Consider the following 57,671-nt stretch of genomic DNA (forward strand, 5'->3'; position numbering starts at 1 on the left):
AATATCTCTGAAAGATACAAGAGCGATTATCGATGCCATTATTGACGGATCTATTGAAAACGCTCCTAAAACTCAGGTTCCAATTATGAACCTTGAAATTCCTACACAGCTTCCGAATGTTTCCGAAGGTATTTTAGACCCTAGAGAAACGTACAGCAATGCTTCAGAGTGGGAAGAAAAAGCAAAAGATCTTGCCGCAAGATATATCAAAAACTTTGAACAGTATTGCGATACTGAAGAAGGGAGGAAGCTTATTGCTTCAGGGCCTCAGCTTCAGCAGCAAACTACTTAATATAACAAAAGCCTCATCAAACGATGAGGCTTTTTTATTTTCTTTTAAATTAGTAACGATGTCATATGGTGGTTATAAATGTGCTCAGCAAATCAACTTTATCTGCAAGATCAGCGAGAGAATTTAACCACAAAAGCTTTTTTGAACACTTAAGTGATTTAAGGCTTTAATGTTGCAATGCAGAGAAGCTCACCTAAGTTTTTTTTAAAATATTCTCAAACATCTGTGAAAATCTGAGGAATCTGTGGGAATAAAAACGATCACAAAGCTTTTTGAACATTTTAATTTTTTAAGATAAACAAAAGGTTTTCAGACGGAATCGAATCATGTTTTTGTTCAACACACTGTCTTATTTCAAACTTAAAATCGCCAGCCTGTAACCCTCCATCCCGAAACCGGACAATACCGCATCCGTATGCGCAGCCGTTACCGATTTCTGACGGAATTCTTCCCTTTGGTAAATATTACTGATATGAACTTCTACTTTTGGCTTTTTGATGTTTTTTAAACAATCTGCAATGGCATAGGAGTAATGCGTGTACGCTCCGGGATTAATTACCACGGCATCAAAATTATCCTCCTGCAGCCTGTTGATGATTTCCCCCTCAATATTGGATTGATAATAATCCAGATCATACAATGTGAATTCTGATTTCAGATTTTGCAGATAGAATTCCATGGAAGTAGTACCGTAAATTTCAGGTTCTCTTGTTCCCAGAAGGTTCAGGTTGGGGCCGTTGATGATAAGGACTTTCATTGAAAATAATTTAATCAAAGATAAATATTTTTTTACAGACCGCTTTCATTGCTGTCCTTAAGGGTTTTCTGAAAATATTCTGAAGGGGTAATGCCTTCAATTTGTTTAAAAACCCTGTTGAAAGTAGATTGATTGGAAAATCCAGCCTCCGTATACACGTACATTAATGTGGTTTTCTGAAAATCGATTTCAGTGAATAGTTTCTTCACGTAGTTAATTCTGTAGGTGTTCAGGTAACTGTTGAAATTGGGATATCCCTTATATCGTATCGCTTTGGAGATGTAAGTGCTGTTGACATTCAGGGCAACGCTCAACGAAGAAAGATTGAACTTTACATCTTTAAACAGCATGTTTTCAGTCATAGAACCTTCAATTTTAGAAAAGAGTTTCTCCATATTTTCATTATCAGTATCCTGATCTTCAGGTGCTGCTTTTGGAGGTATTATCTTTTCTTTTTCTGCCTTCTGGTTTTGGGTGAACTGAGATATAATCTCAAGCTTTCTGATCTTGTCTTTGTAATAGATCAGCAAAGTAACCACCAGGATATTGGAAGTGATCAGAATGGTATCGGTGAAAAGAACCTCTTTCTGTGAGTGTTTTGGAAAAGTGAAGGTCAGGTTATTGGCTAAAATGTAACCCAGGACAATGATCAGAAGAACATAAACAGTATAGACTATGACTTCCTTTTTACTGAAAAAGATGTAAGCTCCCAGGGGGATGGGCAGCAACCAGCAAAAACTGGCCACAGAATTATCCCAAAAAGCAAGCATGACATAAAAATTATATAGCGGTGCTACAATTAAATACAGATGAACGAGCGCATAATTTGGAAATTTTTTTCGTACAAGCACATGGCTATAGCCTAAAAAGAATAATCCGCCAATCATATACCACGACATCACCTTGTCGTAAATATAGAATGTGAAAATGGCAGCATAAATTCCCAAGATCGTAACCATAAGGATGATATATCGATCAATCAGCTCTTGCTTTAATTTTTCTATTTGTTCATTTTTTGTGTTCATCAGTAAGTTAAGATCGGTTTATTTCAGTACAATACAATGAATTCCTGAAAATGATTTTGATAACTGTTTGTGTTTGAGTCTGATAATCCTGTTTAAGCCATATTCATGATTATCATTAATTAACCACTTTTTTGGAATCAGTGATAAAAATACTTTTGCAAAGTAGATTTATCTGTTGGGATCATTAACAATAACTCCAAAAATACCGGTTAAAAATGAAGAGGAAATGTCTTTCGCAAAATTAGAGAAAAAACATAAAAATATTCAGGATTTTATAGTAAAAGAATCCATACTCATCAAAACTAACATTCTAAAAACACAATATCTATAACTCACAAGTGAATTCAGAAGGAGATTGTATACATCTCTTTTCATTAACCCCTTTAAAAAATTACTTATGAAGAAAATTATTTTACTAATGACAGCTTTATCTTTTACTGCAGTCTATTCACAGGTTGGTATTAATACTGCGAATCCCCAGGGGATTTTTCATGTGGATGGCGCGAAAGATAACCCAACAACAGGAATTCCAATACCATTGCAGCAGGCCAATGATCTTGTGGTAACAGCAACGGGAAGTGTAGGCATAGGGACCAATCAGCCCGATGCCTCTGCCATTTTGGATGTAAATGTAGATGGGCTGCCTTCAGGAACCAAGAAAGGTTTTCTTGGGCCAAAAGCAGCACTTTCTTCCCAGACGGATCAGGTGACCATACCTTCTCCGGCTACCGGACTTCTGGTATATAATCTTGGGACTGGCGGACTCACCTATAACGGGTATGTTTTCTGGAACGGAACGGAATGGAGAACCTTTAATAACGGATCTCTTGCACCCGGCACACTGGGAAGTATTACCTGCAACGGGATTACACTTTCCCCAAGTACTTATACCGCCGGGGTTCCTTATACAGGGACCATGAATGTACCTTACATCGGTGGAAACGGAGGAGTATATACCTCTCAGGTCATCGGTCCTGTAAACGGACTTACGGCAACATTATCTGCAGGGAATTTTAATTCCGGATCCGGAGTACTAAGCTATACGGTGTCAGGAACACCTACAGTGACGAGTCCTACACCAACGACTTTTCCCCTAACAATCGGAGGAAAAAGCTGCAGTGCTATCGTAGGTGCCGGAGATGGGATTTCTCCTGGGGATCTGGTATTTTATCATTCTTCCATTCCCCGTAAGTCGGCCTCTTTCCTGTTGAGCCAGTATCTTACGGACCTTCCGGTACTGAATAACACCTTCAGGATTGATGCATTTATCACATCGCCCGGTGCTTTCGACGGAACAGGAGCGAGTACCAATATGGATCCGCGACTCTATAATATCACTTCTTCCAATGCGAAAGTCTGGGTTTCTGAAGTGTCTACCCATACGGGGGATTCCCATGGAGCCAACCTGGTGATTTTCCCTAACAATTATGCGCAATTTGATGACGGGGTTTATCTTACGCAGGGAAGAAATGAAACGGTAACTTTTGATGTGACTACGGCTGATAATAAATGGTACCGCGTGTATTATGTGCTTCGTGTTGATAATAAATCTTTTACCGGAAGCAATGGTAATGTAACAACAGATTCAATTACTGCTGACAATACATTGGAGGTTTTTATTTCAATTCAGAGATTGTATTAATCTATTATAAAGTGAAATTTTGTCGAATGGCTGTCTGTAAAAGGCAGCCATTTTTCTGTTGTTAAAATTATATTATATTTAATGATATATCTCATATTTTAACATTTCTCATTTTATGTAAACCTCTATTTTTAGTGCATTTATGATAAAATTAACTTTAGTTTTTATAAAATTATCATTAAAAATATTAAAGTCTACTTGTTTTGTGGACTAATTGTTTTTAGATTTGCAAACATATTTCGATCGGCTTATAAAGAAAGATGGAGGGAACTGACCCTGTGAAATCTTAACAACCTGCCCCGGAGCAAGGTGTTACATTCAGCCTTTAAAGGAAAAATAAGCATTTGGTTTATCGTATCTGTCGATGCCCTTTGCTGTCTTTTCTGCAAAGGGTTAATTTTTAATATATGATAAATAAAATTGATTATGATTAGCAAAGGTTTAATTAATTCTAAAGCCTGGATTCCCCCGGTAGCTGTATTTTTTCTGGGAATATTCAGTGCCCATGCACAGGAAGTAAAGCCGAAAAAAGATACCATCAGAGAAAAAGAAATTGATGAAGTAGTCGTGATTGCTTATGGGAAAGCAAAAAGAACAAGCTATACGGGTTCAGTGGCTACCATTTCAAGTGATAAGATCAATAACAGGCCGGTTACCAATATTACCAAAGCCCTCGAAGGGCAGGTTCCGGGTGTTCAGGCAGTAAGTGCTTCCGGACAGCCTGGTGCCACAGCCTCTGTACGGATCAGGGGAGTGGGTTCTATCAGCGCTTCAAGTGATCCGTTGTATGTTGTGGATGGAATTCCTTTTGACGGAAATATCAATTCCATCAGCCCGAATGATATTGAGTCCATTAGCGTCCTGAAAGATGCTACGGCCAGTTCCCTTTATGGTTCCAGAGGAGCCAACGGTATCATCATTATCACCACGAAATCCGGTAAAAAAGGAGAATCGAGGATTAATTTTAATATCAGCCAGGGATTTTCAGACAGAGCGGTAAAAGATTACAAACAGGTAAGCACCGATGAATATTTCCAGTTGTATTGGGAAGCATTGAGAAACGGATACAAATCCGGACAGATCACTGCTCAGCAGGCAGGGCAGATGGCCAGTGACAATCTGGTGACTGCCCTGGGAATCAATCCTTACGGAACCGGTTTCCCCAATCCTGTCGGTACCGACGGAAAGCTCGTGCCGGGCGCAAAAGCACTGTGGAATGATGACTGGAGAGATATTCTTCAGCGCACAGCTTCCAGAAGCCAGGTGGATTTTGATATCAGCGGAGGCAGTGAGAAAAGTAATTATTTCTTTTCATTAGGGTATCTTGATGACAAAGGGATTGCGATTGAGTCCGGTTTCCAGAAATTTGCGACCAGATTAAAAATTAATTCAGAAGTTAAAAAATGGCTGAATGCAGGGGTGAACCTAAGCTATACGAACAGTATTCAGAATGCGCCGCCATCCTCGGATTCAAGAACCGACAATATTATTAATGCGGCCAGAGTGATTCCTTCCTTCTATCCCTATTATGAAAGAAATGCTGACGGGAGCTACCGATATGATGCAGACGGAAACAGGATTTATGATTTCGGAAAATACAGGCCGACAAGTGCATTGCAGAACCAGAATGCCGCGGCAACGCTTCCTCTTGATAAAAACGAAAATAAGGAGGATAACTTTTCAGGGAAAGGATTTTTAGATTTTACGTTTCTCCCGGAGCTGAAATTTAAAACCAGTTTTTCTGTTGATTTAGTGAATTACAATGGTCATTATTATTCCAACCCATTGATCGGGCAGGGAAGTGAAACCGGTGGTTCGGTAACGAAATCAAACAGCAGAACGCTTTCTTATACGACCAGTAATATCCTGACTTTTGACAAGAAACTGGGAAAACATCACCTGAATGTTCTGGCAGGCCAGGAATTTTATAAATATGATTATCAAACCTTATCCGGCTCCAGAAGCCAGTTTTCGCTGCCTTACTATTATGAGCCGGACGCAGCCGCTTTGTTGGGAAGCTTCAGCGGAAACAGCGACAAATTTTCCCTGTTGAGTTTCTTAGGTAGAGCAGAATATGACTTTAACAACAAGTATTTCTTTTCTGTATCAGGAAGGGCAGACGGTTCTTCCAGGTTCTTTGCCGATAACCGCTGGGGGAAATTCTGGTCAGTGGGAGGTTCATGGAAAGCTTCCAATGAAGATTTTATCAAAAATCTGAATGTTTTCAACCAATTGACACTGCGTGCAAGTTACGGAGGACAAGGGAACGATAAGCTCCGCAGACCTAACGGATCTTCACTGTATTATGCTTACCAGGAATTATATAAATTTTACAATAACCTTGGCGAGCCGGGAACCGTTCTCGAAAAAATTCAGACGAATGATGTAAAATGGGAAACCAATCTTAATTTAAACATAGGACTTGAGTTCGCCGTTCTGAATAACCGGGTAAAAGGAAATGTGGAATATTTCAAAAGGAAAAGTCAGGACCTTTTGTTTAATATGCCGGTTGCTCCATCCCTCGGGATCAGTGATTTTCCTTTTAATGTAGGAACAATACAGAATACAGGTTTTGAATTCTCATTATTCACTACACCCGTTAAAAATGATAATTTCCAGTGGAATGTGGATGTGAACCTGAGTACATTAACCAATAAAATAACAAAGCTTCCGAAGGGCTCCGTTATATCCGGGACCAAACGTTTGGAAGTGGGCGGATCTATTTATGACTTCTTTATTCCCGAATGGATAGGAGTGGATCCTTCCAATGGAAAGCCGCTGTGGAGATATATTTATCAGGATGCGAACGGGAATACAGTAGATGGAACTACCTCGGAATATGCGAAAGCAACAAAAACCGTACAAGGCTCTGCTCTGCCTAAAGTAACCGGAGGAGTCAGTACAAGTGTTGCCTATAAAAACTTTGATCTTTCCGGACTGTTGACATTCAGTATCGGGGGAAAGATACTGGATACGGATTATACATCGCTGATGTCTAACGGGAGTGCCGGAGGACGTGCCTGGAGTGCCGAAATGCTGAACAGATGGACACCGGAAAACCCGAATACGGATGTTCCTGCATTAAGTACCACCACCAATAACTGGAACTCCACTTCCTCAAGATTTTTGTATTCCGGAACTTATGCAAGGCTTAAAAATGTGAGTCTTGGATATACGCTCCCTTCTGATTATTTTGAAAGGCTGGGACTGAAGAAATTCAGAATTTATGTTCAGGCAGAAAACCTTCTGACCTTCTACAAGCATAAAGGAATGGACCCGGAGCAGGCACTGGACGGAACCACATATTACCGATACCCTGCCATGAGAACGATTACTTTCGGACTTCAGGCAACCCTTTAATCCCATTTAAATTTAAAACAATGAAACAATTAAAATATATTTCTTTTGCCTTGATTGGCTTATGGTCGCTGACTGGCTGTACCAACGAACTGGAAACGGCTCCCACAGATCAGGCCAGCGGTGAAGAAGTTTTCAAAACCGCAGAAAGTGCAGAAACAGTAATTAATGGTGCGTGGGCAAAACTGCAGGATGACGGTCCTACTTATGCTAATATCGGGTATTCTACGGTGCTGAGAACCAGTGATGCTATGGGGAGCGATGCCGCTGTCCTGACCAACAAATATGGTTTTCCTTCTGCCTATGCGTTTACAGAACTGGTAAATAATACAGCTTCCCGGGTGCAGTTTATCTGGTTTACGCTGTATTCCACCATTAATAATATGAACAATGTAATTACCCGTATTGATCAGACGGAAGGCAGCCAGGCGAAAAAAGACCAGGTAAAAGGACAGGCCAAAGCGCTGCGTGCCTTCTGCTACCTGAACCTGGCGAGCTTTTACCAGTTCAGCTATCTGAAGGACAAAACCGCACTTACCGCTCCGATCTATACGGAACCTTCCGCGATTGGTTCTGTTCCAAAGAAAAGAGCAAGCCTTGAGGAAATCTATACTTTGATTAAAAGTGATCTTACGGAGGCGGACCTTCTTTTGGCCAACTATTCTCGAAATAACAAAGATAAGATCAATAAAGCTGTGGTTAACGGTCTTTTAGCAAGAACCTATCTGAATACCGGGGAATGGAGCAAGGCCGCTGCAGCCGCAAAAATTGCCAGAACCGGCTATCCTCTGATGGCTGCTGAAAAGTATAAGGAAGGGTTCAATGATATCACCAACGGAGAATGGATCTGGGGGCACGGACAAACCCAGGAGCAGTCGGGGGCGAGCTATGCTTTCCATTATCTGGATGTATCGTCTTCGGGAAGTTATTATTACAGTTTTATGGCTGATCCTTTTTTCAAAGATTTATTTGATGCGAATGATATCAGATCCCAGCTTTTTCAGTGGGACGGAGTTCCGGGCAGGGAAGGTCTTTTGAGGTATTCAAAATTTAAATTTAAAACCGGTCTTATTGCTGATATTGTCCTGATGAGAGCCGCCGAAATGTACCTGATCGAGGCAGAAGCTGAGGCCAGAATTGGAAATGTCACGAATGCAATTACGGCTTTAAACGAATTAAAAGCAGCCAGAAACGCCAATCCTTACAGCGGATCTCTTACCCAGAATGAAGTGATCAAAGAAATCCTGATCGAAAGAAGGAAAGAACTTTTCGGGGAAGGTTTCTCCCTGTCAGATATTATCAGAACGCAGGGCAATGTAGTACGAAAACCTTATATAGATGCCGCCGGACAACCTATCAAAGTTCAGATCACCACTCCGGACGGAACGGTAAAAACGGTCAACGGAAGAGGGCATTCGGTCTTCAGTTTCCCGGACCAGTCTGCTTTTGCCCCGAACAGCAAATATTATCTGTTCAGTATTCCGCAGAAGGAGATTGAGAATAATCCTAACCTGTAATTATTTATTTAGATTTGATTTTTTAAAGCCACGATGTTTTGGTATCGTGGCTTTTTTATTGATATTAGTTATTATAAAGAATTTGCTGGAGCCTCTCATAATCGCCATCTTGTCCGAAATTTTCAATATTGGCTTTTGTTCCTGTTATTTGTTTCTGATGACAGTCAAAACATATTTTTGCTATTCCGATGTTTTTTTCTTTCTTCTTAAAAATCAAAATATCCCGATACACAGGAACGCAGGCATATTCAATATTTTCACTTACCGTCTTTTCAATAAATATCTCATTGATCTTTTTGAAGTTGTGAGATGGTATTGCTGATTTTTTGAAGCCGATTTTTTCCAGACTTTTTATAAACTCCGTATCATTTATATTTCTGGGAGTTTTGTTAATAATTAAATCAAGTTTTAACTGATCTTCTTTTGAGCGATTCGGAATCGTATCTAACGCCATGACCGAACCTTCATCAATACTGATATGATAATGATCTATTCCGTCATAATCAAAGTAGAGTTTTCTATATTTTGGAATGAATTCTTGTTCAACGGATTGATCGGATTGCTGTGTGGTATTGCTGCTTTGTTCCGCTTTTTTACAGCCTACAAAAAAGCAGGTAATAGTTATCAGCAGAAGTCTTAAATTTAATATTGTGTGGTTCTTCATCTGTGATTTCTATTTTTTATATTCATAGAGCCAGGTTGAACTGTTATAAATATGTTCTTCATGAGTGGCTCCTAAATCATAATCTGACGTGTGGTAGATGAGTTCTGGATTTGCCTTAGTTTGGGGTGTACAACCTATAAAAACAGATAAGAAATATTCCTACTGGAAACTTAAATTTTACAGGGAAGTTTACCCTCTCATTGGTGTATCCGTAAAAAGATATTGATTTCCTGGTTTAATCTGAGGATATGTACTATACACATTGTCAATTCCAAAAGCATTATATCATTTTAATTTATAGATAATTTATTTGACTCTATTACTCCTTTAAAAAAAGTATAATTTTTAAACTTCTGTACTTGTTTCTTTGTTAAATATTGATAAACTGATTCATCAATACATATCTTTAAAAACATATCGTATTTGATACCTTTTTCTAATGGATAATAGTCATAGGAGTAAATTTCCTCTGACTCGTTTAACTCTGTATAGTCGAACTTCTTTTTAAAAGTAATTTTTTGATGTGGTTTTAAAATTATTAGATGATTATACACATAATGGTTTACGTTTATCCAGCTATTATCTTTATCATTAATTTTATTTTTTTCTTTCCACTCCTTTATTATCTTTTCTTTTCTTTTTTTATACTTTTCGTCATTTTTTCTGTAAGGATTATTATCTGATATAAGCTCACCTTTATTCTGAATAAAGGCTTCTATATAGTTAGATTTGCTATCTGAAATCATGGGAATAAGTCCTAAATCAGGATAATTTCTCATCATAAAAAAATCATTACACTTATTTTCCTGATGATAAGTTTTGAATCCTACAGTGTCTATTGGTAATATATATGTATCAAAGGTATTGTTGATAATAGAAATAGTGAGAAAATTTTTATTCCTCTCGATACTATTTATTGTGAGTTTAATTTGAGATTTTGTAAATATTACACTCAAAATAAAAAATGCAAATAACCACTTTTTCATAATTTTAGGGATTGATTACGGAACTATTTAATGTATTTAAATTTTTATAAACTTTATCTACACCTCCTTGATGAATCGAAAATGTAAGCCTTTAGGTATGAATTTGCATTTATATTTATATTGTCACCATTATTATACATCCACATATAGGATCTATATTCTTTATAAAAACCATAACCGTGACTTCCCATTGTAGTTCTTCCCAAAATATTCATGATTATAGAGTAATTATATATTGAATCAAAAACATGTATCATTTCATGTCCTAATGTATAAGCATAGTTAAGCTTGGTCTTTAATAATGTTGTGTTTACTTGTATTTTGTTTGATTCCCCAACTTGCTTAGCAGGAACAATTGAGCCAAGTTTATCATTGATAGAAAACTCAGATTTAGTTCTAGTCAAGAGATTTTTTAATGTTGGTAACTTTTCTGTAAGACTTTCCCAATCACAAAACGTTGCTTTTGAATCAGGATCTAATCCTGTACCCTCAAACTCATCTTTTAATTGTTTTCTTAGAGGATCTTCATTACTCCCATTCTATGCATCACATGATTAAATCCAGCAACAAACCCACCAATTACAGCTCCCTGCCTGAAGTTACCTCCAGCTAGCTCAGATCCTACCCCTCCTAAAACAGCTCCCGAAGCAATAGTTCCAACCGCACTATTTGCAAATTTTCCTGCTGCAGAACTAAAAGCAGAAGCCCCTAAACTTCCTAAAAGTCCGGAAGTAAAAGCACTTCCAAAGTTTTCACCCTGCATCAAAGATAGCGTTCCCTGTGCCAGGGCATGTACTGTTCCTTGTACAAAAATGGTACCTATTTCTCCTAATTGTTTCGCAATCTGGGTAGTAGTACCAGCCGATGTGACAAATACACTGCCTATCCCGTAAGTTACTGCAGCAGATGCTGCAGCAAATAATGTCGTTTTAAAGAATTTCCCCAAGTCCCAATTCTGGCCGGTAATTGCTGTCATCACGGTATAGCTAAACCCTGCTATTATAGTAGCAATCACCATTGCCGATATAAGTTCAGGCATCCCCAAAAACTCTCCACTAGGATCATTAAACATCAATGGATTATTTAATACATACCCATATTTATTATAATTCTGGGTATTATACGGATCCTGAATATTTTCGTCAGCATTTAAAAACCTCCTTAACAACGGATCATACAATCTGCCGTTCATGTGGATAATACCAACCTCTTTTGCTCATCAGTAATTGGGCTTTAGCTATTTAAATGTCTTTACTTATTGATAAATAATGTGTCTTTTAAAATGGAACTTTTATCATAAATTGAGTAATTGATTTTTTCTTTTTTCAGTAGAGAATCTAAAATTTTAAAATTTTTAGGAAAATCTAGACCTAATGATATTCTACTACTTTTATTATTAAGCGTATTTTTATTATAATAATTGGCATTAAATACTATAATTATTTTCCTATGCGTATTGTAAGGCAAAAATAAGAGTGAACTAGTATATGTTAATTCATTAAAGCTGATAAAGTCAGAAAGTTTGTTGCATTTGTCATCTTTATAAAAAGTGTTAACATAATATAAATTTAACAATTTTAAATGTTTATCATCCAAATTGTTGGAAAACTCAGAAGCGATAATTTTACCACCTATTTTTCCAGGTGCATCATATTGTATATTTTCCTGCATAATATGAACTATGTAATACCCTAGGTAATTGGGTATTACGTAGTTTTTGTTTGAATTGTTTTTAAAGGAAAGAGTTACGATTAGATTATTATCATCTAACATTTCCTTTTTTTCAATTTTTATCATTATATCATTCTTATCTTTAAATTTTTCATTCGAACTGCAGTTCAATAATAAAGGGAGAAATAAGATTAGTTTACTTAATCTTAACTGGTAAATGCTTGATTTTATCATATACATGTTTAAATTGTGAGCTTTTCAAAATATAATTATCAAAAATATATTCAAGTGAACTGTCAAAGACACCAGGAAGTTTAGTTAAGCCATTTAATTTTAGAAAATCTCTTTCAATTCCCCATATGGCTCCATGCTCTATTGTTAACTTCCCTAATTCTCCTTGAGCCCCCGGATAAAGTAACTCAGGTTCATATCCATTTTTTGTTTTAACTTGTAAAAAACTATTCAAGCTAGAATCAAGATTTATAGTAGAATGCCCCAATTCATGAGTCATTAGAAATCCAAGCTTAATTTTAGAACCAAAAGCAGCCTTCGAGAACGACAGACTAGAAGTATTACGATCCCAAAAATTCCTTCTTGTATAGGCTAATACTTCTTGACCCTTATTATTAATATAATAATCACCTCTTTTGGTATAACCACCAGATACATGATCTACATAAAACTGTTTTGCTCCCGTATCCATTTTATCCCATCCAGTTTCTTTATACATTTTTCGTAAAGTATTTACCGAAGGTTCTAAAGGAGTTCCTGAATCTGCTATTCCATGAGAATCATATTCGCCTTTTGTTAATTCTTGAATTCTTGGACGTGAATAAAAATCAAGAATGTCACTCACAGCGGCCACTGCACCTCCAATTACGGCACCCTTTACTAATCCTTTCAGGAAATTGTCTCCATTAATTAATGAAACAGCCCCGCCACTTCCGGCTCCTGTTAAAGCCCCGTTTCCAACAGCTGCCCAAAACTCTCCTGCAGTGAATATCTGCCCCAGTCCTCCCGATACAGCTCCTGTGACGGCTCCCATCAAAAGAGATTTTCCAAAACCATTCCAGGACCAGTTATTGTTTATTGTTGCCTGAACAGCATAAATACCAACACTTATAGCAGTTCCTACAACTGCAGCCCAAATAATAGGAGCAATATAGGTCAGGAAAAATCCTGCCACAAAAGCAAATTCTCCACTCGGATCATTGAACATCAATGGATTATTTAATACATATCCATATTTGTTGTAATTCTGGGTATTCGTAGGATCCTGAATGTTTTCATCTGCGTTAAGGAATCTTCTTAACAATGGATCATACAATCTGCCATTCATGTGGATAATTCCAACTTCTGCAAAATGCTCATGGCTGGTATATCCTCTTTCCAATAATAGAGAAGTACTGTTAATGATATTTTTATCTGTAATAACAGCACCATTTCCAACCTGCAGATGAGTGAAATTTCCCCATGCATCAAAATGTCTCTGCTCAAGCTTGTTTCCGGTTTCATCACTGATCGCAAGAATACTTCCCAAATAATCCTTATGCAAAAATTTATAGGAGCCACTGTCTTCTGTAAAGTTCTTTAAATATACAATATTACTTTCATAAGGAGTTCCGCCTATGTAAAGAATATGTTTTTCCTTTCCGGTGATATTATCCTTAAGCACTTCAAAGCTTCCGTCTTCGCTATAGAATTTGGTAAATTTTCCTTCCTGATCAGGATCGAAGTTTCCTCCGTAGCTTACTTTTTGTCTCATGCTGGTAAGACCATATTGAAATGCGACATCTCCTTTTTCTCCATCAATGAATACAGGATCATTATTTTCATTATAAGCAATGCTCTGGATCATATCATTGTTATAATTTTGAGTACCTGCAGCATTTAATGTCATTCCCGTAGGTTGATAGATTTTGGTGGAATTTTCAAATTTTATGGTTCCCACCTGATCATTTTGGGTAATTCTTCCTTTAATATCATAGACGTTTCGGTTGGCTGCTGGTTTAATGCCTGTTACAGGATTGGTCCAGTTGACCAAACGATTATTGTCATCATAATCGAATGATTCCACAATATTGAAATCTCCTCCGGTGGTTCTGCTCTTTAATTCGTTTTTAATGGCATCGAAAGAATATGAGAGTTGAAGAATAGAGGGTTTTACTATGGATGAATGGTTCATATTCGTTAAGAAGCCGTTTCCATCGTAGGTATTATTAATCGCAGCAGCTCCTAATTTACCTTTTAAAATCTGGCCTTTGGCATTGGTTTCCTGAATTTCCCACAGTACTTTTCCTGAATTTTTGTCTTTGATCTGATACAATTCTCCGTTCCAGGCACTGTAGATATTTTCTATCTGTACTTTGGTAAGTATGCCTGAAGAATATAACTGCTTTTCATAAGAAATTATTCTTGCTTTATCATCATAGGTAACACCTTTCTGAATAAAGTATTTACCGTTGCTGCTTTCAGAAGAAGATAGAATTCTTCCCTGTGGATCATAAATAACACTAGAACTGTATGATTTCCCTTTGGATGATCCGGATTTTGAAACTACCCTGCCTTTATTATCATAGGTATATGAAATGGTTTTATTGGTAGCTTGTCCACCATCTGTTGTTGAAATTTCTGTATGAGAAATCAACTGACCTAAATTATTATAAGTATATTCTTTGGTTCCTTTAGGGCTGGTAGTCTTTTTAGGCTGTCCAAATCCGTCATATTCATACTTGTATAATCCATTGGACGGATCATTGAACTCTGATTTTCTGCCCCAGTTATCATATTGGGTTGTCACAATATTTTCAGCATATTTTGCTTTGATTTGTTGCCCAGAAGCATTATAAAAAAACTGGATCGTTCCTCCTTTATCGGTTGTGGAAATCACATTCCCTAAAGCATCAGTGGTTTTGGAATTGGTTCTGTTATAACCATTTAATTCTTTTACTGTTGAGGTGCTTCCTGAGACCGAAGTTTCCAATTGTTTACCAGTAAATGAAGTTGCAGTTACTTTAGAAGGAAATACAGAATCATCATAGACCATAACATTCCACTGATTAGCTGATTGTCCTTCAAAGTAAGGCTCAGATTCTTTAAGCTTTCTACCCAAAATGTCATATTGTGTTTCCTGCGATACAAATTGTCCCTGTCCGAAGGCTTTGGTAGATACTTTGTAATTCTGACCTAATTTATTTGTATATTTTTTCGAAATATCACCATCAGCAGAATATTCAGTAATGATAGTATTCGTGTTATTATCTTTTTCATAGGTATAAGTGGTTGTTCCCGTTAAGTTGTTTTTGGAAGTGAGCAGCTTACCCCATTTGTCATAAGTATTAATTAGTGTGTTTCCTGAAGGATCTGTTCGCTTTTCAATCTGTCCCCAATCATTATAAATAAAATGAGTTTCCAGACCTAAATTATTGGTCTCCTTTTCTATAAATCTTCCTTTAGGTTCGTACGTGATACCGCTGGTTTGTTCCTGAGAATCTATACTATTACGGATTACTTTTTGGGTGATATTTCCAAAGCCATCATACAGATACGTTTCCAAGAGATAGCCGGAATTATCTTTGTTCCAGGTTTTTAATGTTTTTAAAAGATTGTTTTCGTAAATATATTCTTCTTTGGAAGATTTGCTATCTCCATAGGCCTGTACTTTATCAGTTTTAGTTTTTGGGCGGCCAATATAATAATCAGAACCTGATCCCGACGGATTGTGAATATATTCAAAGTTAGAAGTTTTTATCCCATAGCCATTATTAAAGTTAGATATACTCTGTGCCGGTAGATAGTAGTCCCCATAAATAATACTGCCTTCAACAAGCACTCCTGTCAGAAAGTCTTTATTTTTTGTGCTTGTAGGGATAATGGCTTTTACGATTTTTGGTCTGTCAGCTGCAGAAATATTACTTACTATCTGATCATTTAATCGTTCGTCAGTTTGGTATTTAGTGGAGCTGAAGCTCAACAGTTGAGTATTGTTTTCAGAAATATCTGTCGGAAATACAAGATTTTCATTATTGGTTCTGATGGACCATTCTTTTACAGGAACACCATTATTTAATGGATCTATTTCTGCTCCCGACCATGTTTTTGTATTTTCAAACCCATCAGCATACCATGAAGATCGTGCTGTTTGGCGGAAGCCTATCATACCTCTTCCTGTGAAATTACTGACAAAACCTCTATATCTGAAGTCTTGTTTTCTGCCCGAATTTTTTAATTGGGAAACAGCAAATGATTGATATACTTTATTGAGCTCAATATAAGGATACTGCTCTTTTTTTACAGATTTATAAAAATTAGGATCGATGGTAGGATCTAATTCTTTGTATTCCACGTTGGTTTTTATTCCTCCCTGAGTAATGGCATTAATACGTGCCTCCTTAGATATGTCATAAAAATCAATTTTTTTCAATCTGTCACCAGCGATATTGTAACCAATTTGTGGAGCAATAAGCACAATCTGATGAACTGATTGATTGATTTTAAAGTTTCCGAGAAGTTCCTGGAAATCATATCCGGTCCTTTGACTGAAAAGGCTGGAAGCTGGTGCATTTATAAATCCCCCATTACTCGTATCTTGTATTGGCCCCTCATTAAATGAATAACTGATGTCATTATTGAACTTTTTCCCACCGGATGATATTTTAATTCCGATCTTATTGGAATAATTGATTTTAAAATAAGGAGTACCGGTAATATAAGTAAATCTAAGTCTTTCCTTTCTGTAATTAAAAGTGACAAAATCGCTTTTACCATCTCTGTCTAAATCATAAGCCTGATGGCTGGTTCTTTCAAAAGTTGCGGTTCCGTTGTCATTAGCAACAAACTCCGGTTCCTGACGAAATAAAGCAAAACTAGGTTTTATTTCTTCTACGAATGATTTTCCCGTTGATTGGTATAGATACCAATCTATTGTCAGTGCTGAAGAAGGCACTAATAAATCACTTTTACCATCCCCGTTAAAATCACCAACAACAGCATGCTTAGATACGCCTTTGATTATATTGTTATCAAGATAAAAAGCTTTTTCAATGACAGAGAATATATTATCAGTGCCTTTTTTAAATTGCATGATAAAAGGACGATTTCCACTGTCAAATCTTAGAAAATCTGTTTTCCCATCTCCATCAAAATCCCCGATTTTATAAACGCTTAAAACGTCAATATCATATGGGTAAAAAGAAACATTAGAATAAGACTGAGTAGGAGGAACCTGAGTGTCCATATTTATGATAATATATCTTTTCCGTGTGCTAAAAGTTTCCTCAAACTGTGGGATGCTTATAGGATCATTAGGATTTTGAAGAATTTGGATTTTCGTATGTTCATCATCATTAAGGCCGATTAAAAGCTCAGAAATACCATCTGCGTCCAAATCCATCTCAGTAAGTTTTAATGGAGTGGTTTTCACACTATATCCACCTTCCAAAGGATTAATTTCAGGAGTAGTGAAATCATAGTCGGCATTTGGAAGAATCTTGGTATATTGGTGTACTAATTGATTAGATTCATTTATGGAATAGACAAATAAATGAATGTCTTTTTTATTGTCAGTAGTATTGTTTACTAACTTATATAAAGCAAAACCTTGTTTGTTTTCGACAATTCCTGATGGATTTTTGAACGAAATAGCGATAGCTTTTTTAAATTCTTCTTTTGTAATATTTAATGGCCCAATATAAGTAAGTACTCCCTGTATTTCATCTAAGGCTTTGGATACAAGATAAAGGCCAGCTGGTTTATACGTAGGGTTAACACAGTTATTAAAGCCAGATGTTAAACTTTCACATACTTTAAATTGTTGATCATGAAATTCTAAAGCATCTATTTTTCCATCTCCATCAAAATCACCTAATAACCCTGTTTCCAGAGAATAACTTTTTGATCCTGCCCAATCTACAGCTCTTGTAGATGTTTCATACTCAAATGTTATTGGGTTTGCAGCTTCCCCATTGGAGTTATATTCAGTTATTTTATTGGCAAACTGGTATTGAGTATTGTTAGGATCCTTAATATAGTTTACTATATATTTTTTAAATGGATTTCCATTTGAATTTACATTGATCTCGGAAAGAATCTTGTCTTGTGTAAACTCTAGGCCTTGTACGTAAGACTGCTCCTTTAATTCTCGGCCGATATAAGTGAATTCAATTGAGTTAAAATGAGGTTTGCTTGATATTTCATTGCCTCCCCATTCTATCAATGATATTCTCCGTATAAAATCTGAAGATCTGAAACCGCCAAGACTCGCATTAGATTCGTATTTATAAGTGATATAATTGCCTTGAGGATCCTTCCATTTTACAATGTTGTATTCTAAAGGCGTTGTTGTTTGGGATTTTGTTGTACCAGCTACATATGCACCGTACCAGGCTTGTGAGCCATCCTCAAATGTAACTTCAAAATGTGCAGGTCCTGCAAATTGCCCATTAACAGGATAATCTCCAACTGATTTAATCTTTACATTAGAATACTTCTCAGTCACATATTCGGCCCCATCTTTCCCATATTCTCCGGATTTTAAAATAAGCCGCTGGCCATTAAAGCTATAATAATCTGAATAATCAAGCTGAATTCCTTTGATTTCGCCATCTTTTTCAATATTTTTTCCGGTCCTTGAAATAGCAGTTATCCCCGAAAGATTCCAGCCATAGCCGGCAATTCCATTTCCTGAACCACTACTATAAACAAGATTAATTTGCGGAGCCACACTTTTCACTCCCGGCGGAAGCGCAATAGGTAAAGTAAACTGTAGCTGTCCGGCTCCATTCACTTCAATATTTCCCTTAGTATCATGAAATTTCTTTTCCGACGGAGCTATTGTTCCACTAGGATTAGTAGCACCTGCATTAGAATCAACAGGACCTCCACCGGAATTTTCACTGGAAGGTCCTATCTTAGCCACAAAAGGATTGGATACTGCGGAAGAAGCGTGAAACCCCTGTGTGAGCACTACAGCTTGTGGATCCTGCACGGTTCTGGATGTACTTTCTGTCTGGTAAAGTATGGTTTGTGAAAAGCCTATTACTGAGCAGAAAGACAGTAAAAATGATAATATAATTTTCATATCTGTGTAGTATTGAGTGATTGAAAGATGAATAGAAAGGGAGACTTTCTTTTTTAATCTTTCAATGCATAGATCTTTAAATTCTCTGATTTCTATCTTTTCGTCACGTTTCTGCCAAAAACTCTGCCGTCTTTTAAAGTAAAACGCAGAATATAAACACCCCAGTCATAGCCGGTCATATTGATTTTAAGCTGACGGTTCAGCCCCGGAATATTCTGCTGCTGTAATTTCCAGTGCACCGTACTGTGCTGATACAGCGAAACAGATTCTATAAGGTTATCAGCTTCTTCAGTCCAGTCGATGGTCAGAACATCATTAACGGGCACCGGGTAAAGCCTGATCTGCTTCCAGAATGTTTTTTCATCCATAGCATGAGGCTGTTGCAGTGATGCTATGGTTGTCGTTTCTTTTTTTGCTGCTTCAGTGGGAGCCGTTTTTCCGGCAGCATTGGGACCTCTGTATCTTTGATTTCCGGCCTCATCATATTTAAAATAGACTTCAGTTTGAGAAAAACCGAAAAAGCCGATCAGTAAGGAAAAGATCGAAAGTAATTTTTTTTTCATTGGGTGTTTTTTAGTTTTTTTCAGAAAGAAGCTTTTCTACCTGCTTTTCAAGTTTTTCAAGCTTTTCTGATTGTGTTTTTAGTTTTTTGTTCTGCTCAATGGAATACAGCGTAAGTTCTTCTATTTTTTCCATAAGCTTCACATTCATTTCAGCGACATTAATGCCGTTTTTAAGAACTTCTGCTTCAGATGGAATATTCGGAAGGTGTCCTTTTTCGTTAATATGCTTTTCCACTTCTTCCAGAGTATTCAGCTTATAATCCTTTCTGAATACATAATCTGCCCATACATTGGCTTTAACTTCTACTTCTTTGGCAAAAATTTTTCCATCAAATTTTGCGGTAGCATTATTAAAGAACTTAACCCAGGTTCCATTGGCTGCATCTTGTATTCCAATGTAATACCTCCCATCATTGTAATTGCTTGGGATGGCCATAATGATATTGTGGGTTTTGCCTATGTTTCTGAATACTGTATCTCCGTTTTGTCCTCCAAAGCATCCGTCACAGTTAGATTTTATAATCTGGAATGAGCTGAGTGAGCTGGCAAGTTCAAAAACAGGATTTTCTGCTTTATAGATTCTGAAAAATGCTTCACCTGTCCCTCCCGGGTCACCCGTTCCTACTTTTACTTTTCCATCAGGAAGGATTCGCATGGCTTCAGTATTATTGGTTTTAAACATTAAAGTTTGATTGTCAGTGGTTCCCAGAAAATTATTTGAAGGATTTGTTCCCAAATTTCCCGTTAAATTCCAGGATTGTGCAAAAGTAAATGTTGAAGTAAGCAGGGCTAAAACCAGTAGTTTTTGTTTCATCATAATGTTCGAAAAATATATTTAAACGTTTTTTTGCAAAAGTATCTTTTTTAGTTCACATGGAGAAGACTTATTGGATAATTGTGAACATGAATCTTCTCATATTGAACGTTTTAAATTTGGTTAACTATTAGTGCGAAAATATTTAAGTGAAGCGTCAAAACCTGTCGTATTTTATTCTTTTGTAAAATGATTATACTTTTATTTTGTTCTATTTGTTGTTAAAAATATCAGATGTTGCTTAGAAACAATATTGTATTCAGGAAAGAGAGGATTTTGGGTTATTATTTTTAAAGGTAGTGACATTGTTATGGGAGCTGGGGCATTGACCATTATAGCTCAAACAAGATGAGCAGAATTATTATCTCCTTACAAAAATTGAATGTCCCAAATATTAATAACTTCTAAAATCCCTCCATTTTAGAAAAAAACAATACCTTTGTCCATATGAACCTGTTAAGATGGATATTAGCATTCTATTTCATGGCATTATCACTGATGCCGTGTGAAGATGTGCACCGTTCTTCAGGATCGGCAGAGATCAAGCTGTCATTCAATGTACAGGAATCTCATTCAAAAGATCAGGGTGATATCTGTTCACCGCTTTGTACCTGCAGTTGCTGCCAGATGACGGTATCCTCCTTTAGAATGGATCCGTTACTGGAAATCCCGAACCATGTTCAGGCTTATTTTTCAAAGAAAATTCTTTTTCAGAAAAACAATTTCGCGTACCAGATGTATGACCATATCTGGCAGCCTCCTAAAATTTAATTTTTATTGATTCATAGAAAGTTCGGCTTTCTATCCATTGAACTTTGCAATTCCATTGCAGAGGTCTTCGTGATATTTTTGCAGCGGCTTTATGGCCGGATGCATGGATTACCAATAAAAATTAAATACAGATCGTGTTAGATAAAATCATAAAATTCAGTATCAAAAACAAGGTGGTCGTCGGTATTATGACCCTGCTTTTGATCATCTGGGGAGTATGGAGCGCTACCAGGCTTCCCATAGATGCTGTACCGGATATTACCAACAATCAGGTGCAGATCATTACCGCCTGTCCTACACTGGCAGGGCAGGAAGTGGAGCAGCTTGTTACTTTCCCTATAGAGCAGAGCATCGCTAACGTTCCGGACATCCAGGAAACCAGAAGTATTTCAAGGTTCGGACTTTCCGTAATCACCGTGGTGTTCAAAGAAAATGTAGATGTTTATTTTGCCAGACAGCTTATTAACGAACAGTTAAAGCTCGCCGCAGAAGAAATTCCAAAGGGAGTGGGAACACCAGAGCTGGCCCCTGTAAGTACAGGCTTGGGGGAAGTGTATCAGTATATTCTCCATCCCAAAAAAGGCAGCGAAAAGAAATATTCTGCCAAAGAGCTCCGTACCATGCAGGACTGGATCGTCCGCAGACAACTGAACGGAACACCGGGAGTAGCTGAGATCAACAGCTTCGGAGGAGAATTAAAACAGTATGAGGTAGGCGTAAATCCGGACCGCCTCAAAGCAATGGGGGTAAGCATTTCGGATATTTTTACAGCCCTCGAAAAAAATAACCAGAATACCGGAGGAGCCTATATTGATAAAAAGCCGAATGCCTATTTTATCCGTGGAATAGGTTTCGTTACCTCACTGGAGGATATCAAAAATATTTCCGTGAAAAATGAGACCGGAAGCGTTCCCATATTTATAAAAGATGTCGCAGATGTGCGTTTTGGAAGTGCTGTACGTTACGGAGCATTGACTTATAACGGGAAAGTGGATGCGGTAGGCGGAGTCGTAATGATGCTGAAAGGAGCCAACAGTAATGATGTGGTGAACAGTATCAAAGCTAAAATTCCGACCATTCAGAAATCCCTTCCCGAAGATGTGGTGATAGAACCGTTCCTGGACAGGACTGATCTCGTAGGAAGAGCTATCAATACCGTAGAAAAAAACCTCATCGAAGGAGCGCTGATCGTTATTTTCGTACTGGTGGTATTTCTCGGAAACCTGAGAGCCGGGCTTATCGTAGCATCAGCCATTCCGCTTTCTCTTCTTTTTGCTTTGGGAATGATGAATGTTTTTGGCGTGAGTGCCAATCTGATGAGTCTCGGAGCTATAGATTTCGGATTGATCGTAGATGGTGCTGTCATCATTGTGGAAGCCACTTTACATCACCTGGGGTTAAGAAAATCGTTAAAAACACTTACCCAGAGCGAAATGGATGAGGAAGTTTTCCTCTCTGCATCAAAGATAAGAAGCAGTGCCGCATTTGGGGAAATCATTATCCTTATTGTTTATATTCCGATTCTGACATTAGCCGGCGTAGAGGGAAAAATGTTTACCCCAATGGCTAAAACAGTAGGATTTGCCATACTGGGAGCCCTGATTCTTTCACTGACCTATATTCCGATGATGAGTGCCTTGTTTTTATCTAAAAAGATCTCGCACAAAGAAACATTTTCAGATAAAATGATGAATTTCCTGCAGAAAATCTACCAGCCTTTATTACAGAAGGCAGTCAAAGTAAAATACGTCATTGTTTCTGCGACCATTCTTGTTTTTGTTATCAGTGCTTTCCTGTTTAAAAATATGGGGGGCGAATTTATTCCGCAGCTGCAGGAAGGGGATTATGCATTCCACTGTATCCTGCCGCAGGGAAGCTCACTCAGCCAGAGTATAGAAACTTCCATGCAGGCTTCCAGAATTATCAAAAATTTTGATGAGGTGAAAATGGTGGTCGGGAAAACCGGTTCCGCTGAGGTTCCTACCGATCCCATGCCGCCTGAAGCTACCGATCTCATCGTAGTTTTAAAACCGCAAAGCGAATGGAAATCAAAAAGATCGTATACCGAACTGGCCGATGAGATCAGCGAAAAACTGGAAACGATTCCCGGTGTATTTTTTGAAAAAAACCAGCCGATTCAGATGCGCTTCAATGAGCTGATGACCGGGATCAGGCAGGATGTGGCCGTTAAAATTTTCGGTGAGAATCTTGATTCGTTGTCCATTTATGCAGATAAAGTTGGAAAAATCATCCAGACAGTTGACGGAGCCACGGCTCCCCAGATTGAAAGGGTAAGCGGCCTTCCCCAGATCAATGTGGAATATGACCGAACCAGGATGGCCAACTACGGACTGAATATAGAAGATGTAAATAATGCCGTAAGTACCGCCTTTGCAGGAAAAGCAACCGGACAGGTATTTGAAAATGAAAGACGTTTCGATCTGGTCGTGCGTCTCGACAGCCTTCACAGAACGAATATCGATGATGTTAATAATTTAATGATCGCTACCACTGCGGGAGCACAGATTCCGCTTTCCCAGGTTGCGAATGTCAGCTATAAATTAGGACCTGCCCAGATCAGCCGGGAAGAAGGAAAAAGAAGGATTGTGATTGGTTTTAATGTAAAAGGCCGTGATGTGCAGAGCGTGGTACAGGATATTCAGGTCAAACTGGATAAGCAGGTCAAGCTGCCTTCAGGATATTATTTCACTTATGGCGGGCAGTTTGAAAACCTTCAGGAAGCCAGCAAACGCCTGATGATCGCGGTTCCGGTTTCCCTGTTCCTGATCTTTATGCTCTTATATTTCACATTCCACTCATTCAAACAGGCGGCTTTAATCTTTACAGCCATTCCGATGAGTGCGATCGGAGGGGTATTTGCCCTGCTGTTAAGAGACATGCCTTTCAGTATCAGTGCCGGAATCGGGTTTATTGCGCTTTTTGGAGTGGCGGTGCTCAATGGGATTGTTCTGATAGGAACCTTTAACCAACTGGAAAAAGACGGCGAAACAGATGTCCTGAAAAGAGTGTATGAAGGCACAAAAACCAGATTAAGACCCGTTTTAATGACCGCAACAGTTGCTTCACTGGGATTTCTGCCGATGGCCATTTCCACAGGAGCCGGAGCTGAGGTTCAGAAGCCTTTGGCAACCGTGGTGATTGGTGGATTGGTCACCGCTACATTCCTTACTTTGTTTGTACTTCCGATGCTCTACATTATTTTTAATACAAAGATTCCACGGAAAATGAATGGGATTAAGCCTATCACAACTATTATTGTTTTTGGATTTCTGATGTTCGGACAGAATTTTAAAGCACAGACCAGGCAGATTTCCATAGATCAGGCAGTAGAAATAGCAACGGAAAATAATTTGACTCTGCAATCAAAAGATTTAACTATAAAATCAGCGGAGGCGCTCAGAGGAACAGCCAAAGAACTTCCCAAACTGAATTTTGAAGCCCAGCTTGGACAGTACAACAGTCCGAAATTTGACCAGTCATTTGCCCTTTCACAAAGCATTCCTTTCCCGACACTTTTTAAAGCAAGGAGAGAACTGATCAATGAAAATATCAAAAGCAGGCAGATTGATAAAGAAGTGTCTGCCAATGAGCTTACCAGACAGGTCCGGACTTATTATTACCAGATAGAATACCTTCAGTACAATAAATCCAAGCTGAAAGAGCTCGACAGCCTGTACCAGGATTTTATCAGAATTGCAACGGTAAGATTTAAAGCCGGAGATATCAAGAAGATTGAAATTAATACCGCAGAGACCCAGAAAGGAGAAATTAATCTGCTGCTGAAACAGAATGAAGTCTATTTAACTAATGCCTATAAAAATTTAAAGACCCTTCTGAATACATCCGAAGATGTTGAAGTTCCGTTTAAAAGCGGTTATGAACCCTTACGGACAGAAAATATTCTCGACAGCACCTCAGTTGCCAATAATCCTACGGTGAAAGCTTACTATCAAGAAATGGAAATTGCAGAGAAGAATAAGAATGTGGAAAAATCACAGGGACTTCCGGAATTCAGCCTTGGGCTTACCAGCCAGTCTCTGATTGGTTTTCATACCAAAAACGGCCAGGAAAAATTCTATAATGCAGGCGATAGATTCAACTCTTTCTCGGTAGGCGTAGCCATTCCTCTCACATTTGGTGCTACAAAAGCAAGAATAAAAGCTTTGGAATATGAAAAGCAGGCGGCTGAAACCAACGCAAAAATGCAGGAGAAACAGCTTTCAGCACAATTGGAAAACGCTTTCGGGCAATATCAGCAGGATATTCAGCAGTATGAATATTATGTAAGCCAGGCCATTCCCAATGCTGAAAAAATTGTAAAAGCAGCACAGCTGGGATATAAAACAGGGGAGATCTCCTATGTGGAATATCTTTTTGCCCTGCAGACGGCCACCAATATTCAGCTTAAATATTTAGAATCTATCCAGCAGGTGAACCAATCTGTAGTTACTATTAATTCAATCATCAATCAATAACATGAAAATAAAGCACAATATCATATCTCTTACAGTCATAGCCCTTTTTATGCTCAGTTGTGGAAAAAAGGAAGCTACGGCAGAAAAAGAGGAAGTTAAAACGGAAAAGGCAGAAGCAGGTCATGAAGAAGAGCCGCAAACCATTGCTTCACTCACGGAGGAACAGATAAAGTCAGTTGGGATCTCCCTGGGGCCTGTGGAAATGAAAGAACTCACTTCCACCATCAAAGCAAATGGAATTCTCCGGGTCCCGAACAACAATAAAGCCACCATCACTTCCCTCTATGGCGGAGTGATTAAAACCATTACCGTTCAGGTAGGAAGCATCGTGAAAAAAGGACAGGTGATTGCCACCATCGCCAATCCTGAATTTATACAGCTGCAGGAAGACTATCTGACCACCAACAGCAGAATCACCTATGCAGAGCAGGAGTACAGAAGACAAAAGGAACTGTTCGACAATGATGCGGGAGCAAAGAAAAACCTTCAGAGCTCAGATGCGGAGCTCAGAACATTAAGGACTCGGAGAGCTTCGTTGCTGAAACAGCTTCAGATGATGGGAATCAGCCCCGGTAAAGTAAATAATTCCAATATGAGATCCGGTTTGGTGATCACGGCGCCTATTAGTGGAACGGTCAGCAGTATTTCTGCGCAGATCGGGAGCTATGTAGACGTTTCGTCGCCAGTGGCGGAAATTATTGACAACAATTCGATTCATCTTGATCTGCAGGTTTTTGAAAAAGACCTTCCTAAAATGAAAGTAGGGCAGATTGTTCACTTTAAACTGACCAATAACCCCGAAACTGAATATGATGCCATGGTCTACAGCGTAGGATCCTCTTTTGAAAACGAAAGCAAAACCGTTTCCGTCCATGGCACCGTAACCGGAAATAAGGCAGGTCTTATTGATGGTATGAATATTACAGGAATTGTAAGCCTGGATAAAAATACCACGCCCGCCGTTCCGAATGAAGCCATTGTAGAAGCAGACGGGAAGTATTATGTCTTTATAAAAACCGATAAAAAGCCGGAAGAACATGAGGAGGAAGAGCCTGCTGTTGAAAAAAATGAAGAGGAACCAAAACATGAAGAGAAGACCATCAATTTTGAAAAGATAGAAGTGATAAAAGGTACTTCAGATATGGGTTACACGGCAATTACCCCGGTAAAAGGGATTCCTGCCGATGCCAGAATAGTGGTAAAAGGGGCTTTCTTCGTGAATGCCAAGCTTTCCAATTCCGGAGGACATGAACATTAATCACCACGTAAAATTAAAAGTGATGGCATTAAAAGAAGAACTTGAAGAACAGGGAAACTGGCTGTTTAAATACAGAAGTATCCTGCCGATAGGAATTTTATTCGTAGGATTGGTCGTATTTATCCAGTCGAATCTACAGAAGACCATGACAGACTGTACGGTTTATTTTGAATTTTTCTGTCTGCTGGTAAGTCTTGCAGGCTTGGGAATCAGGATATACACTGTAGGGCATACACCAAAAAATACTTCAGGCAGAAATACCGCGGAGGGACAGGTGGCAGATACATTGAATACCACCGGAATATACAGTATAGTAAGACATCCGCTTTATCTGGGAAATTTCTTTATGTGGCTGGGACCTGCACTGCTTACGGAAAGCTTATGGTTTATAATATCCTTTATCCTGTTCTACTGGATTTATTATGAAAGGATTATGTATGCCGAAGAACAGTTTCTGGAAAGGAAATTCGGAAGCATTTATAAGGAGTGGGCCGCGAAAGTGCCGGCTTTTATTCCTAAATTAGGGATGTTTACCAGAAGCAGTCTGTCATTCAGTATAAAGAAGGTAATCAAGAAAGAAAAGAATGGACTGTTTGCGGTTTTTTTGATTTTTATGGTTTTTGATCTGGTAGGAGAATGGACTAAGCACCATAGCCACTACAATATCTTTTTTGTTATCGGATGTCTACTGACAATGGTGATTTACATCGTCCTGAAAATCATTAAAACAAGAACCACCTATCTGGAAAATAACAGATAAACTTAAAAAATGAGTTATGCTGCTAAATAAGAAAATATCCATCTGGTATTTCATCCGTGAAATAAAATCCCAGATCATCTTTATGGCCATATTTGCCATATCCATCGGGCTGCTGGACCTTCTTCCATGGTTTAAGAAAATATCCCTTCCCCTGAACATTCCGGCTCTTTTAGGAACTGCAGTTTCCTTATTGCTTGCTTTCAGAACTTCCCAATCCTACGAAAGATGGTGGGAGGCCAGAACAGTTTGGGGAGCAATAGTCAATGATTCCAGAACGCTGATGAGGTTGGTGATCCAGTTTTTCCCTGCAGGAGACCCGATGATAAAAGATTTTGCACAAAGACAGATCATCTGGACCTATGCCCTCGGTGAATCCTTGAGGAAACAACCGTTCTCAGATAAAGTCCAGCAATATCTGGATGAGCATCAGATAAGAGGAACAAACATTCCGAATGCACTTCTGGATGCGCACTCCGTACAGTTAAGAGAAGTTGCTTCTTCAAAAGGGCTGACGGATTTCCAGCAAATGCAGCTCAATGATATCATCACGCGGCTCTGCGATAGTATGGGAAAATGTGAAAGACTGAAGAACACGGTTTTTCCACGGTCGTACAGCATTCTCCTGCATAGCCTGATCTATGTTTTTGCAGCGATCCTTCCGTTTGGATTGGATGATGGACAGCTGGCCGTTGAAATCATCATCACATTCCTGATCCCGGTGATGTTTCTTGCTATAGAGAAAACATCCATCATTATGCAGGACCCCTTTGAAAACGGACCGGTGGATACTCCTGTCACTTCATTGGCCCAAACCATCGAGATCAATATAAGACAGATGACAGGTGAGCAGAATGTCCCTGCCAAAAAGGAAAATCCTTTATACTACGAAATGTAACAGATTCAAAATTTAAAATGATGAACGATACAAAAATACAAACCACTTCACCGGCCAGCAGGCATAAAAAAAATCTGCTTCTGGTCCTGTGTTTAAGCGGAACCTATATGATCGCCGAAGTTATTGGCGGGATCGTTACCCAGAGCCTTGCCCTTCTGGCTGATGCGGCACATATGCTGACTGATGTTGTGGGCCTGTTTTTAGCATTTATTGCCATAAAAATAGGAGAGCGGAAAGCAGATCCGGGAAAAACATTTGGCTATTACCGGACCGAAATACTCGCTGCAGTCATCAATGCGGTAATATTGCTTGGGATTTCCATTTATGTTTTGTATGAAGCTTATCAGCGGTTTCAGGACCCGCCGGCTATTCAGAGTAAAACGATGCTGATTGTAGCAGGAATCGGCCTTGTGGTGAATATTATAGGAATGATGATCCTCCGGAAAGATTCAGAAGGCAGCCTCAATATGAAAGGAGCCTATTTTGAAGTCCTTTCCGATATGCTGACCTCCATTGGCGTGATGATTGCCGGTGTAATTATGCTGACCACAGGCTGGTATTATGCTGACCCGATTATTTCTGCAGCAATAGGACTGCTGATCTTCCCGAGAACATGGCGTTTACTGAAAGAAGCTGTAAATGTATTGCTGGAAGGAACCCCGAAAGATGTGGATATCCATAAGCTGCGTAAAACCCTGGAAGAAATTCCCGGTGTGAAAAATGTTCATGATCTCCACGTGTGGTCATTAACTTCAAGTGTGAATGCCATGAGTGCGCATATCGTTAAAGATAATGGAATCGCTCAAAATCAGTTACTGAAAACATTAACAGAGGTGACTACTTCCAATTTTAAGATCAGCCATACCACTTTTCAGATCGAAGAAGAGGGCTATGACGAACAGGAAGTACATCTTTAAAAAATCAACCTTATCCTATGAAAAAAGATATAGAAAATAAACTCATCGATAAAAATACCAAACCTACCAGTATGAGGATTCTGGTATATGACTTTCTAAGCACGCAGGAAGCAGCATTGTCCCTTTCCGAAGTGGAAAATCATTTCGAAAATGCAGACCGGACGACCATTTACCGTACTTTGAAGACTTTTGAAGAAAAAGGCATCGTACACAGCATTCAGGAAAATACCACCACAAAATACAAATTATGTGATGATGGCTGTGATGAAAAGACCCATAAAGACTGGCATCTGCATTTTTACTGTAAAATTTGCAGGCAGACCACCTGCAGGGAAGATATTTCCTTTCCAGAGAATATCCAGACGAGTTTCAGGATTGATGAAATAAGGCTTTTTGCCAAAGGAATCTGTGAAAACTGCCTTGAAAGTTTGCAATAGCATTGCATTCACTTTAACCCTAATTTTACATAAAAATAGTACTTATGGAAGAATGTTGTAGCACAAAACCAAAAAATAGAGAACCTCACAAACATGATCATTCCGAAGGAGACGGCCACGATCATTCGCATGATACCGGAGATAAAACGATCTTTCAGCTGTTTCTGCCGGCTATCATATCTTTCGTGCTGTTGCTCATTGGAATCGCATTGGATAATTATATAAAAACTGAATGGTTTACAGGATGGGTACGTCTTGCGTGGTATCTGGCAGCTTATGTGCCTGTAGGTCTTCCGGTTTTAAAAGAAGCTTATGAAAGTATCATACAGGGCGATGTGTTCTCCGAGTTTTTCCTGATGGGAATTGCAACAGTGGGTGCATTTGTGATCGGCGAATATCCGGAAGGGGTAGCCGTAATGCTTTTCTATTCCGTGGGTGAAGTATTCCAGGGAATGGCCGTTTCAAGAGCGAAAGGAAACATTAAGGCATTACTGGATCAGCGTCCGGATGAGGTGACCATTCTTGAAGGCAGCCAGCCCAAAACCATTAAAGCCAAAGAAACCAGAATAGGAGATATCATCCAGCTGAAGCCGGGCGAAAAACTGGCGCTGGACGGTGAACTGATGACGGTATCGGCTTCATTCAATACCGCAGCGCTGACGGGTGAAAGCAAGCCGGATACAAAAGAGAAAGGAGACACAGTTCTGGCCGGAATGATCAATATGAACAGCATTGCCCTTGTAAAGGTGAACACAGCCTATGAAGACAGTAAACTGAGTAAGATTCTGGAGCTGGTGCAGAATGCTACCTCACAAAAAGCTCCCACGGAATTATTCATCAGAAAATTTGCAAAGGTTTATACCCCTATCGTGGTTTTTCTTGCCATAGGAATTTGTCTTCTGCCTTATTTTTTTGTCAATGATTACGTGTTCAGGGACTGGCTGTACAAAGCATTGGTTTTCCTGGTGATCTCATGTCCATGTGCGCTGGTGATCTCAATTCCGCTGGGATATTTTGGTGGAATCGGGGCTGCGAGCCGGAACGGGATTTTATTTAAAGGAAGTAATTTCCTGGACAGTATTGCAGAAATCCGGAATGTAGTGATGGATAAAACAGGAACCATGACAGAAGGTGTTTTCAAAGTGCAGGAAGTAAGCATCAAGCCGGAATTCAATAAAGAAGAAATCCTGAAACTGGTGAATGCACTGGAAAGCAAAAGCACCCACCCTGTAGCTACAGCCATTCACAATTATGCCGGTGAAATTGATCATTCCATCCCATTGGAGAATGTAGAGGAAATCGCAGGACATGGTTTAAAAGCCATAGTCAACGGAAAAGAACTGTTGGTAGGAAACTTTAAGCTGATGGATCAGTTTAAGATCAGCTACGATATCAATCATGCCAATATTGTGTACACCATTATTGCTATAGCTTATGATAAAAAGTTTGCAGGATACATTACCATTGCAGACAGCATAAAAGAAGATGCCAAAGAAACTGTTGACAGTCTTCACAGGATGGACGTGAAAGCTACCATGCTTAGCGGCGATAAAAGCACCGTTGTCAAATACGTAGCCGATCAGCTGGGCATCGACAGTGCATTTGGAGACATGTTGCCGGAAGATAAAGTGAATAAGGTAAAAGAGATCAAAGCGAAGAACCAGACCGTTGCCTTTGTAGGTGATGGCGTAAATGATGCTCCGGTAGTTGCCCTCAGCGATGTGGGAATTGCCATGGGCGGACTCGGCAGTGATGCCACAATTGAAACAGCAGATGTCGTAATTCAGGATGACAGACCCAGTAAAATCCCGATGGCTATTAATATCGGAAAACAGACTAAGAAGATCGTATGGCAGAATATTATTTTAGCCTTTGCGGTAAAAGCAGTGGTTCTTATACTGGGAGCCGGAGGTCTGGCCACGATGTGGGAAGCAGTATTTGCAGATGTAGGAGTTGCATTATTAGCTATTTTAAATGCAGTGAGAATTCAGCGGATGAGATTTTAGGAGGTAGGAGGTTTTAGGTTGCAGGTGTCGGGTAATGAATTTCAGGTTGCAGATAAAGCAATGAGTTATTAGCAGTATAAAATTTTATCGGAGATAAAATCCTTGCGCCTTAAAAAGCCTTTATAAAGCACTCGCGCCTTTGCGATTAAAAACAACATCATCCTTTTAAAAATAAAAACATTCAAACCTTATAGGCCACCAGGACCTGTAAGGTTTTTTTTGTAAAAAAATCCACAACATCTGAAAAAAACAGTTTATCTTCCCTAATCCCTAATCCCTAATCCCTAATCCCTAATCCCTAATCCCAAAATAATAATGACATTCATCATACTATACACCAGAAACTCAAATTGAGTAGTATATTTGTAACACAGAACTGATCATTGAGATTTTTTATTTCCATATTCATCATTTTTACCATTGCATTACGCCCTGTTTTGCCATTGGTGAATTATGCCGTGAACTATGATTATATTGTAAAAAATCTTTGCGAGAACCGAAATGTACCTCAGTCAACGTGTAAAGGAAAATGCTACGTCAGCAAAGAACTGGCAAAAACCGAAAAGCAATCCAATAACTCACAGGTCATCAAAATATCTGTGCTGGATGTTTTTATTTCCCACGATATACTTGCTTCTCTGAATCATCACACGTCTGATCAGGAATGTCAATCTGTGGCGTCTGGGTACTTATTTGATCATACTTCAGATTATTTCTCACGGATATTTCATCCTCCTTTGTCTTAAGAGTATAATTTAAACTAAATGCTTAGTTGATTTTGGCTTTTCTTTCCATTGAGGCTTTTAAAGGCCGTTTTGAGGGAATGAAGTTTAAAACCCACTTGTAAATTATATTAAATTTAGTTTAATAATTATCCATTTTTTGTTCAATACAATTATCAATTTCAATTTTAAATCAAAATGAAATCAAAGATTATTTTAACGGCACTACTGTCAGTTTCACTATTGGCATGTGCCCAGGAAACCCCTAAAGTAAAGCATAAAAAGACTACAGCTGCATCAAAATCCAATGCAAAAAACGTAAAATTTGCCAACGCGGAAGATCCGATCTGCCATATGAAAACAGAGCCCGATATGAAAGATACGGCAGTCTATAAAAATAAAACGTATGGTTTTTGCAGTACGTACTGTAAAGATGAGTTCAAGAAAAATCCTGAAAAATATGCCCAGAAATAAAAAGACCGGTACCGGAGCAAAAACTAAGGTGATCATCCCGATCGTTATTTTTGCCCTTCTTTTTCTGGGAATAGGAGTAGGAATGGGATATTTTAAAAAGAACCTGTACACCGTAATGAAGGTCCCTGATTTTGAACTTACCGACCAGAATAATAAAAAGATCACCAATAAAGATATGCTAGGAAAGGTATATCTCGTTGAATTTTTCTTCAGCAGGTGCCCTACCATTTGTCCGGTAATGAACCGGAACATGAGGTTTATTGAAGATGAGATCAACAGTCCTGAATTTGGGATTATTTCAATAAGCATTGATCCTGAAAATGATACTCCCGCTGCGTTGAAAGAGCACGCCAGAATGGTAGGTGCAAAATCTCCCGACTGGCATTTTCTTACCGGTGACAGGGATTATATCGGAAAGCTGGCGGATCAGTTCAATATTTATGTCGGAGATAAGGAAGATGATAGCGAGAGTCTGAACCATAGCGGAATGATTGCGTTGGTGGATAAAGAAGGAAATATCCGCTGCAGATACAATAAAGATCATATGCCGATCCTGTATTATTCAGGATTGAACTATGAAGATCCGGAAGGAAAAACCCCGAAACTAACCGGGAAATACCATCCGGATAGGGAAATTTTGATCGAGGATATTAAAAAGCTATTGAAATAGATTGGGGAAAGGAAGATGAAAGAATGAAGTTGGAAGTTAATGAAGAGGTTAGAAGCTATGACAGTGATTTGTTGAAAGAGATAAAGAATCAGATGAAACGGTAATAAAGAAGCAGAGTGATTTTTAGACTGAAATATCTTCCTGCTTCCATCCTCCATCTCCCATTCTAAAGAAAAAAATATTTGTTAAACCATAAAAACAAAACGTTATGAAGATTTTGAAAATAGCAGCTTTAAGTGCCGTATTTGCCGCACAGTTTGCTTTTGCGCAGTTCAAGCAGACGCCGCTTCCGTATGCCTATAATGCACTGGAAGGTTCAGTAGATGCACAGACTATGGAAATTCACTATTCAAAGCATGCCGCAGCGTATGTTGCCAACCTGAATAAAGCGATTGCAGGAACACCACAGGAAAAGCAGACCTTGTTCCAGATCCTTTCCGGAGTTTCAAAGCTTAGTCCGGCAGTGAGAAATAATGCAGGGGGACATTACAACCATGAGCTTTTCTGGACGGTTCTTACGCCTGTAAAAGATACAAAGCCATCTGAAAAGCTGGCAAAGGCGATCAATGAGGCTTTCGGAAGTATGGATGCATTTAAAGAAAAGATCAGCAAAGCCGGTGCAGACCGTTTCGCCTCAGGATGGGCGTGGCTTTCTGTGGATAAGAACGGAAAACTGTTTGTTTCTTCAACCGGCAATCAGGATAATCCTTTGATGGATGTAGTGGACGAAAAAGGAACTCCCATCTTGGGAATTGATGTCTGGGAGCATGCTTACTACCTGAAATACCAGAATAAAAGAGCGGATTATCTGACGGCCATCTGGAATGTGCTTAACTGGAAAGAAGTAAGCAGAAGATACGATGAAGCTTTAAGCAAAAAATAATAACAGATGAATGTAATTTGCAGCATATTCCTCACTCTTTATATGGCGTTCAGACCCCTGATCCCATTGGTGGAGTATGCTGTAAATTATGATTATATTTCCACAACGCTATGCGTTAATAAAAGCAAACCGGAACTTCACTGTAACGGAAAATGCTATCTGAGCAAAGAACTTGCAAAGACGAATGGTTCTGATTCTTCGCCTTTAAACAAAGCTAAAAATTCAGGGCAGAAAATTATCGATACCTGCACACTTCCTGAGATCGCAGTGATTCAAAAAGCAGATCAACCGATTCCCCAGAATCTCAATTTTCTCTATGAAACAGCTTATTCTTTTCTGTTTCTGAAACATATCTTCAAACCACCGGTTTTTTAAGCCAGATTTTATCATTAGCACAACCGCAGAAAGCAAAACGTTTTCCAGTATTCCGGATGCCTTAGATTTTAAATGAATATCAAAGATTTTCAAAAAACTTAAGTGCTCTTTTCATCCGGTTTTTACTAGACTTTAAATAACTAAAGTGTAAAAAAAATTTTGTCCCTTTTGTGGTAAAAAAAAGGTACCTATTAATCTGTGAACCATTAAGTCTCATTAAGTTTTTAAGAATATTAAGAGCAGCTCCGCTTTAAGAATACAGCTAAAAAAAATCACTTGATTTTTTCTTAATTTTTCTTATCTCCTTTATTCTTCTTAATGGTTCAAATACAACATTAATCTGTATCAGACTTTATGTGAAGAAATTGAATGTTTATCTCATTCAAAAAGCATTTCTATTTCAAAAAATTCAACTTAAAAAATCAAAATGAAAATCTATAAATTTTTATCATTATTCTTTATTGTCGTTACTTTATTCACCCTCTCATCATGCGGAAACAGCGATGATGAAGATCCGCAGGGCGACGTTACAACAGGAAACCTTCAGATCAAATTTGAAAACGGTTTTAATAACCTCGGAAATATTGTTTTAAATCAAACCGTTCAAACGTCTGCTGCCGGACAGAAGCATCTGTTCTCCACGCTGAAATATATAGTCAGCAATATCACCTTGATTGATGAAAACGGGAATGAGTTTAAATACAATGAAAATAATCCCGATAAAGGTGCCTTCATTATAGACCAGGCTGATGCCGTAGCGGGAGTCATTTATATCGACCTGAACGGAATTCCGAAAAATAATTACAAAAAAGTAAAATTCGGATTAGGGATCAGTCAGAAGGCTTATCTGCTGGGGCAGGACGGGCAGGCTGAGTTCTGGAACAAAGCCAAGCAGAAAGGAATGTCATGGTCGTGGGCTGCGGGTTATATTTTTGTAAAGCTCGAAGGAAAATACGGAACAGGGGCTGCCGATACGGAATTCATGAACCATGCCGGAAATATGGGAAATGTAACGGCTAATAACACCCCTGATCTTTACCGGGAAATTACGTTAAACCTTCCCACAACGGCCAGGGTAACTTCCCAGGTGAAGCCTTCTATCCATATTCTGGCTGACCTTAATCAGTTTTTAAGTGGCAGCAGATCCCTTACCCTGGATACTGCCAATAATATGATGATGGGCTCGGGCCAGCATCTGGTGGATGTTACCGATAACCTTACTGCAATGTTTAAAGTAGACCATGTACACAATGACTAGAATTTTCTTGAAGACAGCACTGGTCGTCATTACTTTCCTGAGCTGCCTGTCCTGTTCTGATGAGGTGATCCAGCCTCTGGAGAAAGATGAAGCGTATCGGTTGGAATTTCCGTCTTATTTTCCTGAAATGACATTTGATGCATCCGGAAATCCGGTCACTAAAAATGGTGTGGAGCTCGGGCGGAAATTGTTTTATGAAGGGAGGCTATCGATGAACAATACCATTTCATGCGGATTCTGCCATATTCAGGAGAATGCTTTCACCCATCACGGGCATAACGTGAGCCATGGGGTGGATGACAGAATCGGAATACGGAACGCACCTCCGATCCAGAATATGGCCTTTCTGAAACGTTATATGTGGGACGGTGTCATCCATAATCTGAATGAACAGCCCATTATTCCCATTACGGATGCCAATGAAATGGACAGTTCCATGCCTGAAGTGATTGCTAAATTGAAAGATGACCAGAAATATAAAAAACTTTTCATGGCAGCTTACGGAGATGAAAATATGACCGGAGAGAGACTATTAAAAGCTTTATCCCAGTTTATGGTAAGCATGATTTCTGCAGATTCAAAGTATGACAGATTCAGACAGGGGAAAGAAGTTTTAACCGCTGAAGAGTCTCAGGGAATGATGCTGTTTCAGCAAAAATGCGCGTCCTGCCACAGCGGAGAATTATTTACCGATGAAAGCTTCAGAAACACGGGAATGTATTACAATGAACAGTTCAAGGATGCCGGACGTCACCGGGTAACGCTGGATCAGAATGACTGGATGAAGTTCCGGGTTCCAAGCCTGAGAAATGTGGAATACACAAAACCTTATATGCATGACGGAAGGTTCTATACGCTGGAAACAGTCCTTAATTTCTATTCAGATAATGTTGAGGATAATCCCAATCTTGATCCGCAGCTCAAAAAGAACGGGCACATCGGGATTGCGATGAATACTCAGGAAAAGCAGTTTATTATAGCCTTCCTGAAAACCCTGTCTGACAAGAACTTTATTTCCAATCCAAAATTTGCAGAATGAAAATCACCATGAACAAAATAACACTTATATTCAGTCTGGTCTTATCCTTAATGTTCCAGGCTAAACCCATCAATGACAGTATTGATTTTACGAATCACATCAACAGGGTTGTTTGGGATGACTGTGATGCCTGCGGATGCGCTGCCGGAAACGGCTCCTCAGGTTTTGAATCACTGTTGAACCCACAGTTTATCGGCATCAAATATTTTGCCCAGCACTACAGAGCAAAGGAAAATATGTTTGTAAAAGACCTTACCCAGGACCAGTACTTCAATACCCTGCAGGTTTGGGGGAAAATTCCGGTGACCAAAAACCTGAGTGTATATGCCAGTCTGCCGTTCCATTTTCATGAAAAGAAAACTATGCAGGGGGATATCAGTATCAGTGGTATCGGAGATCTGAATGTAATGGGTATTTACCGGCTGATGAATTCTAAAGATAATTTTCACCAGTTAAATGGTGGTCTGGGTGTTAAAGTTCCTCTTGGAAAGTTTGATGAAAAGGGAATTTCCGGGGTCAATCCAAGTTTTCAGCTTGGGACGGGAAGTTGGGATTATCAGGCAGCTCTAAACTATAAATTTCAAAAGAATAAGCTGGCTTTGCTGGTCAATACGGATTATACGGTTAAAACAGTCAATAAAAAGCATTACCGTTTCGGAAACCAATGGAATTATGCAGCCATGGGGTTTTATCAGATTGCCGGAAATGAAAAAACAATTTTTTCTGCCAAGGCCGGGCTTCAAGGCGAAGTTTACGATAAGAATAAACAATTTGATGAAGCTTTACCCAACACGGCAGGAAGCGCTTTATACGGAAAACTCGGTTTTGAAACTTCCTATAAGAAATTCAGTCTCGGCGGGGAGGTGATGCTGCCTGCTTATTCCAATCTGGCGGGAGGAGACATTGAAGCCAGATCAAGATTCAGTGTTTTTATCAATTTTGGAATTTGATTAATGGTGGCTTCGGTTCCTGAAGCCACCAGATAGTAACCTCAGCGACCAAGTATGGGTTATTTAATGTCATTATTAGTAGAAATATTATACTCTTAATTATAATTTCTAAAAACCGGTGGCTGAGGTTTCCGATGCCACCGGTTTTAATACATCACTCAACAAATCTGCTCTTTTCATAGTGTTGAGAATTAATTTATTATGTCGTGTATTGCATCTGTCAATAATTTTCTATCTTTGCCGAAATCTGGTGCGCTGTAAAAAGCACTTAAAAGGGAATCCGGTGAAAATCCGGAACAGACCCGCTGCTGTAAGCTCCACATCAAAGTTTTTGAAGAGTATATCCACTGTTTTTTAATGGGAAGGATTTCAAAAACGGAGTAAGTCAGAAGACCTGCCGGAGGATGAACGTTTGATGCTTTCGTGGAATAAAGCTTAGGACAACAATAACTTTGTGCAGTATCAGCTGTGCTTTGTCTTTGCTACCTTATATCTATATCCATTAGCGGCATCATTATTCCAAATGAGCTAATGGTCGGAAAATTTACAGTTTCACGGTTTCAGAAAGGAGTTATCATTTTGTTTGTGATAGCCTCCCAGATGATATATTCACAATCCGGAGATACCATCAGGGAGAAAACTATTCTTCCTATTCAGATTTACAAAAAAGATTTTAAAGAAATTCTTCCGGCCCAGATTCTTTCGGGGGAGCAGCTGGAAAGGCTGAACAGCCAGTCGGTAGCAGATGCATTACGCTATTTTTCGGGAGTTCAGATCAAAGATTACGGCGGCATGGGGGGACTGAAAACGGTGAATATCCGGAGTATGGGAAGCCAGCATGTAGGCGTATTCTATGATGGTATTCAACTTGGGAATGCCCAAAACGGAGTGGTGGATCTCGGGAAATTTTCGCTGGATGATATTGAGGCGATCTCGCTGTATAACGGCCAGAAAAGCGAAATTTTTCAGCCGGCGAGAGATTTCGGGTCTTCCGGCTCCATTTATCTTCAGCCTAAGACTCCCTATTTTAAAGGAAATCAGAAAACAAACGTAACGGTCAGGCTGAAATTGGGTTCTATCAGTTTATTTAATCCTTCGTTCCGGGTGGAACAGAAGATTTCAGAGAAGGTTTCCGCCAGTTTCAGTTCAGAATTTTTACAAAGTGACGGATTGTATAAATATAAATACGAAAAGAAAAATTCTGACGGATCAATTGCCAACGATACGATTGCCAGAAGATATGATTCCTACATACGGGCTAAGCGTTTTGAAACGGCTTTTAACGGAACGCTCAATGAAGGAAGCTGGAATGTAAGAGGGTATGGCTATATTTCCGACAGGGGAATTCCTACCGCAGTGGTCAACAATGATTTTGGACCGAAAGGACAGCAGATGCTGGATGAAAACTATTTTGTACAGGCCGGTTTTAGGAAAAAGCTGTTTCCAAAATTTGAAACGCAGATCAAAGCTAAGTTTGCCTATGATTATTCCCGGTTTTTAGACACGGTGAATGTTGCGACTACTGTTCTTCCCATCGATAATACCTACATTCAGAGAGAACTGTATTTTTCATCATCCAATATGTATTCAATTAATCAGAATTGGGATGTAAGTGCAAGTTTTGACTTTCAGTACAATAACCTGAATGCCAGTCTGAGGGATTTTTCTTTTCCTACCCGGTATACTTCACTGCTGGCTTTTGCCACTACTTATCAGTGGAACAGATTTAAATTTCTGGGAAGTGTTCTCGGAACTTTTGTCCATGAAAATGTAGAAAAAAATGCCAAATCTCCCGATAAAACAGAGTGGACCCCTTCTGCATTTCTAAGCTACCAGCCATTTGCATCAAAAGAATTTACGGTGAGAGCGTTTTACAAAAGAATTTTCAGGATGCCTACTTTCAATGATCTGTATTACACGATGATCGGTAATACCCTACTGAAACCTGAGTATACGAATCAGTATGACGTAGGCTTTACCTACCAGAAACTCTATGATCATCAATTTTTTAAAGGGATTTATCTAAAGGCAGACGGATATTATAATGAAGTGGAAGATAAAATAGTAGCTGTTCCCACTACCAACTTATTCCGATGGATGATGACGAATCTTGGGAATGTGAGAATTCTTGGGGCTGATGTCAATGTTCAGGCTGAATTTGATATCAATAAAATTAAACTGAAGCCTCTGGTAAGCTATACCTATCAGCGTGCCGGTGATTATACCGACAGAAAAGAAGATTATTATGAAGACCAGATTCCGTATGTGCCGTGGCATGCCGTAACCTTTACCATGATGGCGGATTACAGGGACTGGAGCTTCAATTACAGCTTTATGTACACAGGAGAGCGCTATGATGCACAGCTGAACAACATCAGAGCCAATTATCTCCAGCCGTGGTACACCCACGATGTGTCTGTTCAGAAGAAATTTAACTGGCATTCTCATCAGATCAAGGCCAGTTTCGAGGTCAATAACCTCCTGGATCAATATTATGACGTGGTAAGGAATTATCCGATGCCCGGAAGAAATTTTAAACTCATTGTAAGCTTTACATTATGAAAAAATTAAATTTTTGCCTGCTTGCTTTTACCATTTTTTTCCTGTTCTCATGCCGGACCGATGATTATGTGGTGCCTTCTGAAAAAGATGAGGTAAGTACAGGAGAAGATACACCTATCAAAGGATTCTATCTTTTGAATGAAGGAAACATGGGCAGCAACAAATGTACGCTCGATTATTTCGATTATGCTACCGGAACTTATCACAGGAATATCTATGCGGAAATCAACCCGAATGTGGTAAAGGAGCTGGGTGACGTGGGAAATGATATCATGATCTACGGAAGTAAAATTTACGTGATTGTTAATGTTTCCAACAAAATTGAAGTATTGGATGCGAAAACGGCAAAGCGCATTAAAACGATACAACTTCAGAACTGCCGGTATATGTCCTTCAAAGGAAATAAAGTCTATGCAAGCAGCTATGCTGGCCCTGTAGAGCTTAATCCGAATTCTCCACCTGGGAAGGTCGTTGAAATTGATACCACTTCACTGGCTATTGAAAGGCAGGTAGTGGTAGGCTATCAGCCGGAGGAAATGGAAATCATCGGTGACCAGCTTTTTGTAGCCAATTCCGGCGGGTATATGTTCCCGAACTATGACAAAACGGTTTCTGTTGTTGATCTTAACACTTTTACCCAGACAAAGAAAATTGATGTAGCCATCAATCTTCACCGATTGCAAAAGGATAAGTATGGAGACCTTTATGTAAGTTCCAGAGGAGATTATTATAATATTCCGTCAAGTCTTTATCTGCTGGATGCTGCGACAGGCCTTGTTAAAAAAGATTTTCATGTGGCGGTAAGCGGAATGACGATCGTAAACGACAAGCTATATTACTATGGCAATGAATTTAATTATAATACCCATGCTTACGTCAAGACTTTCGGGATTATCGATGTCAAGACAGAGCAGGTGATTGCGACTAAAATCATCGACCAGCAATATGCTGATGAAATTAAGGCACCCTATGGAATTGCCGTGAATCCCTACACAGAAGACATCTACCTTACCGATGCCAGGAATTATGTAACTACAGGATATGTATACTGTTTCGACAAGAGCGGGAAATTCAAATGGAAGACCGAAGGCGGAAATATCCCTGCCCATTTTACCTTTTTATATAAATAATCATATAAATAAATGGAAAGAAAATCTATACATATTATAAAAACTGCTTTTTTATCTACTGTTTTACTAGGAGCAACAGCCTGTAAAAGTGACAGAGACGAAGTAGCAGAGGAAGTGATTTTCCCTACTGAAGTCCTTAAAGAATCTTATACTATTGACCGGCTTAAGCTTCTTAATATAGACCCGAAAATCGAAGGAAAACTGACGTGGAGCATCGATGATTCAATTATTTCTGATCAGCTGCAGTTGGATTTTGTAAGCGCCACAGTGCAGACCTATCCTTTGACTTTAAAAGTGGAGGTGAAAGGTGCTGTTAAAATTTATAAATCAACCATTATTGTCAATAAAGAGGCTATTCCTTACAGTAAATATATCAACAATGTTTTTGAATTCCGCCCTGCAGTAGGGCAGTTCACCAATGAAGTACCGGAATATACCGCCGGAAGCACAGAAGATGATATGCTTCAAAGAGCCAAAGAATCGCTGGTAGGAGGGAATTCTACCATGATCACACTTGGTGGTTTCGGAGGTTACGTGTCTTTTGGCTTTGACCATACGATTCCGAATCTTGATGGAAAAGATTTCAAAATTCTGGGGAATGCATTCTGGGGAAATAATGCCACTGCTGCCAGAACCGGATCCTGTGAGCCGGGAATAATCATGGTAGGCTACGATAAAAATAAAAACGGCAAACCCGATGAAGATGAATGGTACGAAATTGCCGGCAGCGAATATTTTAAAAATACAACCACTAAAAACTACAGTATAACGTATTTCAAACCCAATGATAATAAGCCCCCCGTTCCCGGTAGTGAGTTTTGGCAGACTGATGTGGAGTACATCAAATGGCAGGATAATTTTGGGAATTCTGGATTTAAAACTAAAAACACCTTCCATTCACAAAACTATTATCCTTTATGGCTCCAGAATGCTTCTTACAGCCTGACGGGAACCAGACTGAAGGATAATTTTTACGACCAGAGCGGAACGGGGAATTATTGGGTGGGAACCTCTTACGAGTACGGTTATGCAGACAATGCACCGAACAACGACGAGGCTTCCAACATAGACATTTCGTGGGCAGTGGATAAAAACGGAAAATATGTAAAACTTCCCGGTATTGATTTCATAAAAGTGTATACAGGGGTCAATCAGGAGGCCGGATGGCTGGGAGAAGTTTCTACCGAAGTGGCAGGAGCATATGACCTGCATCTTAATTAAATCTAAAGACAACAAAATTTAATATAATAATTCGAAAATGAAAAAGTTTTACCTTTTGACGATGCTGTTTCTGTTTGCGTTCTTTACGAATGCACAGGTGACAGTGCAGGGTGTGCCCCGCAATGATATTCAGGTCGGAAACAGCAGTAATCAGCTGAACACAACCGTAACGACGAACATCAACTTCTCTGATATCCAGTATTGGGTGGGAAGTGGTACCAACGAAGCTGCTTTTGTGGTTCAGTGGAACGACAGTAAGAATCCTGATGCTTTGGTGTGGGGATTCAGATGGAACGGAAACGCCACCGGAGAAGATATGCTGAGAGCCATTGCTCAGGCTGACCATAGACTTTTTGCTTTGGTTTATCCCGGAACCCAGTTCGGTAGTGCGATCGGAGGAATAGGCTTTGATCTGAACGGACAGAATACCAATGCCCTTTACAAAAATGGAAATACAACCTATCCTCTTTATCCCGTAGGCGGTATTGTGAATACCACTGCTTATGATTTTGATGATTATACGGCAGCAGATGCAGCGGATCACTGGGGGTCAGGATGGTATAACAGCTACTGGTCGTATTGGGTAAAAGACCCTACAGACGCTGATTTCGGATACTCTGGTGTCGGAGCTACTTCCCGTGTGCTTCAGAACGGTTCATGGGATGTATGGAATTTTAATGCGGGAATGAATTCTTTCCCAATTTCTTCCACTCTGACACCGGTTTCAGCTTATGCTGCTTCTACCAATTTCACGGATGGATATTTTATGGTGAATGAAGAGTGGTTCGGACATACGAACGGCTCTGTAAATTTCATTGGAAACAACGGACAGATCAATTACCGTGTATACAGCAATGTTAATAATAACCATGCCTTCGGAGCAACAACACAATACGGAACCATCTACGGGGATAAGTTTTATTTTATCTCAAAGCAGGCGGCAGACGGTGGTGATACTCAGTACACACCTGGTGGAAGACTGGTTGTAGCGAATGCACAGACCATGCAGAGAATTGCAGGTTTCAATGATATTGGCGGCGGGGACGGAAGATCATTTGTAGGGGTTAATGAAAATAAAGGATATATCGGAGCTTCAAACGGAATCTATGTGTTTAATATTGCGAATATGCAGGTTGGAAGTGTTATCGCCGGAACAGGTGGTGGTGGACAGTATGCAGGGCAGATCGGAAACATAATCCGTTCTTCCAAATATGTATTTGCCGTGAAACAGTCTGCAGGAATTTTAGTGATTAATCCTGCTACCGATGCTTTGATCAGTACCATACCGGGAGCTTTCCATTCGATTGTTCAGGCAAAAGACGGAAGCATCTGGGCAATCCAGGATCAGAAGGTAGTAAATATCCATCCAACGACTTTTGCTACAACTTCCTATAATATTCCTACGACGAAATATCTAGGTTCGTGGGGAGCATGGAATGCAGGAAGCTTCTCCGCGAGCAGCAAACAGAATGCTTTATACTGGATTAATTCCGTGAGCGCATGGGCTTCAGGAACGCAGATTGTAAAGTTTGACGTAACCACAAAAACTTTCAATGAAACTTTTGCAGCCATCCCGGGACAAACCGGGACTTACAAACAGATTCCTTACGGTGCTGGACTTCGCGTAAATCCAACCACCGACGAGCTGATCCTGAACACTACAGAAAGCGGCTATGGCGCCCATTACCAGAAAAACTGGATCCATACTTTCAATACCAGCGGTACTCTTACCAATACCAAAACGCTGAATGACTATTACTGGTTCCCGGCATTGGCCGTATTCCCGGATAATACACTTCCGGCAGTAAACAGTACTTTCCCTTCACAAGTTAATGTGAACACAGCATCTACGATCGATCTGAAAACTGTAGTTACAGATGAAGACAATCTTTCATCAGCCATTGTTAAAACCATTAAGTCGAATTCAAATCCAACGGCTGTTTCCGCTGTGATCAATGATAATGACGAATTGGTACTTACCCCTCTGGCTTCCGGAATTGCTAATGTTGTTATCACCTTCAACTCAAACGGAAAAGTGGTTGAAAAGACTTTGACCGTAAACAGTACCGCTTCTACTTTAGCTACTGCAGAAGTGAAGAAGATTGAATTCGGTATCTATCCGAATCCGGTAACAGATATTCTGACCATTAAAACACAAGAGAAGATCCTGAACGTTTCTGTTTATGATGCTTCCGGTAAAATGGTCAACACACAGCTGAACAACGGACAGATCAATGTAAGTGCGCTTCCAAACGGAGTGTATATTCTGAAGGCTGTTACCGATAAAGGAGTGTATCAGCAGAAACTGATTAAGAAATAGTTTTCACAGTCTATTTATTTCAATGAATCGGCGGCCCGAATGGGCCGCCGATTTTTTTTGCAATGCTGGAAACGGCTCAGCGGGGGCGGCAACCCCCCTCCACCGCCGTTTTAATTTTTTTTTTGCTTTTTTATTTTTCTTTTTTTTTTTTACATATTTTTTTTTTTTTTTTTTTTTGTTCTGTTTGTAATTTATTTTCTTTGTGTTTGATCAATCATCAAAGGTTTTGTTCTATGTATATGATGGAAAAGGGTATTTAAGAAAAAAGGAGTTTAACAAAAAAATTTTATTAAAAATTTTTTTCTATTTTTTTTTTTTTACAAGGGGCCGGCGGCCGGAGGGGGCCTTTTTTTTTTTGTGAAGGGGTGGACGGGGCGGGGGGGGGCTAACCGCCCGCCCGAGCCGCTATTTAATCTATTGATCTAATTGGTAATTCTGATCTTACGTGAATACATTTTTTTATCCTTCGTTTCTACGGTCAGGATATAAATTCCTTCAGGCTGCGGAGAAGAAAGATCAAAGGTTTTAGACTTCAGGATAGAACGGTGAACCTCTTTCCCTGATGTATTTCTTAAGGTAACTTCAGACCCTTCCAGTGGAACGGTACCTCCCAGGGTGATCTGTCCGCCTTTGCTGTAGGCCATGATCGTTGAAAGAGGATCCTGGTAAGCGTAATAGATTCTGAATCCGCCGCCCAGGCTTAGTACGCCTCCGCTCAGTCTTATTTTAACGGCATTGTATGAGCTGGCCGGAGTAAGTTCAATAGTCGCTCTGGCCGGATTATCGGCGAGCTTCAGTAAGCTGCCCGTGACCATCTGGCTGTCATTGTTGGCTGTTGTTCCGCTGAATGTTTCGATGTACACACCGCTTAGAAGCTGAACGGTCAGTGGGATGTCATTGGTCCCAATACCGATGACCAGTTTCGTATTGATTCTCACTTCAGGGAATCTCAGGGTCTGTTCAACGCCACCCAATAAAACGGTCCCCATAACCATGGTGGAATAGTTATCTTCATTATCTCCCACTGCATTCAGGGGATTTTGTACAGCGCATGCCAGACATACTCCATAGACGTTGGAAAGCTGGTCATTAGCATAGATTCTGCTTTGTGCCTGGCTGTTGTTCGACTGAAATAGGAATCCCAGGAATAGTGCGGCCTGAAAAAGGCGGCTCTTTGAAAATAGAATAGATTTCATACTATTGAGATTTTGGTTAATGTTTTATCCAAATTTAAACATAAAAAGATATGTTTGCAATACTATCTCTAATAAATGTGAATTATGTAAATATTCTATAGTTTAAGAGGTTAGAAGTTGGAAATTAAAAGTTAAAAAACTGGAAGAGGAAAGTCAATACTCAACATTTACCATAAATTGATGAAATAACTTCCGGCTTCCCTCTTCCAGCTTCAAACCCTATAAAAATTTCATCATTTCTTTTTCCCTTTAATATTAGGCAGAAAGGCTGTAATTACTCCCATCAGCGGTAAGAATGCACAGATTTTAAATACATACTCAATACTGGTATCATCGGCTAGAGCTCCCAGTACCGCGGAACCAATTCCACCCATCCCAAACATAAATCCGAAAAATAATCCTGCAACCAACCCGATTTTATTCGGCATCAGGTCTGTGGCATATACAAGGATCGCAGAAAATGCAGACGCAATAATTAACCCGATTAAAACAGCAAATATTACAGTCCAAAAAAGGGAGAGGTAGGGAAGGCAAAGGGTGAATGGAGCTGCTCCAAGTATCGAAGCCCATATGATTTTCTTTCTTCCGTATTTATCTCCCAGTTTTCCTCCCAAAAGCGTTCCTATAGCCACTGCGGCAAGAAACATAAATAAATACAGCTGAGAATCTTTTACCGAAATATGGAACTTATCAATAAGGAAGAACGTGAAATAATTGGTCATAGACGCCAGATAAATGTATTTCGAAAAGACCAGGGCCAGAAGAACCACAACGGAAAATATAACTTTCTTACGGGACAGTTCTATAGTAATGATGTCGTTCGGATGCTTTGCTGTTTTTCTTAAAGATAACCTTTCAGCATACCAGTTGCCTATTCTCCACAATACGATAATTCCTATAAACGCTGCAATGGCAAAAAGCCCTACATAACCCTGACCTAGCGGAAGTACGATTAGAGCGACCAGCAGTGGACCAATGGCACTCCCGGAATTTCCGCCAACCTGGAAGATGGATTGGGCTAAACCTTTTTGTCCTCCGGATGCAAGCTGGGCCACCCTTGAAGCCTCAGGGTGGAAAACAGATGAACCCATACCGATTAATGCAACGGCAATAAGGATCACATAATATTGATGCGCCGCAGCCAAAAGCAATAGCCCGGCCATAGATAGCCCCATTCCTATAGCCAAAGATCTTGGGTTAGGTCTTTTATCCGTATAAATTCCTACGAACGGCTGCAGAATGGAAGCCGTAAGCTGAAACACCAAGGTAATAATTCCGATCTGGGCAAAGGATAAGCTGAATTCACCTTTTAGGATAGGATAGAGTGAAGGAATGGTAGATTGGATCAGGTCATTTAGAAAATGAGAAAAGCTGATCATAAATAAAATAGGATAAACAATGGTTTGGCTGTTAATTGTTTTGGTCTGCACGTTTTCCATGAATGTAATGTTTAAATTCATCATGTCATCTGATGAATTTGGTTAAATTTTTTTAATAGACTCTGTCAACGATCATCTGAGCAATACGGGCCGCACTTTCGGCATCTTTTTTTTCAATGCTTTTATAAAGGTCGGTATGTATTTTTTGAGACAGTCTGAAAGAATCGGTATTGTTGTTATGGCTGCTTTCAAAAGTTCTCAGAATATGGATACTGGTGATTTTATAGATTTCCTTTAAAAGGTTGTTCCCGCATGCTTCAGCAATTGAAATATGAAAATTGATATCCGCCTGATAGCATTCAACAGCCTGGTTTTCTGTGGCCATCTTTTCTCTGAGATCAAGAAACTTTTTAATGGTCTGAAGCTGTTCCTCATTTCTGAATATTGCTGCTCTGGCGGCAACTTTTGAATCCAGAAGAGAACGTACCTCGTAAACTTCTTCAATTTCGGCTTTATTAATCTGGGTTTCCAGTGATTCCTGTACATGTTTTGAGGTCACGAAAGTTCCTACTCCCTGCTGAACACTCAGCACCCCTTTTATTGATAAAATTTTTATCGCTTCACGGATGCTGGAACGGCCCACTCCATAGATCTTCATAAGCTCCGGTTCAATCGGAAGCTGATCACCAATGGCATATTCCTCATTGATAATCCCCTGAATCAATCGTTCAGCAACTTCCTGGGCTAATGTTTTTCTTTGAATCTGCATAGACATCTTATCATCTGACGAATGCAAAGGTAGGCAAATTTTTTATATCTGATGAAATTTTATAAACAAAATAAAATAAAGAGTGATGTTGTTGGAAATCACTCTTTAATTTTTAGAGGCAGGATGTTATAATTCGTACCGTTTATTCAACCTCAGTCAGAATCTTAAAAATTTCCTCTTTTGACTGCTCAAAAATTTCACCTCCGAATTCTTCGTTATCAAGTGAAATCACAGTGATATCTTTTACACCCATAATTCCGAATATAAACTGTAAATAGGTAGTCTGGAAATTCATATGCTCATTCTTTTCATTTTCACCATAACCGGTATCGCCTCTGCTGGAGAGAATAAACAGTTTTTTATTTTCAAGCAGCCCTACATAGTCACCATCCGGTTTCCCGGAACGGAATTTCCAGGTTTCATTGATTCGCATCACCTGATCAATATACGCTTTAAGGCCACTCGGAACGGACCAGTTGTACATAGGAGTACCAATGACATAAATATCATTTTCTTTCAGTTCCCGGATCAACTCATTGCTGAACTGTAGGGCTTCCTGATTTTCTTCATTCCGATCTTCCGGTTTTGTAAAAGCCCCGGCGATCCATTGTTCATCAATGGGCTGAATAGTTTCCAGGCCTGCTTCCCTGAAAGTGAAATGATCATCAGGATACTTTGCTTTCCAGTTCTCAGTAAATAACCGGGTGAGCTTCCTGCTGTATGATCTCTCGTTTCTGATGCTTGCATTAATAATCAATACTTTGTTCATTTCTTTAAATTTAATAGGACAAAGTTCTGAACTTAAATATTGCTGGATATTGACCTGGTTCAATGGATTTTATTTTTCTTCCGGATTCTGCTCAAAAATTCTGCTGAAATTCCCAGGTAAGAAGCGATAAGGTACTGCGGTATTCTGGCGGCAATATCCGGATAGTTTTGCAGGAAATCCAGATAGCGCTGTTCCGCATTGTAAATATGATTATAGATTATTCTTTTTTGTAGCGCACCTAGGTAGCTCTCTAAAATAATGCGGAAATACCTTTCCAAGGCGGGTATCTGTTCCAACATTTTTTGAAAAGAATAAAAACTGATCTGTAAAAGTTCCGTTTTTTCCAATGCCTGAATGTTGTAAATGGATGGTTCCTGCTGACGAAAACTTTCCATATCCGTAGCCCACCAGTCATCTATGGCAAAGTAAAGAATTTCTTCGTCACCAGTGTCGGCATTCATGCAAAACGCTTTCAGGGTTCCGGAAATAATATAATTATCCGTGCGGCAAATCTCTCCGTTTCTCAGAAGATAATCGCCTTTCTCCAAAGTTTTTTGTGACCAGAAACCATGAATAAGCAGTTGTTCATCCTTCGAAAGGCTGATGTGCTTTGATATTGTATCAATTAATTTTTGTGAACCGTTCAATGGATGTGTTGTAATTGAATGAATGTGTGGTTACACAAATTTAATGAAAAAGGATTGGTAAAAGTAAAATACCTATAAAAAGAAAACAGGAAAAATGAATAGAATCACTTTTCCTGTTTTGTAGCCCGTAGGGGAATCGAACCCCTCTTACCAGAATGAAAATCTGAGGTCCTAACCGATAGACGAACGGGCCATCTATAAACTGTAATAAATTACAGGGTTAGTTTTTTGTTTTTATAAGTTTCAACTCTTATTAATCACTTCGGTTAGTAAGCAGTGATTAAGTTTAGTAGCCCGTAGGGGAATCGAACCCCTCTTACCAGAATGAAAATCTGAGGTCCTAACCGATAGACGAACGGGCCAGCTATGCTATTACGCTAATTTATTAACGTGCTTTGTTAATTTGCTTTTCAAGTTAGCCGCTTTGTTTTTGTGGATAATATTTTTCTTAGCTAATTTATCCAATAAAGCGATAACTTTTGGCAGTTGCTCTGACGCAGCAGCTTTGTTCTCCTCATTTCTCAAAACTTTCATTGCTGTTCTGGCAGTTTTGTGATAGTATCTGTTACGAACTTTTCTAACTTCGTTTTGTCTAATTCTCTTTAATGCTGATTTATGATTTGCCATATCGTTCAAATGTGAGTGCAAAACTATAAACTTTTTTCTAATCTGCCAAATTTATTTTTAAAAATTTTTAATTTTCTTCGGACAGGTATTTTCTGAGTTTATCTATTGCTTGTTCTATTTTTAAATTCTCTTGTTCTCGTTCTATTTTCTTGATCGTGCTGCTTAGCATGATCATCGCATTGTTCCATTCTCCAGTCGTATTGGTGAAGATAAGTCCATCAATTGTAACTTCAAAAGCGACCCTTTCCCCGGTTCTGTAAAGTCTGAAACTTATTTTATCATCCCTGCCTGTAATCCCGTCTTCATTGATTTGTAAATCGTAACTTTTTGGGTTAGAGTGGATTTTCTTAAAAAGAGCTTTCGCCTCTTGTATTTTTAAATCCGGCATGATATAAAATTTGGTAGCCTATAGGAGAATCGAACTCCTGTTGCAAGGATGAAAACCTTGAGTCCTAACCACTAGACGAATAGGCCAAATTTTGAGGTTGCAAAAGTAATGATTAACTTTTTAACTTCAAAATTATTTTGTAAATTATTTAAAAACTTTTTGGATAACGGTGTTCTTGATTCCTTTGGTTTCAAGGTCTTTTTGAAGCTTTACGGCATCTTCCAATGTAAACACTTTTCCGTAAGTATAATAGAAAACTCCACTTTCTTTGTTGCGTTCCACATCCTTGAGGGTCTGTAGAATAAATGAATTTCCGTTCAGCTTTTCACCCGTGTAAACCTCAATGGTGTAGTAGCCCGTCAGCAGTTTCTGATTGGGCATAAATCCTACCGCATAAGCATTTCTGAATCCCGCATCTTTAGCTGTTTTCAGGTTGATGTCTTTTACAGAAGCCATATTGGTGACTCCATAGTAATACTTATACTGTCCGTTATCTTTGATAGGAAGAATATAGTTCAGTCCTTTTAATGCAGGATCTCCGTCATTGTATTTGGTAGGTGAGCTGAGCAGTAAAATTCTGAAATCATTTTTCAGAGGAGACTCCGCCGGTTTTTCAGGTTCCGGTTTTTTTGCAGATATGGAAGATCCGCCGGTTTTTCTGTCAATGGCTTTTTTATAATCAATGATTGCGCTGTAAATACTTTCTGCGATTTCATTCTGGCCTTTTTCAGAAGCTAAGTAGTGGCTTTCTTCAGGGTGGTTAATGAATCCGGTTTCGATGAGTACCGAAGGCATGGCATTCATACGCAGCACGTGCAGGTTTTTCTGGAATACTCCCCGTGAGAATCTTTTGTCCTTGTTCACAAAGTTTCCTTCTACCAGTCCGCCCAGAAGCAGGCTGGATTCCAGGTATTTGTTCTGCTGGAGTTTCAGGGCAATCAGAGATTCAGGGGAACTTGGATTATAGGAACCGAAGGTCTGTCTGTCTTTTTCATCCAGGAATATTACGTCATTTTCCCTTTTGGCCACTTCCAGGTTTTCGTCGTTCTGATTCGGACCCTGTACATAGGTTTCGGTTCCATACGCCGTAGGTCTCTGTGAAGAATTACAGTGAATGGAGACAAAAAGATCAGCCTTGCTTCTGTTGGCAAGGTTGGTCCTGTCTGAAAGGGAGGGGTATTCATCAAATTTACGGGTATATATGACTTTGAAATCTCTGTTTTTTTCCAACATGGCCCCTATTTTTAACGTAACAGCCAGCGTAACATCTTTTTCCGCCACTCTTCCAATATCTGCATAGGTCCTGTTCGCTCCGTGGTCACTTCCCCCATGACCAGCATCTAAAACGATTGTAAACTTCTTTTGTGAAAAAAATAAAGTGCCGGAAAGAATAAGGAGAAATGATAAAATTATTTTAAAATTTAGGTTGTGCATCTTACAGTTTTAAAAATTATATTAATTTTGAGCCTGAATTATATAGAATAAAATTGGCCAAAACCGTCCTCAAAAATATATTACAAATTTTAATTATCCTAATTTTTAACAATTTTTTAGCACAGAAAACGCCTGAAAAATTGCCTAAAAATGCGGTTAATGATACTATTTCCAAAAAGGATACCATAGTTGTAAAAAAGGAAGCTTTAGAAGATATTCTTCGTACAAAAGCAGACGATCAGCGCAGGGATGTTCCCAAGAAAATGACTTTCCTGAACAAAAATGCCCAGGTAAAATACCAGGACATGCAGATCGATGCTGACTATATCTCTATTGACGACAACAAAAACCTGATCTATGCCCGGGGAAAACAGGATTCTCTGGGGAAAATCATAGAACCTGTTATTACCACACAGGCTGGAAAGAAATATGAGACCAACGAGTTCAGCTACAATACCAAAACAAAGCAGGCCATTGCGTATAATGCCCGGACAGAAGAAAGTGAAGGGGTAATCACAGCGCAGAAAACCAAAAAATATAACGATTCCGTATTTGCGATGAGAAACGCAGATTATACGACCGATGAATATTATATCAAGAAAAAAGATACGGCTTCGGATTATTTTATGCGGGCTTCCAATATCAAGCTGATTAAAACCAAAGAAAAATCGCAGATCGTTACAGGACCCATCCAGATGTATATTGAAAGGGTTCCGACCCCTCTGATTCTTCCGTTTGCCATCCTTCCGTTTTCCGATAAAAGAGCTGCCGGTATCCTGATCCCGAGTTTCGGGGAAAGGGAAGATGTAGGGTTTTTCCTGAACGGCCTTGGTTACTACCAGCCGATCGGGGAACATTTTGACCTTAAAGTGCTCGCTGATATTTACACCAAAGGAAGCTGGAACATAAGGCCTCAGATGAATTATCTGAAAAAATACCGCTATTCCGGAACCTTTACAGCGGATGTAGGAACCATGGTAAGAGGAATCAAAGGTCTGGATGATTACAGCAGAAACAGTACCTACAGAATTGCATGGACGCATACCCAGGATACCAAGGCGAATCCTTTCCTGACCTTCAGTGCTTCCGTAGATATTGTAAGTACGAAGTTTTACAATAATAACCTGAACAACAACTATATTTTCAATCAGAACGTTCTGAATACGCAGCAGAACTCTACGGTAACCATTACAAAAAGGTTCCTGAAGCTGCCTGTTACGATAACCGGAACGGCATCCTATGCCCAGAATTTTGCGACAGGACTTGCAGATCTCCGCCTTCCCCAGATGAATGTGGCGATCAACCAGTTTTATCTGTTTAAATCTAAAACGGGAGTAAGACAGGGACTTCTTGAAAATATTACAGTGAATACCGGTTTTAACCTGACCAATTTTGTAAGTACCCAGGAAAATGAGCTTTTTACCAATGCGATGTGGGATAAAATGCAGACAGGACTTAAAAATAATATTGCCTTAGGAACCAATACCACCGTTGCGAAATATTTTACGTTCAGTTTAAGTGCTAATATTGACAATGCGTTAACGACCAAAACGCTTAAAAAATATTATGATCCTGTAAAGAATGTGGATGTGGAAGACATTCAGAAAAATGTTGCGGGATATTCTACTTTCTCATCTTCTGCGAGCCTTCAGACTACTTTATACGGAATGCTGAAATTCAAAAAAGGAGCGGCAGTAGAAGCTGTAAGACATATGATGACGCCTAGTCTTAGCTTTACTTACTCTCCGGATTTCTCAAGTCCAGGTTTCGGATATTATAAGAATTACTATAATGCAGAAGGAGCACTGACCCCGTATTCTATTTTTGAAAAAGGAATTGTGGGAAGCCCTTCAAGCGGTGTTGTAGGTGCTTTAGGATTTAACATCGGGAACAATATTGAAATGAAAGTGAAATCCAAGAGTGATTCCACAGGAGTGAAGAAAATCAAGATCTTTGAATCTCTAAACCTTTCAGGAAATTACAATTTTGCAGCAAAAACCCATCCATGGTCTGTATTCAGTATCAACGGACAGTCATCTTTCTTTAATAATAAATTAAGTGTGAATACAAGTCTTTCCCTGGAACCCTATAAAATTATTTTTGCTCCGGGTGCAACAACAGGGATAAGAACAGAACAGTTCGGTCATTTCAGTGTGCAGGGGTTCAATGTACAGCTTTCCTATCCTTTGAGCAGTGAGCTCTTCGGCGAGAAAACAGATTATGGTAAAAAATATCCGGCCAAAGGAGAAGTGAGAAATGAGAATTATTATTTTGATGATGATAATTATGCCCATTTCGATCAGGCATGGACTTTGAATATCAACGCGAATTATGCTTATACAAAAGGTCTGTCCGCCCTTGGCAATAAAATTGCTTCTATTGGTCTGGATGGAAGTATTAAGCTTACTCCGTACTGGAATATCAACGGAAGTACGCATTTTGACCTTGTGACGAAAGATCTGGCTTATACAAGAATTGGTTTTTCAAGAGATCAGAGGAGTTTTACCATCAATTTTAACTGGGTGCCTTTCGGACAGTACAAAGTATATGACTTCTTTATCGGGATCAAAGCCAATATCCTGAGCGATGCCCTGAAGTATAAGGACAGAAGTTTTACACAGCCTAATGCACCTTTCTAATATCAGATTGACAATTGTTAATATAAATTTTATATTTGCAACCGGAATAACTTTCATGAAATCACGGTTGGTGATGTATAATCTTTAATAAAAAATAAATATCCATATATGAAACAGATAATCAACACAGTTAATGCCCCTGCAGCAATCGGTCCTTATTCCCAAGCCAATATGGCAAACGGTGTACTGTATATTTCAGGACAGATCCCTGTAGATCCTGCAACGGGTAAACTGGTAGAAGGCATTGAGAAAGAAACGCACCAGGTCATGAAAAACCTTGAAGCTATTCTTACTGAAGCGGGAATGACTTTTAAAAATGTAGTGAAAGCTACCATATTCCTGAAGAGTATGGATGATTTTGCGGTGATGAATGATATTTATGCTTCCTATCTGGATGCGGACAGCTATCCGGCCCGTGAGACCGTGCAGGTTTCTTGTCTGCCAAAGAATGTTGATATTGAAATTTCTATGATTGCACATCAGGATTAATGAATTTTATCAGAAATACAATTGCGGTTCTTGTAGGTCTTGGCATAGCAGGGCTTATTATTACTCTTGGTATAAGGGTTTTTCCGCAATGGATCACTTTCGAAGCTTTTGCTCCGTTTGAGCACTGGCAGAGATTTCTTTACAGTATGAGAGGCGATAATGCATTTTTCGGATTCCTGCTGTTTATTTCCGGGCTGGGAACTACCATAGGCGGTGTAGCAACTGCGATGATCGTGAAGTACGCTAAGGTAGCGTATGCAATTTTGATTGGTTTCATTATGCTTTTCATAGCCATGCTGGATGTTATTGTGTTTCCTTATCATCCTACGTTTTATAAGATTTCCATTTTCCTTACCTTTTTCCCTTTTTCGTGGATAGGAGGAAAGATTGTGGAGATTATTTATGAGCGGAATAAGAAAAAGAAGATCGCTGAGAAAATGAACAAAACAAAATAAAATAAAAAACGCTGCAGATATTTCTGCAGCGTTTTTGTTGATATAAATGGTTTTATTTAAGGCATTTTAAATCCTTTGGTATAGATTCTTCCGTAGTCGTCCACAAATTTCACCTGTACATTCCCCTGGTATTTATCAAGGATCTTTTCTACATCTTTCTGTGAGTTCACCGGTTTTCCGTTGATTTCTATAATGATATAATTGTCTACGATGCCAATTTTGGCCATTTCGCTTCCTTCATTTACATTCTTAGCTACTACACCGCTGTTTAATCCGTATTCAGTTTTAAACTTTTCATTCAGCGGATCAAAATCAGCTCCTATCTTTTCTGTTACGCTTAAATCATCTTTTGTTCGGGTGGTAGTTCCTCCTTTCTGATCTTTAAGTGTTACAGTTGTAGTATTTGGCTTCCCGTTTCTCAGGTAAGTTACCTGAACTTTGTCACCCGGACGTTTGCTTCCGATAGACATGGAAAGATCAGCAAAATCTGTAATGTCATACGTGTCAATTTTCGTAATGATATCTCCTTTTTTGAGACCTGCATCTTCGGCACCGCTGTTATCTCCAAATCCTGTTACATAGACACCGGAACCTGATTTGATGGTAGTTTTAAACTGTTTGTTATAAGCGCTTACCTGCATATCGTTGGAAAGGTCTAATGAAGAAACACCTAAGAATCCTCTCTGTACAATTCCGAATTTCTTGATATCCTCAACAATTTTTCTGGCGAGGTTGGCAGGAACGGCGAATCCGTATCCCTGATAATATCCTGTTGTAGACTGGATCGCTGAGTTGATCCCGATAAGATCACCATTCACGTTCACAAGCGCACCTCCTGAGTTGCCCGGGTTGATGGCTGCATCGGTCTGGATAAAGCTTTCAATAGGATTGGTTGCTTTTCCCTGACCTCCAAGAATACCAATTCCTCTTCCTTTAGCCGAAACAATCCCTGCCGTTACCGTAGAGTTTAATCCAAGCGGGTTTCCTACAGCCAGTACCCATTGCCCCACTTCAATATTATCTGAATTGGCAAAATTTAAATAGGGGAGTCCTTTTTCTTCTATCTTAAGTAAGGAAATATCCGTGTTTGGATCTGTTCCCACCAGTGTTGCAATATAGGATTTCTTGTTGCTTAAAACCACTTCCAGTTTATTGGCTCCTGCTACAACGTGGTTATTGGAAATAATGTATCCGTCCGGCGAGATGATTACCCCGGATCCCATTCCCGATGGCATATTGTCCGGCGCCTGCTGCTTCTGTCTTTGCTGGCCTCTTCCTCCGAACGGATCTCCGAAGAAGAAATCAAACAAATCCTGCTCCGAAGCTCTGCTGGTAGATCTGCTCTGATAATTTTTAATGGTAACTACTG

General features: G+C 39.3%; 46 protein-coding genes, 3 tRNA genes and 2 riboswitches (2 of these 51 cut by a window edge). Of the genes, 27 read left to right on the forward strand and 22 right to left on the reverse strand.

Going from position 1 to position 57,671, the window contains the following annotated elements; translation table 11 throughout:
* On the forward strand, positions 1-292 hold the 3' portion of the coding sequence (pckA, locus tag B7E04_RS05395; protein ID WP_080777720.1) for a phosphoenolpyruvate carboxykinase (ATP). The gene continues 1,325 nt to the left of window position 1, outside the view; the window shows 292 of its 1,617 coding nt (coding positions 1,326-1,617); its start codon lies off the left edge, out of view; it ends in the stop codon at positions 290-292.
* Between the two features lie 349 nt (positions 293-641).
* Here the strand turns inward: pckA and B7E04_RS05400 are convergent, their stop codons facing one another.
* Positions 642-1,049: a type II 3-dehydroquinate dehydratase gene (locus B7E04_RS05400; RefSeq protein ID WP_080777721.1), complete on the reverse strand. Its 408-nt coding sequence runs from the start codon at positions 1,047-1,049 to the stop codon at positions 642-644.
* A gap of 32 nt (positions 1,050-1,081) precedes the next feature.
* Positions 1,082-2,074, reverse strand: coding sequence for a helix-turn-helix domain-containing protein (locus B7E04_RS05405; protein WP_080777722.1), 993 nt, complete (start codon positions 2,072-2,074; stop codon positions 1,082-1,084).
* 397 nt (positions 2,075-2,471) lie between these two features.
* Between B7E04_RS05405 and B7E04_RS05410 the strand changes: the two genes are divergently transcribed.
* From B7E04_RS05410 to B7E04_RS05420, 3 genes are all read left to right on the forward strand, one after another.
* Positions 2,472-3,716, forward strand: coding sequence for a hypothetical protein (locus B7E04_RS05410; protein WP_139785341.1), 1,245 nt, complete (start codon positions 2,472-2,474; stop codon positions 3,714-3,716).
* Between the two features lie 245 nt (positions 3,717-3,961).
* Positions 3,962-4,059, forward strand: a riboswitch (SAM riboswitch).
* 83 nt (positions 4,060-4,142) lie between these two features.
* A complete protein-coding gene (locus B7E04_RS05415; protein ID WP_080777724.1) occupies positions 4,143-7,076 on the forward strand; it encodes a SusC/RagA family TonB-linked outer membrane protein in 2,934 nt (977 codons plus the stop codon).
* A gap of 20 nt (positions 7,077-7,096) precedes the next feature.
* Positions 7,097-8,590, forward strand: coding sequence for a RagB/SusD family nutrient uptake outer membrane protein (locus tag B7E04_RS05420; RefSeq protein ID WP_080777725.1), 1,494 nt, complete (start codon positions 7,097-7,099; stop codon positions 8,588-8,590).
* A gap of 64 nt (positions 8,591-8,654) precedes the next feature.
* On the opposite strand, the gene B7E04_RS05425 is transcribed toward B7E04_RS05420, so the two are convergent.
* The 8 genes from B7E04_RS05425 to B7E04_RS05455 form a co-directional block, all read right to left on the reverse strand.
* Entirely contained in the window at positions 8,655-9,254 is a 600-nt protein-coding gene (locus B7E04_RS05425; RefSeq protein ID WP_080777726.1) for a hypothetical protein, read from the reverse strand.
* A 290-nt stretch (positions 9,255-9,544) separates the two neighbouring features.
* Positions 9,545-10,240: a hypothetical protein gene (locus B7E04_RS05430; protein ID WP_080777727.1), complete on the reverse strand. Its 696-nt coding sequence runs from the start codon at positions 10,238-10,240 to the stop codon at positions 9,545-9,547.
* A 53-nt stretch (positions 10,241-10,293) separates the two neighbouring features.
* Entirely contained in the window at positions 10,294-10,644 is a 351-nt protein-coding gene (locus B7E04_RS21910; RefSeq protein ID WP_139785342.1) for a hypothetical protein, read from the reverse strand.
* A gap of 110 nt (positions 10,645-10,754) precedes the next feature.
* Positions 10,755-11,432, reverse strand: a complete 678-nt coding sequence (locus B7E04_RS05435; protein WP_080777728.1) for an RHS repeat-associated core domain-containing protein — start codon at positions 11,430-11,432, stop codon at positions 10,755-10,757.
* Between the two features lie 59 nt (positions 11,433-11,491).
* Positions 11,492-12,037 (reverse strand): hypothetical protein, encoded by a 546-nt coding sequence (locus B7E04_RS05440; protein ID WP_139785343.1) that lies wholly within the window; start codon positions 12,035-12,037, stop codon positions 11,492-11,494.
* A 70-nt stretch (positions 12,038-12,107) separates the two neighbouring features.
* Positions 12,108-18,989, reverse strand: a complete 6,882-nt coding sequence (locus B7E04_RS05445; protein WP_080777730.1) for an RHS repeat-associated core domain-containing protein — start codon at positions 18,987-18,989, stop codon at positions 12,108-12,110.
* 92 nt (positions 18,990-19,081) lie between these two features.
* Positions 19,082-19,552, reverse strand: a complete 471-nt coding sequence (locus B7E04_RS05450) for a hypothetical protein (RefSeq protein ID WP_080777731.1) — start codon at positions 19,550-19,552, stop codon at positions 19,082-19,084.
* Positions 19,553-19,562: 10 nt separating this feature from the next.
* Entirely contained in the window at positions 19,563-20,369 is an 807-nt protein-coding gene (locus B7E04_RS05455; RefSeq protein ID WP_228439824.1) for a cell wall anchor protein, read from the reverse strand.
* Positions 20,370-20,813: 444 nt separating this feature from the next.
* Between B7E04_RS05455 and B7E04_RS05460 the strand changes: the two genes are divergently transcribed.
* The 20 genes from B7E04_RS05460 (at position 20,814) to B7E04_RS05555 (ending at position 45,510) form a co-directional block, all read left to right on the forward strand.
* The gene (locus B7E04_RS05460) at positions 20,814-21,137 is read left to right on the forward strand and encodes a DUF6660 family protein (protein WP_080777732.1); all 324 of its coding nucleotides are present in this window, start codon (positions 20,814-20,816) and stop codon (positions 21,135-21,137) included.
* A 134-nt stretch (positions 21,138-21,271) separates the two neighbouring features.
* Positions 21,272-25,633 (forward strand): CusA/CzcA family heavy metal efflux RND transporter, encoded by a 4,362-nt coding sequence (locus B7E04_RS05465; RefSeq protein ID WP_080777733.1) that lies wholly within the window; start codon positions 21,272-21,274, stop codon positions 25,631-25,633.
* Position 25,634: 1 nt separating this feature from the next.
* Entirely contained in the window at positions 25,635-26,891 is a 1,257-nt protein-coding gene (locus B7E04_RS05470; protein ID WP_080777734.1) for an efflux RND transporter periplasmic adaptor subunit, read from the forward strand.
* Positions 26,881-27,651: a methyltransferase family protein gene (locus tag B7E04_RS05475; protein WP_228439826.1), complete on the forward strand. Its 771-nt coding sequence runs from the start codon at positions 26,881-26,883 to the stop codon at positions 27,649-27,651. Before B7E04_RS05470 ends, B7E04_RS05475 begins: the two co-directional genes overlap by 11 nt.
* A 16-nt stretch (positions 27,652-27,667) precedes the next feature.
* A complete protein-coding gene (locus B7E04_RS05480; RefSeq protein ID WP_080777735.1) occupies positions 27,668-28,546 on the forward strand; it encodes a bestrophin family protein in 879 nt (292 codons plus the stop codon).
* A 20-nt stretch (positions 28,547-28,566) separates the two neighbouring features.
* The gene (locus B7E04_RS05485; RefSeq protein WP_080777977.1) at positions 28,567-29,463 is read left to right on the forward strand and encodes a cation diffusion facilitator family transporter; all 897 of its coding nucleotides are present in this window, start codon (positions 28,567-28,569) and stop codon (positions 29,461-29,463) included.
* Between the two features lie 17 nt (positions 29,464-29,480).
* Positions 29,481-29,900 (forward strand): Fur family transcriptional regulator, encoded by a 420-nt coding sequence (locus B7E04_RS05490; protein WP_080777736.1) that lies wholly within the window; start codon positions 29,481-29,483, stop codon positions 29,898-29,900.
* A gap of 356 nt (positions 29,901-30,256) precedes the next feature.
* Positions 30,257-31,906, forward strand: a complete 1,650-nt coding sequence (locus B7E04_RS05495; RefSeq protein ID WP_449384824.1) for a heavy metal translocating P-type ATPase — start codon at positions 30,257-30,259, stop codon at positions 31,904-31,906.
* 383 nt (positions 31,907-32,289) lie between these two features.
* Complete coding sequence (locus tag B7E04_RS05500) at positions 32,290-32,652, forward strand: hypothetical protein (protein WP_080777738.1); 363 nt, start codon at positions 32,290-32,292, stop codon at positions 32,650-32,652.
* Between the two features lie 174 nt (positions 32,653-32,826).
* Positions 32,827-33,102 (forward strand): YHS domain-containing protein, encoded by a 276-nt coding sequence (locus tag B7E04_RS05505; RefSeq protein ID WP_080777739.1) that lies wholly within the window; start codon positions 32,827-32,829, stop codon positions 33,100-33,102.
* Positions 33,089-33,772: an SCO family protein gene (locus B7E04_RS05510; RefSeq protein ID WP_139785344.1), complete on the forward strand. Its 684-nt coding sequence runs from the start codon at positions 33,089-33,091 to the stop codon at positions 33,770-33,772. The genes B7E04_RS05505 and B7E04_RS05510 overlap by 14 nt, the downstream gene beginning before the upstream one ends.
* A 208-nt stretch (positions 33,773-33,980) precedes the next feature.
* Positions 33,981-34,655 carry a superoxide dismutase gene (locus tag B7E04_RS05515; RefSeq protein ID WP_080777740.1) on the forward strand — a complete coding sequence of 225 codons (675 nt, stop codon included), beginning with the start codon at positions 33,981-33,983 and terminating at the stop codon, positions 34,653-34,655.
* A 6-nt stretch (positions 34,656-34,661) separates the two neighbouring features.
* Complete coding sequence (locus tag B7E04_RS05520) at positions 34,662-35,030, forward strand: hypothetical protein (RefSeq protein ID WP_080777741.1); 369 nt, start codon at positions 34,662-34,664, stop codon at positions 35,028-35,030.
* 427 nt (positions 35,031-35,457) lie between these two features.
* Positions 35,458-36,288, forward strand: a complete 831-nt coding sequence (locus B7E04_RS05525) for an MbnP family protein (RefSeq protein ID WP_080777742.1) — start codon at positions 35,458-35,460, stop codon at positions 36,286-36,288.
* Positions 36,281-37,327, forward strand: a complete 1,047-nt coding sequence (locus B7E04_RS05530) for a cytochrome-c peroxidase (RefSeq protein ID WP_080777743.1) — start codon at positions 36,281-36,283, stop codon at positions 37,325-37,327. The genes B7E04_RS05525 and B7E04_RS05530 overlap by 8 nt, the downstream gene beginning before the upstream one ends.
* Before the next feature lie 8 nt (positions 37,328-37,335).
* Entirely contained in the window at positions 37,336-38,277 is a 942-nt protein-coding gene (locus B7E04_RS05535; protein WP_080777979.1) for a transporter, read from the forward strand.
* A 231-nt stretch (positions 38,278-38,508) separates the two neighbouring features.
* A riboswitch (cobalamin riboswitch) is annotated at positions 38,509-38,693 on the forward strand.
* A 184-nt stretch (positions 38,694-38,877) separates the two neighbouring features.
* Complete coding sequence (locus B7E04_RS05540) at positions 38,878-40,839, forward strand: TonB-dependent receptor plug domain-containing protein (RefSeq protein WP_228439828.1); 1,962 nt, start codon at positions 38,878-38,880, stop codon at positions 40,837-40,839.
* Positions 40,836-41,969, forward strand: coding sequence for a YncE family protein (locus B7E04_RS05545; protein WP_080777745.1), 1,134 nt, complete (start codon positions 40,836-40,838; stop codon positions 41,967-41,969). Before B7E04_RS05540 ends, B7E04_RS05545 begins: the two co-directional genes overlap by 4 nt.
* A 12-nt stretch (positions 41,970-41,981) precedes the next feature.
* The gene (locus tag B7E04_RS05550; protein WP_080777746.1) at positions 41,982-43,190 is read left to right on the forward strand and encodes a cell surface protein; all 1,209 of its coding nucleotides are present in this window, start codon (positions 41,982-41,984) and stop codon (positions 43,188-43,190) included.
* A 37-nt stretch (positions 43,191-43,227) separates the two neighbouring features.
* The gene (locus B7E04_RS05555; protein ID WP_080777747.1) at positions 43,228-45,510 is read left to right on the forward strand and encodes a T9SS type A sorting domain-containing protein; all 2,283 of its coding nucleotides are present in this window, start codon (positions 43,228-43,230) and stop codon (positions 45,508-45,510) included.
* 422 nt (positions 45,511-45,932) lie between these two features.
* Here the strand turns inward: B7E04_RS05555 and B7E04_RS05560 are convergent, their stop codons facing one another.
* The 11 genes from B7E04_RS05560 to B7E04_RS05610 all read right to left on the reverse strand — a co-directional run bounded on the left by B7E04_RS05560 (position 45,933) and on the right by B7E04_RS05610 (position 52,719).
* Positions 45,933-46,706, reverse strand: a complete 774-nt coding sequence (locus B7E04_RS05560; RefSeq protein ID WP_080777748.1) for a T9SS type A sorting domain-containing protein — start codon at positions 46,704-46,706, stop codon at positions 45,933-45,935.
* 233 nt (positions 46,707-46,939) lie between these two features.
* Positions 46,940-48,169 carry an MFS transporter gene (locus tag B7E04_RS05565; RefSeq protein WP_080777749.1) on the reverse strand — a complete coding sequence of 410 codons (1,230 nt, stop codon included), beginning with the start codon at positions 48,167-48,169 and terminating at the stop codon, positions 46,940-46,942.
* A 28-nt stretch (positions 48,170-48,197) separates the two neighbouring features.
* Positions 48,198-48,854 (reverse strand): FadR/GntR family transcriptional regulator, encoded by a 657-nt coding sequence (locus B7E04_RS05570; RefSeq protein ID WP_165439411.1) that lies wholly within the window; start codon positions 48,852-48,854, stop codon positions 48,198-48,200.
* Between the two features lie 142 nt (positions 48,855-48,996).
* Positions 48,997-49,623 (reverse strand): FMN-dependent NADH-azoreductase, encoded by a 627-nt coding sequence (locus B7E04_RS05575; RefSeq protein ID WP_080777980.1) that lies wholly within the window; start codon positions 49,621-49,623, stop codon positions 48,997-48,999.
* A 59-nt stretch (positions 49,624-49,682) separates the two neighbouring features.
* Complete coding sequence (locus B7E04_RS05580; RefSeq protein WP_080777751.1) at positions 49,683-50,270, reverse strand: Crp/Fnr family transcriptional regulator; 588 nt, start codon at positions 50,268-50,270, stop codon at positions 49,683-49,685.
* Positions 50,271-50,391: 121 nt separating this feature from the next.
* Positions 50,392-50,463: transfer RNA gene (locus B7E04_RS05585), tRNA-Glu, on the reverse strand.
* Positions 50,464-50,560: 97 nt separating this feature from the next.
* Positions 50,561-50,632 (reverse strand) — tRNA-Glu (locus B7E04_RS05590).
* A 10-nt stretch (positions 50,633-50,642) separates the two neighbouring features.
* Positions 50,643-50,897, reverse strand: a complete 255-nt coding sequence (gene rpsT, locus B7E04_RS05595; RefSeq protein WP_034677968.1) for a 30S ribosomal protein S20 — start codon at positions 50,895-50,897, stop codon at positions 50,643-50,645.
* Positions 50,898-50,964: 67 nt separating this feature from the next.
* Complete coding sequence (locus tag B7E04_RS05600) at positions 50,965-51,285, reverse strand: hypothetical protein (RefSeq protein WP_062650984.1); 321 nt, start codon at positions 51,283-51,285, stop codon at positions 50,965-50,967.
* Between the two features lie 11 nt (positions 51,286-51,296).
* Positions 51,297-51,371, reverse strand: a tRNA-Glu gene (locus tag B7E04_RS05605).
* 58 nt (positions 51,372-51,429) lie between these two features.
* The gene (locus B7E04_RS05610; RefSeq protein ID WP_080777752.1) at positions 51,430-52,719 is read right to left on the reverse strand and encodes an N-acetylmuramoyl-L-alanine amidase family protein; all 1,290 of its coding nucleotides are present in this window, start codon (positions 52,717-52,719) and stop codon (positions 51,430-51,432) included.
* A gap of 53 nt (positions 52,720-52,772) precedes the next feature.
* Between B7E04_RS05610 and B7E04_RS05615 the strand changes: the two genes are divergently transcribed.
* The 3 genes from B7E04_RS05615 to B7E04_RS05625 all read left to right on the forward strand — a co-directional run bounded on the left by B7E04_RS05615 (position 52,773) and on the right by B7E04_RS05625 (position 56,302).
* The gene (locus B7E04_RS05615) at positions 52,773-55,358 is read left to right on the forward strand and encodes a putative LPS assembly protein LptD (protein WP_080777753.1); all 2,586 of its coding nucleotides are present in this window, start codon (positions 52,773-52,775) and stop codon (positions 55,356-55,358) included.
* Between the two features lie 108 nt (positions 55,359-55,466).
* Positions 55,467-55,847, forward strand: coding sequence for a RidA family protein (locus B7E04_RS05620; RefSeq protein WP_062700765.1), 381 nt, complete (start codon positions 55,467-55,469; stop codon positions 55,845-55,847).
* Positions 55,847-56,302, forward strand: coding sequence for a hypothetical protein (locus B7E04_RS05625; protein ID WP_080777754.1), 456 nt, complete (start codon positions 55,847-55,849; stop codon positions 56,300-56,302). The genes B7E04_RS05620 and B7E04_RS05625 overlap by 1 nt, the downstream gene beginning before the upstream one ends.
* Before the next feature lie 56 nt (positions 56,303-56,358).
* Here B7E04_RS05625 and B7E04_RS05630 read toward each other — a convergent pair whose 3' ends face one another.
* Positions 56,359-57,671, reverse strand: the 3' portion of a protein-coding gene (locus B7E04_RS05630; protein WP_080777755.1) for a trypsin-like peptidase domain-containing protein. The gene runs 214 nt beyond the window's last position; the window shows 1,313 of its 1,527 coding nt (coding positions 215-1,527); its start codon lies off the right edge, out of view — the gene reads right to left on this strand; it ends in the stop codon at positions 56,359-56,361.

Source organism: Chryseobacterium phocaeense, assembly GCF_900169075.1.
In the GTDB taxonomy this organism is placed as follows: Bacteria; Bacteroidota; Bacteroidia; order Flavobacteriales; family Weeksellaceae; genus Chryseobacterium; species Chryseobacterium phocaeense.

Excerpts from the sequence above, each read along its gene's own strand:
- B7E04_RS05485 (WP_080777977.1), top strand. The coding sequence starts at position 28,567 with ATGAACGATACAAAAATACAAACCACTTCACCGGCCAGCAGGCATAAA.
- B7E04_RS05565 (WP_080777749.1), bottom strand. The coding sequence starts at position 48,169 with ATGATGAATTTAAACATTACATTCATGGAAAACGTGCAGACCAAAACA.
- B7E04_RS05600 (WP_062650984.1), bottom strand. The coding sequence starts at position 51,285 with ATGCCGGATTTAAAAATACAAGAGGCGAAAGCTCTTTTTAAGAAAATC.
- B7E04_RS05540 (WP_228439828.1), top strand. The coding sequence starts at position 38,878 with ATGATATATTCACAATCCGGAGATACCATCAGGGAGAAAACTATTCTT.
- B7E04_RS05610 (WP_080777752.1), bottom strand. The coding sequence starts at position 52,719 with ATGCACAACCTAAATTTTAAAATAATTTTATCATTTCTCCTTATTCTT.
- B7E04_RS05530 (WP_080777743.1), top strand. The coding sequence starts at position 36,281 with ATGACTAGAATTTTCTTGAAGACAGCACTGGTCGTCATTACTTTCCTG.
- B7E04_RS05475 (WP_228439826.1), top strand. The coding sequence starts at position 26,881 with ATGAACATTAATCACCACGTAAAATTAAAAGTGATGGCATTAAAAGAA.
- B7E04_RS05535 (WP_080777979.1), top strand. The coding sequence starts at position 37,336 with ATGAACAAAATAACACTTATATTCAGTCTGGTCTTATCCTTAATGTTC.
- B7E04_RS05445 (WP_080777730.1), bottom strand. The coding sequence starts at position 18,989 with ATGAAAATTATATTATCATTTTTACTGTCTTTCTGCTCAGTAATAGGC.
- B7E04_RS05450 (WP_080777731.1), bottom strand. The coding sequence starts at position 19,552 with ATGAAAAAAAAATTACTTTCGATCTTTTCCTTACTGATCGGCTTTTTC.
- B7E04_RS05425 (WP_080777726.1), bottom strand. The coding sequence starts at position 9,254 with ATGAAGAACCACACAATATTAAATTTAAGACTTCTGCTGATAACTATT.
- B7E04_RS05460 (WP_080777732.1), top strand. The coding sequence starts at position 20,814 with ATGAACCTGTTAAGATGGATATTAGCATTCTATTTCATGGCATTATCA.
- B7E04_RS05515 (WP_080777740.1), top strand. The coding sequence starts at position 33,981 with ATGAAGATTTTGAAAATAGCAGCTTTAAGTGCCGTATTTGCCGCACAG.
- B7E04_RS05480 (WP_080777735.1), top strand. The coding sequence starts at position 27,668 with ATGCTGCTAAATAAGAAAATATCCATCTGGTATTTCATCCGTGAAATA.
- B7E04_RS05400 (WP_080777721.1), bottom strand. The coding sequence starts at position 1,049 with ATGAAAGTCCTTATCATCAACGGCCCCAACCTGAACCTTCTGGGAACA.
- B7E04_RS05505 (WP_080777739.1), top strand. The coding sequence starts at position 32,827 with ATGAAATCAAAGATTATTTTAACGGCACTACTGTCAGTTTCACTATTG.
- B7E04_RS05520 (WP_080777741.1), top strand. The coding sequence starts at position 34,662 with ATGAATGTAATTTGCAGCATATTCCTCACTCTTTATATGGCGTTCAGA.
- B7E04_RS05570 (WP_165439411.1), bottom strand. The coding sequence starts at position 48,854 with ATGCAGATTCAAAGAAAAACATTAGCCCAGGAAGTTGCTGAACGATTG.
- B7E04_RS05555 (WP_080777747.1), top strand. The coding sequence starts at position 43,228 with ATGAAAAAGTTTTACCTTTTGACGATGCTGTTTCTGTTTGCGTTCTTT.
- B7E04_RS05440 (WP_139785343.1), bottom strand. The coding sequence starts at position 12,037 with ATGATAAAAATTGAAAAAAAGGAAATGTTAGATGATAATAATCTAATC.
- B7E04_RS05620 (WP_062700765.1), top strand. The coding sequence starts at position 55,467 with ATGAAACAGATAATCAACACAGTTAATGCCCCTGCAGCAATCGGTCCT.
- B7E04_RS05575 (WP_080777980.1), bottom strand. The coding sequence starts at position 49,623 with ATGAACAAAGTATTGATTATTAATGCAAGCATCAGAAACGAGAGATCA.
- B7E04_RS05510 (WP_139785344.1), top strand. The coding sequence starts at position 33,089 with ATGCCCAGAAATAAAAAGACCGGTACCGGAGCAAAAACTAAGGTGATC.
- B7E04_RS05470 (WP_080777734.1), top strand. The coding sequence starts at position 25,635 with ATGAAAATAAAGCACAATATCATATCTCTTACAGTCATAGCCCTTTTT.
- B7E04_RS05435 (WP_080777728.1), bottom strand. The coding sequence starts at position 11,432 with ATGAACGGCAGATTGTATGATCCGTTGTTAAGGAGGTTTTTAAATGCT.
- B7E04_RS05490 (WP_080777736.1), top strand. The coding sequence starts at position 29,481 with ATGAAAAAAGATATAGAAAATAAACTCATCGATAAAAATACCAAACCT.
- B7E04_RS05405 (WP_080777722.1), bottom strand. The coding sequence starts at position 2,074 with ATGAACACAAAAAATGAACAAATAGAAAAATTAAAGCAAGAGCTGATT.
- B7E04_RS05625 (WP_080777754.1), top strand. The coding sequence starts at position 55,847 with ATGAATTTTATCAGAAATACAATTGCGGTTCTTGTAGGTCTTGGCATA.
- B7E04_RS05415 (WP_080777724.1), top strand. The coding sequence starts at position 4,143 with ATGATTAGCAAAGGTTTAATTAATTCTAAAGCCTGGATTCCCCCGGTA.
- B7E04_RS05455 (WP_228439824.1), bottom strand. The coding sequence starts at position 20,369 with ATGATGAAACAAAAACTACTGGTTTTAGCCCTGCTTACTTCAACATTT.
- B7E04_RS05430 (WP_080777727.1), bottom strand. The coding sequence starts at position 10,240 with ATGAAAAAGTGGTTATTTGCATTTTTTATTTTGAGTGTAATATTTACA.
- rpsT (WP_034677968.1), bottom strand. The coding sequence starts at position 50,897 with ATGGCAAATCATAAATCAGCATTAAAGAGAATTAGACAAAACGAAGTT.
- B7E04_RS05525 (WP_080777742.1), top strand. The coding sequence starts at position 35,458 with ATGAAAATCTATAAATTTTTATCATTATTCTTTATTGTCGTTACTTTA.
- B7E04_RS05495 (WP_449384824.1), top strand. The coding sequence starts at position 30,257 with ATGGGAATTGCAACAGTGGGTGCATTTGTGATCGGCGAATATCCGGAA.
- B7E04_RS05545 (WP_080777745.1), top strand. The coding sequence starts at position 40,836 with ATGAAAAAATTAAATTTTTGCCTGCTTGCTTTTACCATTTTTTTCCTG.
- B7E04_RS05550 (WP_080777746.1), top strand. The coding sequence starts at position 41,982 with ATGGAAAGAAAATCTATACATATTATAAAAACTGCTTTTTTATCTACT.
- B7E04_RS05420 (WP_080777725.1), top strand. The coding sequence starts at position 7,097 with ATGAAACAATTAAAATATATTTCTTTTGCCTTGATTGGCTTATGGTCG.
- B7E04_RS05410 (WP_139785341.1), top strand. The coding sequence starts at position 2,472 with ATGAAGAAAATTATTTTACTAATGACAGCTTTATCTTTTACTGCAGTC.
- B7E04_RS05560 (WP_080777748.1), bottom strand. The coding sequence starts at position 46,706 with ATGAAATCTATTCTATTTTCAAAGAGCCGCCTTTTTCAGGCCGCACTA.